This is a genomic window from Rhodococcus sp. BP-160, from assembly GCF_019836205.1.
Lineage (GTDB): Bacteria > Actinomycetota > Actinomycetes > Mycobacteriales > Mycobacteriaceae > Rhodococcoides.
Window position 1 is genome coordinate 342,818 of sequence record NZ_JABUEK010000004.1, and the last position, 55,807, is coordinate 398,624.

57 protein-coding genes (2 of these 57 cut by a window edge) are annotated in these 55,807 nt (G+C 68.9%); 16 read left to right on the forward strand and 41 right to left on the reverse strand.

The window, feature by feature from the left end; all coding sequences use genetic code 11:
- From HQ306_RS22660 to HQ306_RS17780, 4 genes are all read right to left on the reverse strand, one after another.
- Positions 1 to 718, reverse strand: the 5' portion of a protein-coding gene (locus HQ306_RS22660; protein WP_222632921.1) for an ATP-binding protein. Its footprint begins 461 nt before the window's first position; only the first 718 of its 1,179 coding nucleotides appear in the window; the start codon lies at positions 716 to 718; its stop codon lies beyond the left edge, outside the window.
- On the reverse strand, positions 715 to 1,347 hold the full coding sequence (locus HQ306_RS17770) for a response regulator transcription factor (protein WP_222632922.1): 633 nt from the start codon (positions 1,345 to 1,347) through the stop codon (positions 715 to 717). The genes HQ306_RS22660 and HQ306_RS17770 overlap by 4 nt, the downstream gene beginning before the upstream one ends.
- Positions 1,348 to 1,441: 94 nt before the next feature.
- The gene (kynU, locus tag HQ306_RS17775; RefSeq protein WP_222632923.1) at positions 1,442 to 2,647 is read right to left on the reverse strand and encodes a kynureninase; all 1,206 of its coding nucleotides are present in this window, start codon (positions 2,645 to 2,647) and stop codon (positions 1,442 to 1,444) included.
- Positions 2,644 to 3,489 (reverse strand): tryptophan 2,3-dioxygenase, encoded by an 846-nt coding sequence (locus HQ306_RS17780; RefSeq protein WP_222632924.1) that lies wholly within the window; start codon positions 3,487 to 3,489, stop codon positions 2,644 to 2,646. The genes kynU and HQ306_RS17780 overlap by 4 nt, the downstream gene beginning before the upstream one ends.
- A 48-nt stretch (positions 3,490 to 3,537) precedes the next feature.
- On the opposite strand from HQ306_RS17780, the gene HQ306_RS17785 reads away from it, so the two are divergent.
- Positions 3,538 to 4,545 (forward strand): alpha/beta hydrolase, encoded by a 1,008-nt coding sequence (locus HQ306_RS17785; protein WP_222632925.1) that lies wholly within the window; start codon positions 3,538 to 3,540, stop codon positions 4,543 to 4,545.
- Positions 4,546 to 4,548: 3 nt separating this feature from the next.
- Here the strand turns inward: HQ306_RS17785 and HQ306_RS17790 are convergent, their stop codons facing one another.
- Complete coding sequence (locus HQ306_RS17790) at positions 4,549 to 4,950, reverse strand: cupin domain-containing protein (RefSeq protein ID WP_222630602.1); 402 nt, start codon at positions 4,948 to 4,950, stop codon at positions 4,549 to 4,551.
- A 102-nt stretch (positions 4,951 to 5,052) separates the two neighbouring features.
- A complete protein-coding gene (locus HQ306_RS17795) occupies positions 5,053 to 5,583 on the reverse strand; it encodes a TetR/AcrR family transcriptional regulator (protein WP_222632926.1) in 531 nt (176 codons plus the stop codon).
- A 72-nt stretch (positions 5,584 to 5,655) separates the two neighbouring features.
- Here HQ306_RS17795 and HQ306_RS17800 point away from each other — a divergent pair, with 72 nt between their 5' ends.
- Positions 5,656 to 6,570 (forward strand): alpha/beta hydrolase, encoded by a 915-nt coding sequence (locus HQ306_RS17800; RefSeq protein ID WP_222632927.1) that lies wholly within the window; start codon positions 5,656 to 5,658, stop codon positions 6,568 to 6,570.
- Here HQ306_RS17800 and HQ306_RS17805 read toward each other — a convergent pair.
- From HQ306_RS17805 to HQ306_RS17820, 4 genes are read right to left on the reverse strand one after another with little or no spacing between them, the layout of a single operon-like run.
- Complete coding sequence (locus HQ306_RS17805; RefSeq protein WP_222632928.1) at positions 6,518 to 7,306, reverse strand: cytochrome c oxidase assembly protein; 789 nt, start codon at positions 7,304 to 7,306, stop codon at positions 6,518 to 6,520. The genes HQ306_RS17800 and HQ306_RS17805 overlap by 53 nt on opposite strands.
- The gene (locus HQ306_RS17810; protein ID WP_222632929.1) at positions 7,303 to 7,821 is read right to left on the reverse strand and encodes a DUF2243 domain-containing protein; all 519 of its coding nucleotides are present in this window, start codon (positions 7,819 to 7,821) and stop codon (positions 7,303 to 7,305) included. The genes HQ306_RS17805 and HQ306_RS17810 overlap by 4 nt, the downstream gene beginning before the upstream one ends.
- A 42-nt stretch (positions 7,822 to 7,863) precedes the next feature.
- Positions 7,864 to 9,249, reverse strand: a complete 1,386-nt coding sequence (locus HQ306_RS17815) for an acyl-CoA dehydrogenase family protein (RefSeq protein WP_222632930.1) — start codon at positions 9,247 to 9,249, stop codon at positions 7,864 to 7,866.
- A gap of 60 nt (positions 9,250 to 9,309) precedes the next feature.
- The gene (locus tag HQ306_RS17820) at positions 9,310 to 12,150 is read right to left on the reverse strand and encodes an FAD-binding and (Fe-S)-binding domain-containing protein (RefSeq protein ID WP_222632931.1); all 2,841 of its coding nucleotides are present in this window, start codon (positions 12,148 to 12,150) and stop codon (positions 9,310 to 9,312) included.
- Between the two features lie 337 nt (positions 12,151 to 12,487).
- On the opposite strand from HQ306_RS17820, the gene HQ306_RS22665 reads away from it, so the two are divergent.
- Positions 12,488 to 12,958, forward strand: a complete 471-nt coding sequence (locus tag HQ306_RS22665) for a DUF3558 family protein (RefSeq protein WP_222632932.1) — start codon at positions 12,488 to 12,490, stop codon at positions 12,956 to 12,958.
- A gap of 13 nt (positions 12,959 to 12,971) precedes the next feature.
- Positions 12,972 to 13,295: a hypothetical protein gene (locus tag HQ306_RS17830; RefSeq protein ID WP_222632933.1), complete on the forward strand. Its 324-nt coding sequence runs from the start codon at positions 12,972 to 12,974 to the stop codon at positions 13,293 to 13,295.
- Position 13,296: 1 nt separating this feature from the next.
- On the opposite strand, the gene HQ306_RS17835 is transcribed toward HQ306_RS17830, so the two are convergent.
- From HQ306_RS17835 to HQ306_RS17885, 11 genes are all read right to left on the reverse strand, one after another.
- Positions 13,297 to 14,562: a DUF4185 domain-containing protein gene (locus HQ306_RS17835; RefSeq protein WP_222632934.1), complete on the reverse strand. Its 1,266-nt coding sequence runs from the start codon at positions 14,560 to 14,562 to the stop codon at positions 13,297 to 13,299.
- 258 nt (positions 14,563 to 14,820) lie between these two features.
- The gene (locus HQ306_RS17840; RefSeq protein WP_027504763.1) at positions 14,821 to 15,222 is read right to left on the reverse strand and encodes a hypothetical protein; all 402 of its coding nucleotides are present in this window, start codon (positions 15,220 to 15,222) and stop codon (positions 14,821 to 14,823) included.
- A gap of 26 nt (positions 15,223 to 15,248) precedes the next feature.
- Positions 15,249 to 16,436 carry a CaiB/BaiF CoA-transferase family protein gene (locus HQ306_RS17845; RefSeq protein WP_222632935.1) on the reverse strand — a complete coding sequence of 396 codons (1,188 nt, stop codon included), beginning with the start codon at positions 16,434 to 16,436 and terminating at the stop codon, positions 15,249 to 15,251.
- Positions 16,433 to 17,899, reverse strand: coding sequence for a dihydroorotase family protein (locus HQ306_RS17850; RefSeq protein WP_222632936.1), 1,467 nt, complete (start codon positions 17,897 to 17,899; stop codon positions 16,433 to 16,435). The genes HQ306_RS17845 and HQ306_RS17850 overlap by 4 nt, the downstream gene beginning before the upstream one ends.
- Positions 17,900 to 17,911: 12 nt before the next feature.
- Positions 17,912 to 19,279 (reverse strand): FAD-binding protein, encoded by a 1,368-nt coding sequence (locus HQ306_RS17855; RefSeq protein ID WP_222632937.1) that lies wholly within the window; start codon positions 19,277 to 19,279, stop codon positions 17,912 to 17,914.
- Complete coding sequence (locus tag HQ306_RS17860) at positions 19,276 to 19,908, reverse strand: hydantoin racemase (protein WP_222632938.1); 633 nt, start codon at positions 19,906 to 19,908, stop codon at positions 19,276 to 19,278. The genes HQ306_RS17855 and HQ306_RS17860 overlap by 4 nt, the downstream gene beginning before the upstream one ends.
- Positions 19,909 to 19,936: 28 nt before the next feature.
- Complete coding sequence (locus HQ306_RS17865) at positions 19,937 to 20,641, reverse strand: ABC transporter ATP-binding protein (RefSeq protein WP_056442074.1); 705 nt, start codon at positions 20,639 to 20,641, stop codon at positions 19,937 to 19,939.
- Positions 20,638 to 21,357, reverse strand: coding sequence for an ABC transporter ATP-binding protein (locus HQ306_RS17870; protein WP_197027740.1), 720 nt, complete (start codon positions 21,355 to 21,357; stop codon positions 20,638 to 20,640). The genes HQ306_RS17865 and HQ306_RS17870 overlap by 4 nt, the downstream gene beginning before the upstream one ends.
- On the reverse strand, positions 21,354 to 22,397 hold the full coding sequence (locus tag HQ306_RS17875; RefSeq protein ID WP_056442070.1) for a branched-chain amino acid ABC transporter permease: 1,044 nt from the start codon (positions 22,395 to 22,397) through the stop codon (positions 21,354 to 21,356). The genes HQ306_RS17870 and HQ306_RS17875 overlap by 4 nt, the downstream gene beginning before the upstream one ends.
- Positions 22,394 to 23,377 carry a branched-chain amino acid ABC transporter permease gene (locus HQ306_RS17880; RefSeq protein ID WP_027504755.1) on the reverse strand — a complete coding sequence of 328 codons (984 nt, stop codon included), beginning with the start codon at positions 23,375 to 23,377 and terminating at the stop codon, positions 22,394 to 22,396. Before HQ306_RS17880 ends, HQ306_RS17875 begins: the two co-directional genes overlap by 4 nt.
- Positions 23,374 to 24,594 carry an ABC transporter substrate-binding protein gene (locus tag HQ306_RS17885; protein ID WP_222632939.1) on the reverse strand — a complete coding sequence of 407 codons (1,221 nt, stop codon included), beginning with the start codon at positions 24,592 to 24,594 and terminating at the stop codon, positions 23,374 to 23,376. The genes HQ306_RS17880 and HQ306_RS17885 overlap by 4 nt, the downstream gene beginning before the upstream one ends.
- A gap of 244 nt (positions 24,595 to 24,838) precedes the next feature.
- On the opposite strand from HQ306_RS17885, the gene HQ306_RS17890 reads away from it, so the two are divergent.
- Together HQ306_RS17890 and HQ306_RS17895 are read left to right on the forward strand one after the other, a co-directional pair.
- Positions 24,839 to 25,639: an IclR family transcriptional regulator gene (locus HQ306_RS17890; RefSeq protein ID WP_037184784.1), complete on the forward strand. Its 801-nt coding sequence runs from the start codon at positions 24,839 to 24,841 to the stop codon at positions 25,637 to 25,639.
- 8 nt (positions 25,640 to 25,647) lie between these two features.
- Complete coding sequence (locus tag HQ306_RS17895; RefSeq protein ID WP_222632940.1) at positions 25,648 to 26,460, forward strand: CoA ester lyase; 813 nt, start codon at positions 25,648 to 25,650, stop codon at positions 26,458 to 26,460.
- Here HQ306_RS17895 and HQ306_RS17900 read toward each other — a convergent pair.
- Positions 26,457 to 27,872 carry an MmgE/PrpD family protein gene (locus HQ306_RS17900; RefSeq protein WP_222632941.1) on the reverse strand — a complete coding sequence of 472 codons (1,416 nt, stop codon included), beginning with the start codon at positions 27,870 to 27,872 and terminating at the stop codon, positions 26,457 to 26,459. The genes HQ306_RS17895 and HQ306_RS17900 overlap by 4 nt on opposite strands.
- A complete protein-coding gene (locus HQ306_RS17905; RefSeq protein WP_056442061.1) occupies positions 27,869 to 28,681 on the reverse strand; it encodes a cyclase family protein in 813 nt (270 codons plus the stop codon). The genes HQ306_RS17900 and HQ306_RS17905 overlap by 4 nt, the downstream gene beginning before the upstream one ends.
- Positions 28,682 to 28,849: 168 nt before the next feature.
- Between HQ306_RS17905 and HQ306_RS17910 the strand changes: the two genes are divergently transcribed.
- Positions 28,850 to 30,202, forward strand: coding sequence for an MmgE/PrpD family protein (locus HQ306_RS17910; RefSeq protein WP_222632942.1), 1,353 nt, complete (start codon positions 28,850 to 28,852; stop codon positions 30,200 to 30,202).
- A 98-nt stretch (positions 30,203 to 30,300) separates the two neighbouring features.
- Complete coding sequence (locus HQ306_RS17915) at positions 30,301 to 30,882, forward strand: excalibur calcium-binding domain-containing protein (RefSeq protein WP_222632943.1); 582 nt, start codon at positions 30,301 to 30,303, stop codon at positions 30,880 to 30,882.
- A 2-nt stretch (positions 30,883 to 30,884) separates the two neighbouring features.
- Here HQ306_RS17915 and HQ306_RS17920 read toward each other — a convergent pair whose 3' ends face one another.
- The 3 genes from HQ306_RS17920 to HQ306_RS17930 all read right to left on the reverse strand — a co-directional run bounded on the left by HQ306_RS17920 (position 30,885) and on the right by HQ306_RS17930 (position 34,072).
- The gene (locus HQ306_RS17920) at positions 30,885 to 32,000 is read right to left on the reverse strand and encodes a cellulase family glycosylhydrolase (RefSeq protein WP_222632944.1); all 1,116 of its coding nucleotides are present in this window, start codon (positions 31,998 to 32,000) and stop codon (positions 30,885 to 30,887) included.
- Between the two features lie 109 nt (positions 32,001 to 32,109).
- On the reverse strand, positions 32,110 to 33,600 hold the full coding sequence (locus HQ306_RS17925; protein WP_222632945.1) for a fatty acyl-CoA synthetase: 1,491 nt from the start codon (positions 33,598 to 33,600) through the stop codon (positions 32,110 to 32,112).
- Between the two features lie 10 nt (positions 33,601 to 33,610).
- Positions 33,611 to 34,072 (reverse strand): hypothetical protein, encoded by a 462-nt coding sequence (locus HQ306_RS17930; protein WP_056442050.1) that lies wholly within the window; start codon positions 34,070 to 34,072, stop codon positions 33,611 to 33,613.
- 94 nt (positions 34,073 to 34,166) lie between these two features.
- On the opposite strand from HQ306_RS17930, the gene HQ306_RS17935 reads away from it, so the two are divergent.
- Positions 34,167 to 34,655, forward strand: coding sequence for a hypothetical protein (locus HQ306_RS17935; protein ID WP_222632946.1), 489 nt, complete (start codon positions 34,167 to 34,169; stop codon positions 34,653 to 34,655).
- Positions 34,656 to 34,755: 100 nt separating this feature from the next.
- On the opposite strand, the gene HQ306_RS17940 is transcribed toward HQ306_RS17935, so the two are convergent.
- The 5 genes from HQ306_RS17940 to HQ306_RS17960 form a co-directional block, all read right to left on the reverse strand.
- Positions 34,756 to 34,995 carry a hypothetical protein gene (locus HQ306_RS17940; protein WP_027504748.1) on the reverse strand — a complete coding sequence of 80 codons (240 nt, stop codon included), beginning with the start codon at positions 34,993 to 34,995 and terminating at the stop codon, positions 34,756 to 34,758.
- A complete protein-coding gene (locus HQ306_RS17945; RefSeq protein ID WP_222632947.1) occupies positions 34,992 to 36,266 on the reverse strand; it encodes a hypothetical protein in 1,275 nt (424 codons plus the stop codon). The genes HQ306_RS17940 and HQ306_RS17945 overlap by 4 nt, the downstream gene beginning before the upstream one ends.
- Positions 36,266 to 36,553, reverse strand: coding sequence for a WXG100 family type VII secretion target (locus tag HQ306_RS17950; protein WP_308115571.1), 288 nt, complete (start codon positions 36,551 to 36,553; stop codon positions 36,266 to 36,268). The genes HQ306_RS17945 and HQ306_RS17950 overlap by 1 nt, the downstream gene beginning before the upstream one ends.
- Positions 36,550 to 36,846, reverse strand: a complete 297-nt coding sequence (locus HQ306_RS17955) for a WXG100 family type VII secretion target (protein WP_222632948.1) — start codon at positions 36,844 to 36,846, stop codon at positions 36,550 to 36,552. The genes HQ306_RS17950 and HQ306_RS17955 overlap by 4 nt, the downstream gene beginning before the upstream one ends.
- Before the next feature lie 257 nt (positions 36,847 to 37,103).
- A complete protein-coding gene (locus HQ306_RS17960; protein WP_222632949.1) occupies positions 37,104 to 37,742 on the reverse strand; it encodes a hypothetical protein in 639 nt (212 codons plus the stop codon).
- Positions 37,743 to 37,905: 163 nt separating this feature from the next.
- On the opposite strand from HQ306_RS17960, the gene HQ306_RS17965 reads away from it, so the two are divergent.
- Genes HQ306_RS17965 through HQ306_RS17975 form a run of 3 tightly spaced genes read left to right on the forward strand, consistent with a single transcriptional unit; the run spans position 37,906 to position 42,124 of the window.
- Positions 37,906 to 39,018, forward strand: coding sequence for a hypothetical protein (locus HQ306_RS17965; protein ID WP_051613118.1), 1,113 nt, complete (start codon positions 37,906 to 37,908; stop codon positions 39,016 to 39,018).
- Between the two features lie 23 nt (positions 39,019 to 39,041).
- Entirely contained in the window at positions 39,042 to 39,683 is a 642-nt protein-coding gene (locus HQ306_RS17970; RefSeq protein WP_222632950.1) for a hypothetical protein, read from the forward strand.
- Positions 39,684 to 39,727: 44 nt separating this feature from the next.
- Positions 39,728 to 42,124 (forward strand): phosphoketolase, encoded by a 2,397-nt coding sequence (locus HQ306_RS17975; RefSeq protein ID WP_222632951.1) that lies wholly within the window; start codon positions 39,728 to 39,730, stop codon positions 42,122 to 42,124.
- Positions 42,125 to 42,176: 52 nt separating this feature from the next.
- Here HQ306_RS17975 and HQ306_RS17980 read toward each other — a convergent pair whose 3' ends face one another.
- The 5 genes from HQ306_RS17980 to HQ306_RS18000 are packed head-to-tail and all read right to left on the reverse strand — an operon-like array spanning position 42,177 to position 47,016.
- Complete coding sequence (locus tag HQ306_RS17980; RefSeq protein WP_222632952.1) at positions 42,177 to 43,511, reverse strand: ABC transporter substrate-binding protein; 1,335 nt, start codon at positions 43,509 to 43,511, stop codon at positions 42,177 to 42,179.
- A complete protein-coding gene (locus HQ306_RS17985) occupies positions 43,508 to 44,602 on the reverse strand; it encodes a branched-chain amino acid ABC transporter permease (protein WP_222632953.1) in 1,095 nt (364 codons plus the stop codon). Before HQ306_RS17985 ends, HQ306_RS17980 begins: the two co-directional genes overlap by 4 nt.
- Position 44,603: 1 nt before the next feature.
- Positions 44,604 to 45,482 (reverse strand): branched-chain amino acid ABC transporter permease, encoded by an 879-nt coding sequence (locus HQ306_RS17990; RefSeq protein ID WP_027504741.1) that lies wholly within the window; start codon positions 45,480 to 45,482, stop codon positions 44,604 to 44,606.
- A gap of 24 nt (positions 45,483 to 45,506) precedes the next feature.
- Complete coding sequence (locus HQ306_RS17995) at positions 45,507 to 46,247, reverse strand: ABC transporter ATP-binding protein (protein ID WP_222632954.1); 741 nt, start codon at positions 46,245 to 46,247, stop codon at positions 45,507 to 45,509.
- Positions 46,240 to 47,016, reverse strand: a complete 777-nt coding sequence (locus HQ306_RS18000; protein WP_261770448.1) for an ABC transporter ATP-binding protein — start codon at positions 47,014 to 47,016, stop codon at positions 46,240 to 46,242. The genes HQ306_RS17995 and HQ306_RS18000 overlap by 8 nt, the downstream gene beginning before the upstream one ends.
- Positions 47,017 to 47,183: 167 nt before the next feature.
- On the opposite strand from HQ306_RS18000, the gene HQ306_RS18005 reads away from it, so the two are divergent.
- Positions 47,184 to 48,500 (forward strand): CdaR family transcriptional regulator, encoded by a 1,317-nt coding sequence (locus HQ306_RS18005; protein WP_222632955.1) that lies wholly within the window; start codon positions 47,184 to 47,186, stop codon positions 48,498 to 48,500.
- On the opposite strand, the gene HQ306_RS18010 is transcribed toward HQ306_RS18005, so the two are convergent.
- On the reverse strand, positions 48,463 to 49,659 hold the full coding sequence (locus HQ306_RS18010; RefSeq protein ID WP_222632956.1) for a metallophosphoesterase: 1,197 nt from the start codon (positions 49,657 to 49,659) through the stop codon (positions 48,463 to 48,465). The genes HQ306_RS18005 and HQ306_RS18010 overlap by 38 nt on opposite strands.
- A 155-nt stretch (positions 49,660 to 49,814) precedes the next feature.
- Between HQ306_RS18010 and HQ306_RS18015 the strand changes: the two genes are divergently transcribed.
- The 3 genes from HQ306_RS18015 (at position 49,815) to HQ306_RS18025 (ending at position 52,772) form a co-directional block, all read left to right on the forward strand.
- Positions 49,815 to 51,227 (forward strand): hypothetical protein, encoded by a 1,413-nt coding sequence (locus HQ306_RS18015; protein ID WP_222632957.1) that lies wholly within the window; start codon positions 49,815 to 49,817, stop codon positions 51,225 to 51,227.
- Positions 51,224 to 52,150 carry an ESX secretion-associated protein EspG gene (locus HQ306_RS18020; protein ID WP_222632958.1) on the forward strand — a complete coding sequence of 309 codons (927 nt, stop codon included), beginning with the start codon at positions 51,224 to 51,226 and terminating at the stop codon, positions 52,148 to 52,150. The genes HQ306_RS18015 and HQ306_RS18020 overlap by 4 nt, the downstream gene beginning before the upstream one ends.
- A 61-nt stretch (positions 52,151 to 52,211) precedes the next feature.
- Positions 52,212 to 52,772: a hypothetical protein gene (locus HQ306_RS18025; RefSeq protein ID WP_051613116.1), complete on the forward strand. Its 561-nt coding sequence runs from the start codon at positions 52,212 to 52,214 to the stop codon at positions 52,770 to 52,772.
- Positions 52,773 to 52,794: 22 nt separating this feature from the next.
- On the opposite strand, the gene HQ306_RS18030 is transcribed toward HQ306_RS18025, so the two are convergent.
- The 4 genes from HQ306_RS18030 to HQ306_RS18045 all read right to left on the reverse strand — a co-directional run.
- Complete coding sequence (locus HQ306_RS18030; protein WP_222632959.1) at positions 52,795 to 53,538, reverse strand: siderophore-interacting protein; 744 nt, start codon at positions 53,536 to 53,538, stop codon at positions 52,795 to 52,797.
- A 15-nt stretch (positions 53,539 to 53,553) separates the two neighbouring features.
- Complete coding sequence (locus tag HQ306_RS18035; RefSeq protein ID WP_308115572.1) at positions 53,554 to 54,417, reverse strand: HAD hydrolase family protein; 864 nt, start codon at positions 54,415 to 54,417, stop codon at positions 53,554 to 53,556.
- Positions 54,418 to 54,456: 39 nt separating this feature from the next.
- Positions 54,457 to 55,104, reverse strand: a complete 648-nt coding sequence (locus HQ306_RS18040; protein ID WP_027504733.1) for an SDR family oxidoreductase — start codon at positions 55,102 to 55,104, stop codon at positions 54,457 to 54,459.
- 97 nt (positions 55,105 to 55,201) lie between these two features.
- Positions 55,202 to 55,807 carry the end of an ABC transporter permease gene (locus HQ306_RS18045; RefSeq protein ID WP_027504732.1) on the reverse strand. It continues 660 nt past the right edge of the window, so the window shows 606 of its 1,266 coding nt (coding positions 661-1,266); the start codon falls outside the window, past its right edge; the stop codon is at positions 55,202 to 55,204.

Sequence of the window (55,807 nt, forward strand, 5' to 3'; positions counted from 1 at the left end):
TCGCCTGGTCGACGAGACGCTGATCCATCGGACCGCGCGATGCGGCGAGGAGCGTGGACATGACGTTGTCGTGGATCAACCCGTCGAACCGTCGACGTTCGACCGTCCGCGCCTGCACCGCGGCAGAACTGGCGGCCTGCGCGTAGGTGGACTCGCGGGTGCGATCGAGAAGGAAGCCCGTGCGCGACGCCGTGATCGACGCGGCGACGAAGATGAGGCTGAAGCCGAAGCTGTAGACGATGTCTGCCACCAACGGACTCCGGTCACCGGCGTCACGCAGATAGTGGTTGACCAGTTGGACACCCGTGACGGCCACCGCGAGATGGAGGAACGCCCAGCGCGGCCTCATCGACACCGCAGCCCCCAGAGAGGCCAGGGCAGGGAAGAGGGAGAACCAGGCAGCCTTCCCGTCGGGCAGGGTCTCGCCCGTCCATCCGAGCGGCCAGGTGAGCAACCCGAGCAGAAAGACCACGGCGCAGGCCGCCGCCAGTGGCCGGAGCGCACGCTGACCCCGCCGGCCGAACGACGCGGCGCCCAACGCCAGTCCGGGTCCGAAGAACAGGACGAGCCCGACCGGAGTCCACCAGGACGCCGACACCCCCTCCAGATCGCGGATGAGCGGAATCGACACGAGCAGGTAGAAGACGTAGCCCACGCCGATGAAGCGGCCGAACATCGTGAGGATCTGATCGGCCGCGCTGCGCTCCGCCGTCGTCACGACTTCCTGCGTCGACGAGGAAACGGCAACCACCCGTCCTCCAGTGCCCGTTTGTACAGATCGGTCTTGGTCGGGGCGGGCCTGCCGGCGTCGGCGTACTTGAGCCGGATGCGGCCGAGATAGTCGTTCACCGTCTCGGGTGAGATACCCATGGTCGACGCGACCCGCGTGGCGGTCTCCCCGGCCGCGTAGAGCGTGAGGAGCCGTCGATGCTGCGGGCTCAGATCCACCGCGGCGAGGTCGGGATCCCCGTCGATGGCCGCCGCCCAGTCGATGGTGGGCACCATCTCGCCCCGGGCTGCACTCCGCACGGCGTCCACCACCGCGTCGATCGGCTGGGACTTGCGCACCACACCGAGCACACCGGCGCGGGCGGCGGAGCGCACCAGGAATGGATCCTCGCCCGAGGTGAGAACCAGCACGTCGAGACCGCGGGCGCGGATGGCCTCGACGTTGGACACCGGCGACGATCCGTCACGCAGTCGAAGGTCGAGGATCACCAGATCGAGGTCCGTGGTCGCGTCGAACAGCTCGGCGACCGTGGGGGCGCTCGCGACGAAGTCGAGGTCGGGATGATCGGCGAGGGAGTCCCGCAGACCACGGATGGTCAGCTCGTGATCATCGACCATTCCGATACGCGCACGTTCGACCCCCACCGGACCCCCTCAGCCACAAAGTCGTCAGAGCATAACCATCTGACCGGTCGTGTTGTGGTGCCAGGTGTCAGCGCCGGAGCTCCTCGGCGATCGCGAGAACGCCGATGCGCACCTCCTCGAAGCTGGTGCTGAGCGGGCTCAGGCCGAGCCTGATGCCGCTCGGGGCCCGGAAGTCGGGGATGACACCGCGCTTCCACAGCCGCGCCGTGACCTCGCGGAAATCGGGGTGATCGAGCGTGACGTGTCCCCCGCGCTCGTCCGCGTTCTCCGGCGAGGCGATCTCCACGCCCAGTGGCACCAGGTCCGAGCGCACCAGCTCGAGCGCGTACTCGGTGAGAGCGACCGACTTCGCGCGGATCGCGTCCATGCCGACCTCGCCGATCATGGCGAGCGTGTCCTGCATCGCGATCATGCCGAGCACCGGCGGGGTGCCGCTGATGACGCGTCGCACGCCCTCGGCCGGGACGTACCCCTGCTCCATGGCGAAGGCGTCGGCACGCCCCATCCATCCCCATACGGGCTGCCGAAACTCGGGCAGATGCTCCGCGCGGACGTATGCGAACGCGGGCGAGCCGGGACCACCGTTCAGGTACTTGTAGGTGCAGCCGACGGCGAGATCGACACCCCACTCGTCGAGACGGAGCGGCACGGACCCCACCGAGTGCGACAGGTCGAGCACCACCAGGGCGCCGACGTCGTGCGCGACACGGGCCGCCGCGGACGCGTCCGCGAGAAAGCCCGAGCGGTAGGCGACATGACTGAGAAGCACGAACGCTGTTCGCTCGGTGACGACATCGGCGATGTCCGCAGTCCGTACGCCCGACCGCCGGTCCGAATCGATCCACACCAGCGTCAGGCCGAGCTCGGACGCGATGGACTCGAGGACGTAGCGATCGGTCGGAAAGTTGTCGCGATCGAGCACGATCTCGGTCCGGCCCGGCCTCAGCGCCGCCGCCCCGCGCGCGATCTTGTAAAGCAGGACGGTGGTGGAGTCACCGATGACGGTCTGCCCGGGTGCTGCACCCAGGGCCACTCGACCGAGCGTGTCGCCCAACGTGATGGGCAGCTCGAACCATTCCTCGTCCCACCCGCGGATCAGCCGGCCACCCCAGGCCTGCGTCATGAACGTCGAGACACGCTCGATGCTCGCCGTCGTGGGCCGACCGAGCGAATTGCCGTCGAGATAGGACACGACGGGATCGGCGTCGTCGGTGTGGAAGCGAGAGCGGTACTCGCGCAGGGGGTCCCGTGCGTCGAGGTCTGCTGCGGTCATGGCTGTCCGATCTCGGTGCGGGCGGCGAACAACTCGGGGAAGAACGTCAACTCGAGGGCGCGCTGGAGGAAGCCGACACCACTGGAGCCACCGGTGCCGCTCTTGTGCCCGATCGTACGGAGCACCGTGCGCATGTGCCGGAACCGCCAGAGCTGAAAGTTCTCCTCCAGGTCGACGAATTCCTCGAACGCCTCGTACGCGGCCCAGTTCTCGGTCGGGTTCTCGTAGACGTGCGTGATCAGTGGCATCAGATCGTCGTTGCGCGCGTACGGCGCGGTGACGTCGCGCCGCAGCGCACTCTCCGGAACGTCGAGTCCTGCGCGGGCCAGGCACCGCCACAGGGCGTCGTACACACTCGGCTCGCGGTGCACCCGCGTCAGCAGTTCGGTTGCCACCGAGTCGGATTCGAACACCGTCAGCATCGCCGCGTTCTTGTTGCCCAGCACGAACTCCACCGCACGGTACTGCGCGGACTGGAACCCCGACGAGTTTCCCAGGAACCCGCGAAACTGCGCGTACTCGGTGGGCGTGAGTGTCGCGAGCACCGACCACTGCTCGGTCAGCGTCTTCTGAATGTGCTTGACACGAGCGACGCACTTCAGCGCGAACCCGACGTCGTCGGCGTCGAAGGCGTCGCGTGCGGCGAGCAGTTCGTGCAGCACGAGCTTGAACCACAGCTCGGTGGTCTGGTGCTGGATGATGAACAGCAACTCGTCGTGATGCTCCGGGACACTCACCGGCTTCTGCGCACTGAGCAGAGTGTCGAGATCGAGGTACGCCCCGTAACTCATCCGCTCGCGGAAATCGGTGACGATAGCCTTCTCGATGGCGCGCTCGTCCATTGCTCCTCTTCCGTCGATTCCCCCGAGCCTAGGACGTAGATTCGAGGGATGAGCGAGTCCTCGGAACGAATCGACGTCGTCCTGCACCCGGACGCCGTTCGAGACCTCGGCACGGTGACCGACCTGGTGCAGTCCGCGCTCGCTGCGCGCGGCGCCACCGGGGAGGTCCACGTGTCGGACGACGTCTCCGTGGCATCCGGTGACGTGATCGTGGTCCCGGCCGCGGGCGGACGCGTCGGCACGCAGGCGAGCGACCGGTGTGTGGTGCGTGTCGACTACGGCTACGTGGCCGCGGACCTCTCGGCGGGCCTGCACGCCCACATTCGCGGACGGGGACTCGGCGGGCTGCGCTACGCCGTCGACAGGATTCACCATCACCGACTGCACCCGGCGACCGTCGAGTCGTATGGGGCGCACCCCGAACAGTTCGCCGAGGTGCGGGGGACGAGCGGGCCGGTCGTCGCCCTGATCCACGGCGGCTATTGGCGGGCACCGTGGCGACTCGACTCGCTCGACGCCGCGGCCATCGATCTGGCCGACCGCGGCTACGTCACGTGGAACGTCGAGTACCGCAGCCCCGACGAGCACGGGTGGGAGACGACGACGGCGGATGTCGCCGCGGCCCTGAAGCACGCTGGTGCGCAGGCCGTCCTCGGCCATTCGGCAGGAGGACAGCTCGCGATGCGCTGGGCCGCGGATGCCCGTCCCGCACTGGCCGTGAGTCTCGCCGGAGTCCTCGACCTGAAGATCGCCGACGACCGCGGCCTGGGTGACGGCGCGGTGCGTGCAGCCCTGGGCTCGCGGTACACGGATGCTCACGCGGAGTCGTCCCCCCGAGCGCGACTGCCACTCGGGGTTCCGCAGATCGTCGTGGTCGCGGCATCGGACGATCCGAACCTGAACGACATCGGCCGCGAGTACGTCACCGCAGCATCGGCCGCAGGTGACGATGTCACGCTTGTCGAAGGCCCCGGAGACCACTTCAGTGTCGTCGATCCACGGTCGGAGATCTGGCCTGCCATCGTGGAGCGGATCGAGGGACGTCTCCCCCGCTGATCGTCACTCGTGCGCGGTGTACTCCGCGTCGGTGACGGGGTCCATCCACACGACGACGTCGTGCTCGTCGTCGCCCTCGTTGATGGCGAGATGCACCATCAGACGATCCGGTGCGGCGCCGTGCCAGTGCACCTCATCGGCCTCGAACAGCACGCGGTCGCCGGGACGGATGACCTCGACCGGCCCACCCTGCCGCTGGCACAGACCGACGCCCTCGGTGACGAACACCGTCTGACTCAGCGAGTGGCGGTGCCAGTGCGTACGCGCCCCCGGCATGAAGTGGACCAGGTTGGCCGAGACCCGCGACGGGGTCGGAGCTGCGGCAACGGCGTCGATGTAGACGTCGCCGGTGAACCAGTCGGCCGGACCCTTGGTGGTCGCGATCGAGCTTCGGGTGATCTGCATGCGCGGTTCCTCTCGTCGGTGGTGCTGGTGTCCAGCATTCGCGGTGCCGGTCCACGGGGGAAGTCCCTGCCGAGGAGCGCCCCGGTAGGGCACCCCGGTCGTCTAGGTGAACAGGGCGTCGACGATCGCAGCCTTGTCGGCAGCGCTCTGCGGATGCGTCAGCATGCCCTCGACGGCGAACACCACGACCTTGGTCCGCGCGGCGATCCGCTCCTCGGCGACGCCGACGCGGCGCAGTTCTTCCGCGACCAGCGCATCGGCCATGGCATGGAAACCGTTGTGCCACTCGTCGATCGGAGCCGACACCGCAGCGCGGGCGTGCACGGTGTCCACCAACCGGTGGTAGCGCTCGAGTTCGGTGACCACCCACGTCAGCCGTTCCTGCGGTGACGTCACCTCCAGCTCCGCGAAGCGCGTCAACGCCGTCGCCGTGATCTCGGTGAGGGCGGCGACGAGCAGTTCGTCCTTGTCGGAGAAGTACCAGTAGATGGTGTTGGGCGTGACGCCGGCGCTCTGCGCTATCCGGCTCAGCGGGGTGCCGTCGAATCCGGCCTCGACGAACAGGGCCGTCGCGGCGTCGACGATCTCGGCCCGTTTTTCTTCCCGATCCTGCGGACGTCTGTTCCGAGGCATGCGGTCACCCTATCTTGATGCTCGATCAAGACGCTGCTACGTTCTCTTGAACGTCAATCAAGAGGAGCCCGCATGCCTGACGCCGTTCGCGACGACCTGTGGTTCGACTCCGGTTCCGATCGCTGTGCGATCTCGGTCCTCCGACCTGCCGGGCTCGACGGTTCCGCGCCGATCATCGTCATGGCCCACGGCTTCGGATCGGTGCGCGCGTTGCGCCTCCCCGCCTACGCGGACCAGTTCGTCCAGGCGGGCTACGTCGTCGCGATGTTCGACTACCGGCACTTCGGCGACAGCGAAGGAACCCCACGGCAGCTCCTGGACGTGCGCAGGCAGCTCGAGGACTGGCGCAACGCGCTGGCCTTCGCCCGGCGACTCGACGCCGTCGACCCCGACCGCGTCGTCGCATGGGGCACCTCCTTCGGCGGTGGCCACGTCCTCACCCTGGCGGGCACGGGCGAACGACTGGCCGCGATCATCGCGCAGGTCCCGCACGTGGACGGCATCGCCGCCGTGCGTTCCGCCGGCCTGCGCCAGACCTTGCGTCTCGCACCGGCAGCCCTCTCGGACCAGATCCGGGCTCTGCTCGGCCGCGAGCCTCGCTACATCGACTCGATCGGCGAACCGGGTGCCGTCGCCGCCATGGTGTCGCCCGATGCCGCGGTGGGACGTGACCGCCTTCTCGAGGCGTCGGGACTGCGGACCGGTGACTACCCCGAGACGGTCGCCGCCCGCATCCTGCTCCACATCGGCCTGTACTCGCCGGGGAAGACGGCCGCGAACATTCAGTGCCCCGCCCTCGTCCAGATCGCCACGAACGACGCCATCACCCCGACGGACATCGCGCTGCGCACCGCACGAAAGATCCCCCGCGCCACCGTGGTGACGTACGAGGGTGGTCACTTCGATCCCTACGTCGAGCCGCTCTTCCCCCGGATCATCGCCGACCAGCTGGCGTTTCTTCGCGACGTCGTGCCGGTCGCCACGTGAGCAGAAGCGCCAGCGCCAGAAGCAGTTCGGCGATGTCGCCGCCGTAGTACATCAGCTCGCCGGCGCCCTGGCGCTGATCGGCGGGAACCGGAATCTGCACGAGGAGTCCCGCGTACATCAGCTGCGACAGGACAGCATGACCGAGGATCGCCGCCCCGAGTATCCAGAGTCGGGTGGGTACCGAAGGCCGATGCGGTGCCGGGTCGGGGCCGGCTACGACCCACGCGAACAGGTATCCCGCCAGGAAGAAGTGCGCGTGCACCAGCAGGTGCAGCGCCGTGCTGTGCGTCGTCGCCTCGTACAGCGGGGTGAAGTACAGCAGCGCGAGACCGTCGAGGTTCAGGGCCAGCGCTACGACCGGATCCGCGATCACGTGCACCGGCCGCGAGCGCAGGACACGTCCGATGGCGCGGCCGGTCGACGACGATACCGAGCGCAGCACCAGCGTCATCGGGGCACCGAGTACCAGCGCCAACGGCGCGTACATACCGAGGGGCAGGTGCTGATGCATGTGGCCGCGGAAGTCGCCGTCCGGGTAGGGCGACAGTGCGGGGACCACGGCGAGAACGAGGAGCCCGATGCCGACGAGGAAGCTCACCGTGCGCCACGGGTTCCACCCCCGCGGCTCACTCCTGCAGCGCTCCGCCGCAACGACGTAGGCGATGGCCACCACGACGAGGGTCACGACCGGTCCGACACCACCGCTGCCGTGATGGGCGTCGTGCGCAAGCATCATCGCGATCGACGTGCGCTGCGCTGCAGGAGCCGGCCGCCGGCGATCAGGAGGACACCGAGTGAGAGGAAGCCGAGGTCCCACCACAGTTGGTTCGGACCGCTGCGGACATGGTGGATGCCCAGCAGATGGTGATCGACGATGCCCTCGACAAGGTTGAACAGGCCCCACCCGACCAGGACCCACCCCCACAGCACGCGGGACGCCCATACCCGCCCGCGCGACCCGGTGACGCGCGAGTACAGCAACCCGAGTCCGAGCAGCACGGCGAGCCAGGTGACGGTGTGGAAGATGCCGTCCCACAGCGTGTTGATCTCGAGGCCGTGCACCGTGTCGACAGGGTAGGGCTGCAGCCCGATGTTGTCGTCGCCCGAACTGCTCAGCAGGTGGTGCCACTGCAGGATCTGGTGCAGCAGGATGCCGTCCACGAAACCGCCCAGCCCGACACCGAGAACGATGCCGGGCAGGGTGATGCCGCGATCGGGTGAGACGCGTCGCGGACGTTCCGAGGTGACCATGCGCAGGGCGGTACCCGGCGGCAGGGCCTCGAAACGACGCGGCTACTTGCGGCTGGGCGGCTGCAGGAACTTCATGGCGCCGCGCAGGACCGGCTCGGGCACCTTGTCCTTGGCCGCCATCGCCTTGTCCATCACCTTCGTGCGCGTCTCGGTTCCGCGGCCGAACGCCTTGTTGAGCGCCGACCCTTCGGCATCCATCTGTACGTGCAGCGGCGGAGCGCCGTCCTGCTGCGCGATCGCATTGCTGATGACGACGCGCTGGATCTCGCTGGTGCCTTCGAAGATGGTGTACAGCTTGGCGTCGCGGTACCACTTCTCCACCGGGTGGTCGGTGATGTAGCCCCACCCGCCCATCGTCTGGATCGCCCGCTCGGTGGAGGCCACCGCGACCTCGGTGGCGGCGAGCTTGGCCATCGACCCCTCGCCGCGCTCGAAGGCCACACCCGTGGCGGCCATCCAACTGGCGCGCCACGTCAACAGTCGCGCCGCGTCGATACGCATGGCGAGGTCCGCCAGCGGGAAGGCGATGCCCTGGTTGTCGATGATCGGCGACCCGAACGCCTCACGCTCGTTGGCGTACTTGGTCGCGTATTCCAAAGAGGCACGGGCGATTCCGAGTGCCTGAGCGGCCACCATCGGTCGTGTCTGCTCGAGCGCTCCGAGAGTGGCGGAGCGACCTCTGATTCCGGTCTTCTCCGCTTCGCGCGCCTTGGCCAGCTTGTGCTCGAGCTTGTCGAGGCCGCCCAGGAGGTTGGCGCCGGGGATGCGGACACTGTCGAACTTCAGCTCCGCGGTGTGGGATGCACGGCACCCCAGCTTGTCGAGCTTCCGCACGAGTTCCAGTCCGGGGGTCCCGCCGGGGACGATGAACAGGGCCTGGCCCTTGTGACCGAGTTCCGGGTCCACATTGGCGTTGACCACGTGCACGTCCGCGATGCCACCGTTGCCGATCCACATCTTGTGGCCGTCGATGATCCAGTCGTCGCCGTCCTGCCGCGCCGTCGTCCGCAGGTTGCGAACGTCGCTGCCGCCCTCGGGCTCGGAGATGGCGAGCGCCGCCAGCTTCAGGTCGTCCGGGGTGCCGAAGCACTGCGGTGCCCATTCGAGCATCTGTTCGGGCGTCGCCGCCTGGCCGATGGCCGACAGCGCGAGCGCCGGCATCACCACCGCGAGACCGATTCCCGCACAACCCCAGAACAGTTCCTCCATGAACACCGGCAGCGAGAGCCCTGTCGGGTCACCGATGAGGTCGCGGTAGAACAACGGCGAGTAGAAGCCCGCCCGCGCCGCCTCCTGCAGCACCGGCCACGGGAACTCCTGCTCCTTGTCGTAGTGCTGCGCGACGGGTCGCACCACGTTCTCGGCAAAGTCGTGAGCACGACCGACCAACTCGTGTTGGGCCGGTGTGAGCGTCAGATCGAAAGCCATGATGTCCCCCCAGGACGGTTGTTTCGGCAGGGCATACCCCACCTCGACGAGTGTTACACGTCACTCCGTCTCATCAGGCAACGCGCTCGCCAACACTTGCGCGAGGTGCTCACCGCGGCGATCCGTGAGATCGGACAGCTGGGTACGGCAGGAGTAGCCGTCGGCCAGAATCGACGCGGTGTCCGCCGCCGACTGCACCGCCGGCAGAAGTTGCTGACCGGCGATGGTGACCGAGACGTCGTAATGCCCCTTCTCGACGCCGAAATTCCCGGCGAGCCCGCAGCAACCACCCAGGCGCTGCACATCGGCGCCCGCTCTCTCGAGCAGAGTCGCGTCTGCGCCCCAGCCCATCACGGCGTGATGGTGACAGTGCGGCTGCGCCACCACCTCTCGGCCGTTCAGGGACGGCGGTTCCCACCCGCGCTCGGTGAGCAGTTCGGCCAGCGTGCGGGTGGCCTCGGCGACGGGCGCGGCGTGCTCCTTGCCGAGCAGTTCCGTTGCGTCGCTTCGTAGTACACCGGTGCACGACGGTTCGACACCCACGATGGGAACACCGCCGTCCGACGCCTCGGTCACGGCGTCCACGGTACGTCCCAGGATGCGCTTCGCGGCGTCCAGTTGACCGGTCGAGATCCACGTGAGACCGCAACACTGCTGCTTCTCGGTCAGCCTGGGCCGGTAGCCCGCCGCCTCGAGCACACGCACCGTCGCGCGGCCCACCTCGGGCGTGAAGTGATTGGTGAAGGAGTCGACGAAGAGCACGACGGGATCACCGGTCGTGGGCCGGTGCGATTCGTGGAACCACTGCCGGAACGTCCTCGGGGCGAACTCGGGTATCGAGCGACGCGGATCGATGCCCGCCGCCCGCAGTGCCAGCGGACCCACACCCGGAAGCCGCGCCGCAGCGTTGACGGCGCGCGGCGCCCGAGCGGCGACAGCAGCCCAGCGCGGGAGCCACCCGAGCGAGTAGTGCGCCACAGGGCGTAGCCGACGTCGGTAGCTCTGGTGCAGCACCTCCGCCTTGTACGACGCCATGTCGACACCGGTCGGACAGTCCGAGGCACATCCCTTGCAGGACAGGCACAGATCCAGGGCATCGTGCACCTCGGGCGAGCGCCACCCGCCGGTGACGTCGGTGCCGTTGATCATCTCCTGCAGTACCCGGGCGCGACCGCGGGTGGAGTCCTTCTCCTCCCGAGTCGCCAGGTACGACGGGCACATCACCCCGCTGGTGCCGGTGGTGTCCGCGCGACACTTGCCGACGCCCGTGCACCGGTGCACGGCCTGACTGAAGTCGCCGCCGTCCTCGGCGTAGGCCATCGCGAGCAGCGTCCGAGGCTTTGCGGACGGGACACGGAGATCCGCATCGAGTGGTCGAGGATCCAGGAGCACACCGGGATTGAGGATGCCGTCGGGATCGAACACATGCTTGACGGCACCGAACAACGCGAGTGCGTCCGCCGAGTACATCAGCGGCAAGAGCTCACTGCGCGCACGGCCGTCGCCGTGCTCACCGGACAACGACCCGCCGTACCGCGCCACCAGCGTGGCGGCGTCGACGAGGAACCGGCGGAACACCCCTGTCCCACCGGGCTTGTCGAGCGGCAGGTCGATGCGCACGTGCAGGCACCCGTCACCGAAGTGCCCGTACGGCAGCCCGGTCACCCCGTACTGCGTCATGAGGTCGTCGAAGTCGCGCAGGTATCGGCCGAGCGAGGCCGGCGGTACCGCCGCGTCCTCCCACCCGGCGTGTGCCGGCAACCCCGCGGGACTGCGCCCCGCGAGTCCGGCTCCGTCTGCTCGGATCTGCCACAGCCGAGCGGTGCGTTCCGCGTCGGTGACCACCAGGGAGTCGACCGCTCCGCAACCGCGTGCGACCGCGTCGGCTCGGTCCATGGCCTGCTCGCGGGTATCGCCGACGACCTCGACGAACAACCACGCGGCGCCGCCGGGAAGAGGCGGAACCGCATGCAGTCCGCGGCGTTCGCGGACGACGTCGACGATGCGCGAATCGATGCCCTCGCATGCGGTGGGCGTGAACGTCAGGACGGTGGGCGCGGCGTCACCGGCGGTGGCGATGTCCGGGTACCCGAGAACGACGAGGATGCGGAACGCAGGCTCCGTCACCAGGTCGACGGTGGCGCGCGTGGTGACCGCGAGCGTGCCCTCGCTGCCCACCAGCATCCGGCGGACGTCGAAACGGTTCTCCGGCAACAGGTTCTCCAGCGCGTAGCCGGAGACCTGGCGGCCGAACATGCCGAATTCCGTTCGGACGGTTCCGAGTCCGCCGGCGACGATCTGCCGCAGCGCGTCGAGAGTCGGAGACGTGGTGTCCCTCGGCAGGTGCAGCTGCTCTCCGCTGCCCGTCACCACGTCGAGCGCGGAGACGTTGTCGGAGGTCCGGCCGTAGCCGAGAGTGCGCGAGCCGCACGCGTTGTTCCCGATCATGCCGCCGACGGTGCAGCGCGTGAAGGTGGACGGGTCGGGACCGAACCGGAGCCCGTGCTGCGCCGCTGCCTTCTGCACCACCGACTGCACGGCGCCGGGTTCGACAGTCGCGGTGCGCGCCTCGGGGTCGACGTGGAGCACCCGGTTCAGGTGCCGACTGACGTCGAGCACCACCCCGGTACCCACCGCGTTGCCGGCCACGGACGTGCCGCCGCCGCGCATGGTCAGCGGAACCCCGGTCTCGCGGCACACCGCGACGGCCGCCGCGATGTCCTCGGTGCGACGGGGCCGCGCGACGACGAGCGGGTGCACGCGGTAGAGCGACGCGTCGGACGAATAGGCGGCGCGGGTCGTGCCGTCGGTGAGCACGTCGTCGAGGCCCGCGCGGCGCAGTGCGCGGGCGGGTGCCGGCGCGCACTGCGCGGCAGTATGCGCTGGACGTGGCCTGCGCACGGTGCTGGGCGGTGCGCGGATGGTGGTGCTCGCTTGTCCGCGCCCGCTCCGGTCGGGTGCGCCGGTTGTGGTGAGCGGGGGTGCTGACGGTCGCGCGGATCGGCGCGTCGGTCGGCGCCGCAGACGCGCACCGTGCAGCAGTACGCGCAAGTCCGTGGCCTGCGCGCAGTGCTGGGAGCTGCGCGGCCAGCGGTCGCGGCGGATCCGAGCACCGTTCGGACACCCGCGCCGGTTGGGCCGCGCGCGGCTGACCAGAACCCGCGCGGATCAACATGGGAACCGCCGGGCCGCTGACCGCGTCCAAGTTCGAGTGCGATGGATTCGAGGTGGGGTGGCTGTGGCTGCGCTCGTGTTCTGCGGCGCCTGCTCCCCCGGCGTCTCGGGCGAACCCGTCGCGGAGCTGTGGGATCCGTGCACCATTCCGAGTGACGCCGTGGCGGGTGCGGGCGTGAACGCGGCGGTGATCGACTCACGACGAGTGAGTCCTGACTCAGCTGAAGCAAGCTTCTGCACGTTCCGCCAAGATTGGTTCTACCTCACCATCTATTCGACACGAGCAACTCTCGATGACATCCGCTCCAGCGCCCGAGCGATGAGCGTGTCGGACACGCTCATCGCGAACCGGGTGGGCCTGATGTACCGCGATGCAACGCAGGAGTCACTCGACGTCTGCTACGCCTCCGTCGCAGCATCGTTCGGAGCGGTGGAATTCGAGATAGCACAGGCATCGAACAGCCCATCATTGGGTGACACCTGTGGCATCGCGCTTGACGTGGCCGATCAATTGACCGGGTCCGTTCCCAAATGAAAGGACTACTTCCGTGTCCGACGTTGAGCAACTGATCACCTCGAAGGATGCGGCAGAGCGGTGCGCCGCCGCATGCAGGGACTTCAGCGATGGTATCTCGGACGTCGCGAAGTTCATCCATTCGAGCAACCACGGCGGAGGCTTCGGCACCCTCCCCTCCGGCCTGGCGCTGGCGCGCAAGTACTCCGAGCTCGCGGTGGGTGGGCCGGGGTCCTTGTCGACCTTGCTTCAGGCGCACATCGCGATCGCGTCGTCGCTCGCCGACACCTTCACCGAGATGGGTCGGAACTACGAGTCCATCGACAGCGAAGCGGCACAGAGCATCACACCGAGATAGCTCACTTCAGCGCATCGAGATCCGACTTCAACAGCATCACGTTGTAGTCGGACCAGCGCGAGGCAGTGAAGTACAGGTCACGCCCACTCGACTTCGGGTGGATGTACGGGGCGTAGACGCCGCCGATGGTCTCCGCCCGCCCGAGCAGAGTTGTCATCGGGCTCCACGGTCCCTGCGGATCCGTGGCGGTGCGGGCGACGATGGAGCCCTGGTTCTCATCGCCGTAGAGCATCACGTACTTCTTCAGGTACGCGTTCCACGAGACGCTGAGCTCGCTGACCGGTTCGTCGACGACCTTCTTCGAATCGGCGACATCGGTCGACCACGGGCGCGCGACATCACCGGTGGAATACTCGTACTTCGTCAGATCGAGGATGTCCGCCGGTTGCACACGGGCGAGAAAGGCTGCACCGAAACGGCCGTTGGGCGTTCCGAACTGGTACAGCCAGCCGTCGGGACCCTTGGCGTATGCGTTCATCTGGAATCGGCCGTTGGCCTCGTTGACCTGAGCGACACCGGGAATCGTGACGCCCTTGTTGACGCGAATGGTCATCGGGTCCGTCGTCCAGCTCTGCCCGTTGTCCCTCGACGTCGCGATGGCCGAGAAGTTGGTGACCCACCGGCCGGGCGCTCCCCAACTCTGCACGGACATGTAGTTCAGGTACTGCACACCGTCGATGGCGATGGCGGCCGTAGGGATGGTGGTCACCTCGATCTCCGGCAACCGCAGCGTCGGGACGATCTGCTCGGCGTACCGAGGCGTCGCCGGCAGGACGACGGAGCCGGACGCGCTGTCGCCGGGAACGGCGTCGGGAACGGTGATGCCGTCGGAGAGGTTGTCGTCGCTGGACCGCAGCAGCAGGTTGTTGCGCCACTGCTGCCCGTTCACCGAGCAGTTGCCGAAGGAGTCACCGAACGCCATGAGCGTCTGGCCTGCGCCGTTGTCCCAGCTGATGCCGAGATCGGTACCCGAGATGCCGAAACGGTCGTACGTGTTGTTGGCGCTGAGAGGTCCGGTGACCCACCCCACGGACTGCGTGTTCCCACTGCGGATCGGGGCGAGCGGCTGCTGAGTCCCGCGCGGGTTGCTGCCCCCGCCGCCACTCGATCCGCTGCTACCGAAGAAGCTGCCCAGCAGTGATGAGCCGGGGCCACCGAGACCACCGCACGGTTCCGCGGACGCGACCGGTGCCGACAGCACACCCAGACCGCTGGCCACCAACGTCAGCGCGGCCCCCACCGCGATCTGCCGACTTCGTGCTCGCATACTCCGACCCCCACCGATCGACTGTGTGACTCACGTGACTCATGTGACTGATGTGGTGAGTGTTACTGAAAAGTGGGCATGCCGCAACAAAAGCATGTGTCGGTACTTGACAAATGAGAATTACACGGTGGGTATTTCAGCCACACAATGAGGGCGGCCGGTGCGCCCCCGACGGACGCACCGGCCACGAGGCCCACGTCGGTCCGCGGACTCCAGTCCAGTGTGCCCCTCGGACCGGGCGGTATGCCGAGTCCTGAGTCACAAGCGTTTCGCGTGCACGCTGTCGAGCACCAGGAGAGCCGCACCCTGCACGACGACTGCGGCACCGTGCCCGGAGGACTGCTGCGGCGTCACCCTCCCGCCGAAGGTGGGCCGGTGGTACAGGAGATGTGCACCCAGGGCGACATAGACGACGTCGAGTCCAGTGTTGATCCACAAGGTCTTCCGCAGCTTGTCGGCCGCAACCTCGGTGGACCGGGCCGCCCCGATCCCGGCGATGGCGAGATCGATGGCGCCCCAGCCCGCGGTCTGGATGCCGAAAGCACGGACCGCGGGAGAGCCGCCGCCCAACGCTGCGGCGGCACCGACCGCGACACTGCCGCCGCCCCACCAGAGAAGCCGTCGACCGAGATCCTTCGCGACACTGTGTGCTGACGTCATGGACACCAGTGTGCCCACTCGAGCGGTCAGACGATGCCGGTCTCGTGCAGGGTGCGCACCTCGTCGTCGCTGAGACCGAGCTCGGCGAGCACGGTGTCGGTGTCCGCGCCGTGCGGACGTCCGGTGTGGCGGATGCTGCCAGGGCTCTCCCCCATGCGCCACATGACGTTCTGCATGCGCACCGGCCCGAGAGCGTCGTCCTCGACCGTGGTCACCATCTCGATGGCGTTGACCTGCGGATCGTCGAGCAGCTCGCTCGGCTTGTAGACGGGGGCGACCGCCGCGCCGGCCTCCTCGAAGGCCGCGATCACCTCGTCGCGCGTGCGCTCGGCGATCCACCCACCGACGTATCCGTCGAGCAGGTCGGCGTGGGCCGCGCGCTGACGACCCGTGGCGAACCACGGCTCGTCGAGAACCTCGGGGTGACCGACGAGGCGGAGAACGCGCTCGGCGATGGAGTTGGCACTGGTGGAGATCGCCAGCCAGTGCTCGTCCTTGGTCCGATAGAGATTGCGGGGCGCGTTGTTGCTCGACCGGTTACCGGTGCGCTCCTGGTCGATGCCCAACTGGTCGGCGTAGATGATGCCGGGCCCGACCGCCGTCATGATGGGGCTCAGCAGATCGAGATCGATCTGCTGACCCTCTCCCGTCTTCGTCCGGTGCAGCAGGGCCATCGAGACCGCCGACGATCCCGCGATACCGGCCAGCGAATCCGCCAGACCAAAGGCGGGAAGCGTCGGCGGTCCGTCGGCCGAGCCGGTGAGGTGGGCGAACCCGCTCATCGACTCGACCAGAGTGCCGAACGCCGGCCTCGTCGAGTAGGGACCGGTCTGGCCGAAACCGGTGACACGCAACAGAATCAGACCCGGATTGATCTCGGACAGCACGTCGTAACCGAGGCCCCACTTCTCGAGGGTGCCCGGCCGGAAGTTCTCCACCACCACGTCGGCGTCCGCGACGAGCTTGCGGAAGACGTCGGCCCCCTCGGGCTTGCCGAGGTTCAGCGTCATGCCGCGCTTGTTGCGGCTGACCATCGTCCACCACAACGGGTGCCCGTCCTTGTCCAGGCCGTGACCGCGCATCCCGTCGGGCTTGGTGGGGTGCTCGATCTTGACGACGTCGGCACCGAAGTCGCCGAGGATCTGGGCGACCAGCGGACCGGCGAGGATCGTCGACGCGTCGAGAACGCGAATCCCCTCCAGGGGCCCGGTCACTTGTAGGGCCTGTGCAGGTAGCGGCCGGTCGGCTCCCCCGCGACAGCGCCGTTGTCGAGTACGCGGCGGCCACGCACGAACGTGTCGGTGACCTTCGCGCCGAGCTCGAAGCCCTCGAAGGGGGTGTACTCCTGCGTGGACTCCGAATCCTCGGGACGCACCGTCCACGTGTGATCGGGATCGACCAGTGCCAGGTCGGCGTCCATTCCGACGGCGATCTCGCCCTTGCCCGGAAGTCCGTAGCGACGAGCGGGATTGAGCGACGTCAGCTCCGCGATGCGGCGCCAGCTGAGTCCACGCTTGCGGCCCTCGCTGACCAGTCCCGGCAGCAGGTACTCGGCGCCGCCGAATCCCGACTTGGCCGCGAAGATGTCGCCGCGGTCCTCGGCGAACTTCTTCTCGTCCTTGCAGCACGCGTGATCGCTGACCACCCAGTCGATGTCGCCGCCGAGCAGGTGCTCCCACAGGGCCTCGACGTCGTCGCGCGGGCGCAGCGGCGGGTTGACCTTGCCGCCCAGTCCGTAGGCGGTGTCGATGTCGGCGAGCAGGTGACCGATGGTCACCTCGCGACGGAAGTTGACGTGCGGGAACGCCTTCGCCATCCGCATGGCGGCAGTGAGGGCCTTGCGGGAGGAGAGGTGCAGCAGGTTGATGTTGGGCAGCTGCGTCTCGTCGGCGAGGAACGACGCGATGGTGACCGCGAGCCCCTCGGAGTGCGGCGGACGCGAGGCGCTGTACGCCGCGAGGCCGGTGAGCGTTCCCTCCTCCTCGACGAGCTTGGTGTAGGCGCTCATGATCTCGGCGGTCTCGCAGTGCAGCGAGAGCGAGATGTGATCGGCCTTGTCACCGAGCTGCTCCCGTGCGGCCTGGATGCCGCGCATGACGAACTCGAAGTGTGCGAGGTCGTAGCGCTCGCCCTCCGGCGTCATGAGGAATTCGCTCTGGTCGGTCGAGCGCCCGTGCAGCCCGTGGCTGCCGTAGAACATGAAGATCTTGAACGACGTCACACCGTGATCGGTGATGAGCGAGGGGATCTCGGCGATGTGCTCCTTCGACATCGGCGCGAGGTGGTACGCGTAGTCGACGAACGGCTTGCCCTCGGTGGCCTCGAGCACCGTCGGGAACACGTCGGCGTACGAACCACCGGTGTTCATGTAGTACTGACCGGTGCGCATGTAGGACAACGAGGTGGTGACACCGCCCTGCACGCAGGCCCTGGACTCGGTGTAGGCGTCCTCACCCAGCAGGTTGTAGATGCCCCAGTGTTGGTGCGCGTCCACCACTCCGGGGAACGCGACCTTGCCGGCGGCGTCGACGACGGTGTCGGCGCTCGACGGATCGATCCCCGCCTCGATGCGGGTGAACTTCCCGTCCTCGATCAGCAGGTCGAGTAATTCGCCGTCCTCGGGATGATCGGCGCCCGGACGTACGACTCGGGCATTGGTGATCAGAAGCTTCGTCATGACAATCCTTCTCTAGTGATGAGTACCGGCCACGACATCTGCGGCCAGATAAGCGAGTCCGAGTGCGGGCAGCAATCCGTTGCCGGCGAGGTACCCCGCGGCGCCGTGGCCCGAGATGCCCATCGCAGCGCCGCCGGAGGCGAACAGTCCCTCGATCGCGGTGCCGTCGAGTCGCAGGACCCGAGCGTTCCCGTCGACGACGAGGCCGCCCTGGGTGTGGAACAGCGCTGGGACGATGCGGATCGCCGCGTACGGCCCGGTGAGCTCGTGCTCGAACGAGGTGCGCCCGTGCGGGTCCGACGCCTCACCCCGTGCGTACCTCTCGACGGCCGCGAGTTCGTCGACGACGACATCGGCGGGGAGCCCCAGCGCGTCGGCCAGCTCGGCCGGCGTGTCCGCCCACACGACGGCGCCCGAATCGACCGTCTGACGAAAGTCGGTGAACGACAGACACTTGTCGTGGATGTCGCGGTCGATGACGATGACGCCCTCGGACTCCGGGCGGGCCGCGAGATGGGCGGCGTACTCGGAGTAGCCCGTCGTCTCGTCACCGAAGCGCCGCCCCGTGAGGTCGAGGACGACGCCCCCGTGCATGACGGTGGCCCACCCGACCAGGGTCGACGCCTTCTTCGACAGCGCCGCATGCCCCTGGTACGCATCGAGATACGCGGTCGCGGCGCCGAGACGGTCACCGATGGTGAGCGCGTCTCCGCGGGAGTGCTCGCTGCCGTGATAGCGAGCCTGCGCGATCTCGGGGACGTGGGTGGCGACCCGCTCGTGGTCGCCGCCGTACCCGTTGGTGGCCAACAACACCGCGTCGGTGGGGATCGTCTCGGTCGATCCGTCCGGGAGCGTGATCACCGCGGCGGTGACGCGACCGTCGTCGACGCGGACGTCGGTCAGCCGGGCCGGTGCCAGAACGTCGATGCGCGGCTCCGCCGTCACCGCGCGCACCAGGTGCTCGAGCAACACGCTTCCGTGCCGACCCTCGACGGTGTGGCAGCGCAGTGCCGAGTGACCGGGGTAGGCGAAATCGGTGACCAGCGACAACGGCACGTCGAGGTGATCCGCCATCCATTCGACGAGTGGCGCGCTCACGCGGGCGAGGGCTCCGGCGAGTTCTGCGTCGGCCGTGCCCTTCGTCTTGCGGAGCACGTCCTCGACGAACGTCTCCGGGGAGTCCCCGATGCCCGCCTCACGCTGCCAGCGGGACCCCGCACCGGGGATCATGGCCGTCGACATCGCAGTGTTGTTGCCGCGCTTGAAGTGGTCGCTGGCCTCGACGACCAGCACGTCGAGTCCGTGCTCGGCGGCACGCAGCGCGGCGATCAGTCCGCCGCCGGCGCCGGCGACGATCAGATCGGGTCCGTCCGCGCTCACGATGCCGGCTCCAGCTCGTCGCGCAGTGCGAGCAGGCGCAGGGCCGTGGCCGTGGGATCCACGACCAGCGGTGTGGTTCGCGGCCCGGTGAGATCGACCGCCGAGCACGCGTTGATGGCCACCGAACACGTCAGCGCACGAGCGTGGACGGTGACCGCATCGGCCCAGGCCCGCGAGTCCGCGATGTCGTCGAACGACAGGTCCATGACGACGGTCGGCTCGGCGGGGATGCCGTAACCCGCCACGCGGCGGTCGAGTTCGGCAGCGATGGCGGCATTGCGGGCGAGGGCGCCGAGGCGGTGGCCCTGCGAGGCGTAGAACGACGCGGTGAGTCGCGTCAGTCCGTACAGGGGACGCTCGAAGGAGTCCGCCTCCTCCGCACACGGATCGAGCACGCAGTCGGGCAGGTATCCGTCGAACTCGTCCGGATCGGACGCGCGGAAGGCGGCGGCCAGCGCCACTTCGGACGCTCGGACGTCGGCCTCGGTGTCCAGCGCGCGCGGAGCATCGGGACCGATGTTGCGCAGGACGACGGACACGCCCACCGGGCTCAGTGCGTCGTACCGCTCCTGACGTCGCCGGAACTCGGCGAAGTCGACATGGATGGGGGTGTATGCGAGCAATCGCACGGGGAAACTCCTGACGAGAGGTGCGGCATCAGATGCCGAGGTACGCAGCCTTGACACGATCGTCGTGGGCGAGCTCGGCTCCCGTACCGGTGAGCACGATGGATCCGCTCTCGATGACGTAGGCGCGGTCGGAGATCGCGAGTGCCTGTGCGGCGTTCTGCTCGACGATCAGCACGGTCACCCCGGTCTCGCGGATCCGCACGATGGCCTCGAGGACTTCGGCGGCGAGCTTCGGCGCCAGGCCGACGGACGGTTCGTCGAGGGTGAGCACACGCGGCTTCGACATCATGGCGCGGCCGATGGCCAGCATCTGCTGCTGACCGCCGGACATGGTGTCCGCGCGCTGGGTCCGCCGCTCGGCGAGAATGGGGAACAGATCGAAGACGCGGTCGAGCGACTCCTTCGTGGACCCTCGCTTCTGGGTGTACGCGCCCATCTCCAGGTTCTCGGAGACCGGCAGCGAACCGAAGAGTGCGCGGTCCTGGGCGACGTGCACCAGTCCCGACCGGACGATGCGATCGGCGCGGTTGCCACTGATGTCGCTGCCGTCCAACATGATGCGGCCCTTGCTGGGCGTGACCAGACCCGACAGGGCGCGCAGCGTCGTGGTCTTGCCGGCGCCGTTGGCTCCGATGAGAGAGACGATCTCGTCCTTCTCCAGATGCATCGTGACACCGTGCAGGATCTCCAGTCGCCGGTAGCCGGCGTGCAGATCGTCGATCTCGAGCATCATGCGGTCTCCTCACCCAGATAGGCCTCGACGACGCGGTGGTCCTCGATGACGGTGCGCGGATCCCCCGCTGTGAGGACCGCGCCCTCGTGCATGACGACCAGACGCTCGGACAACGCCATGACCGCGGCCATGATGTGTTCGACGAACAGGACCGTCTGCCCGCCGCTGTGCAGGGAGCGCAGCAGCTCGATCATCGGCGCACGTTCCGCCGGAACGAGTCCCGCGAGCACCTCGTCGAGCAGGACCACCCGCGGTTCCATGGCAAGAGCGCGGGCCAGCTCCAGGCGCTTGAGTCCGGCCGTCGACATCGTCGACACCGTCCCGCCCACCTGGTCGGAGAGCTGCACCCGGTCGAGTACCTCGAGAGCGTGCCGACGCGCGTCCTTACGCGACTTACGCTTGGACAGTGCGGCGATGGTGACGTTCTCGAGAACGGACATCGACTCGAACGGCCGCATCAACTGGAACGTACGCACCAGCCCAGCGCGCGCGATGCGGTCCGCGGGCCACCCCGTGATGTCGGTGCCGTCGAAGATCACGCGACCCGACGTCGGCGGCTGCTCGCCGGCCAACAGCGAGAACAGGGTGGTCTTGCCGGCGCCGTTGGGGCCGATGATGCCGAGAAACTGCTCGTCCGGAACGTCGATGCTGACGTCGCGCACCGCGTGGATGCCCGAGAACGACTTGCTGAGATTCTCGATACTGAGGACGCTCACTTGCGCCACCTCTCGCGAATCGTGCCGAAGATCCCCTTGGGCAGGAAGATCACGATCAGGATGAGAATCACCGAGTAGACCGCCACGTCGAGTCCGATGGATCCCTGGAGGAACTCGAGGAACGCGGGCGGGTTGCGCAGCAGCTCGTTGATGAGCTCCGACAGCGGCCCGATGACCGCGGCGCCGAGCACCGGTCCCCAGATGGTCCCGATGCCGCCGATGACGGCCGGGACGATGGCCTCGACGGACACCGCGGATCCGAACGCCTGCTCGGGGCCCACGAAGAAGTAGTACTGCACGTAGTACACGCCGGCCACGGCCGTGAGGGCGCAGCTCGCCGCGACCGCGATGAGCCGGTACTTCATCGTGTCGATGCCGAGAGACGCTGCCGCGGTGGCGTCGTCGCGGATCGCCTGCACGTACTGCCCCGGCCGGGACCGGACGTAGAAGATGGTGCCCAGCACCGCGAGCGCCAGGATCACCAACGGGATCCACAGGTAGTTGGCACTGCCCTTCTCGAACTGCAGCATCCACCACGAATCACGGGGCAGGATCGGCACGTTGAAGCCCTCGGTCTTGTTGAAGACCTCGAGATTCTGCACGAGCAGCAGGAACATCTGTGCGAAGGCGAACGTCGCCAGGGCGAAGTACGACCCGGCCAGCCGGTAGCGCAAGCACAGGTAGGCGATGGTGGTGCCCACCGCGGCGGACACCACGGCGCCGACGAGCATGGAGATCCACGGCGAGATGCCGTGCTCCACCAGCAGATACGCACCGGTGTACGCGCCGATGCCGAAGAACGCCGCGTGACCGAAGCTGAACATGCCGCCGAAGCCGCTCATGAGGTTCCAGCCGACCGCCATGATCGCGAAGATCAATGTCCGGACCGCGACCGTCTGCGCCTGCTCGCCGAGCACGAGCGGGAACGCGGCGACGACCACGAATCCGATGACGAGCGTGAGCAACTGGCGTCGCAGCCAGGAGTCCTTCAGCCGCGTGTCGGACGCGGAGTCCGTCGAGACATCCGTCGTGGTGGTCATCGGCGTCCTCCGTACAGACCTTCGGGCTTGAGAAAGAGCACCATGACGAACACGGCGAAGACGAGGATCAGCGATCCGGTACCGGGGAGGTACAGGGCGCCGACCGTCTGGACCAGACCGATGACGATGCCGCCGACCATGGCTCCGACGACACTGCCGAGACCGCCCAGCACCACGATGACGAAGGCGAGAATCGTGAACTGCTCGCCCACCGACGGGGTGAGAGACGTGAACGGTGTCATCAGTCCGCCGGCGACGGCCACGCAGGCCGCGCCGATACCGAACGTCAGCGCGTAGACACGGCCGATGTCGACTCCGACGAGCTTGGCGCCCTCCGAGTTCGACGCCACCGCGCGGATCGACAACCCGAGGCGCGTGCGTTCGAGCACCGACTTCAGCGCAATGGCCACGACCGCGGCACCGACGAACGCGAGCACCCGAGGCCAGGCCGCGACGGTGCCGAGAATCGAGATCGATCCGTCCACGGGCGCCTCCACCGACTTGGGCCGACCACCGAAGACCATGAGGAGCACGTTGATGATGAGCAACGACAACCCGAGGGTGACCAGCAGCGGCCCCTCGTGGCTCCCGCCGATGGTGAGCTTGGTGAGCAGGGTGGCCTGCACGATCATGCCGAACACGAACATGACGGGAACTGCGAGAAGCGTTGCCACGTAGACGGGCAACCCCGCCGTCGACAGCGCGTACACGATGTACATCGCCAGGGTGAGCATCGCGCCCTGGGCGAAGTTCACGATGCCGAGCACACCGAAGATGAGTGTCAGGCCGACCGAGATCAGCGCGTAGACCCCGCCGAGCAGCAGACCGGACACGATGGCCTGGCCGACCAGGCCCTGGTCCTTACCGCCGACGAAGAAGATGACGGCGAGGATCACCACGAGCGCTCCCCCGACGGCGACGCCGGGATTCACGGCGCGCCGGGTCTTCTCCGTGGCCGCGCTCTCGGCGACGACCGTCACCGGCCCGCTCCCGCGGGGAACTCGATGGCCTCGGTGGCGAACTCGTCCGGGAAGACCTGGGTGACCTGGCCGTCGCGCACCTGCATCACGATGACCGTCGCGTTGGAGTTCTGACCGGTCTCGTCGAACTGGATGGGACCGGAGAAGGCGAGCAGCGGGTCGTCGATGGTGACCCCGGAGATAGCCTCGCGCAACGCTTCCGGATCTGCGTCGGCGCCGTCCTCGAGTCCGGCCGCGATGACCTCGACGGCCTGGTACGACAGCATCGCCGCCGTCTCCATCGGACGGCCGTACTTCTCCTCGAAGCGCGAGCGAATGTCGTTGACTCGATCGCTGGTGGCATCGAAGTGGTAATTGGCGGACAGCACACCCTCACCGGCGGTGCCGGCGGCAGACGGGAAGGAACTGTCGTCGAAGGCGCCGTTGGCGATGCCGTAGACACCCTTGACGTCGACATTCAACTGCTCGACGGCCTTCGCGATCAGCAGACCGTCCGGGTAGTAGCCCGTCGCGACGATGACGTCGGGGTTGGAGACCGCGGCCTCGCGCACCTGCGTCGTGGCGTCGGAGAAGTTGGTGGCCGGGTACGTGATCTCCTGCACCGAGGAGATGCCCTGATTCGCGGCCTCCTTCTCGAAGGCGTCGAACACGCTGTCACCGAACGAGCCCTCGATGTGCAGGTACGACACGCGATCGATCGGCTGGCCGGTCTGCTCCTCGATGGCCGCGAGCGCCTTGGCGCCGTCGGTACCCATGCTGGAGGCGTTCGGCTGGATACGGAACGCGTACTGGTAACCCTGGTCGAGGATCTTGTCGTCGACCGCGACGTCGATGACCAGCGGCACTCGCGAGCGCTCGGCGACCGATGCGACGTTCTGCGTCACGTCACTCTGATAGGTGCCCACCAGGGCGACTGCGCCGTCGTCGATCAGACGCTGCGCCTCACTCTGGCCGACCTCCGCCTTGCCCTGGCTGTCACCGGTGACGAGTTCCAGTGGACGCCCCTCGAGCGAGGAGATGCCGCCGGCACCGTTGATGTCCTCGACGGCCAGTGCGGCACCGTCGTTCATCAGTCCACCGACACCGGCCAGCGCACCGGTGGTGGGGTGCACGGATCCGATCTTGATGGGACCCGAACCGTCCGATCCGGACGAGGATCCACACGCAGCCGTGCCCAGAAGGGCCACTGCGGCGAGCACGCCTACGACTTTTCTCATGATTGGATCTGCCTTCCGCGCCGATCGAGGCGCCGAGTCTCGGGAAACCGTGTGACCGAAGGACACGGTCTGTGTTCCGCTCAGCGCACCACTTAGTGGGTGGCTATTCCCTGCAGTACTGAGTATTACACGCATCACTGGGTCAGAACAGGCTCTTTGATGACTTTCTTGTTACGGGTATGGTTCGCTCAGCGGAACGCGCCGAAGCCGCGCACGTACTCAGCGAATGTGGAAGGTTGGCCCCATGGCCGCAACTACCAGCTCGACCGGCACCGACTCCGCGTCGACGGGAACCGAATCGGCGGATCGGGTGGCCGACGTCCTGCTGTCCTTCGCGCAGTCCGACCGGGCACTGGGAGTCACGGAGCTCGCGCGCCGCCTGGACCTGAGCAAGGCTGTGGTGCACCGGATCCTGCAGTCCCTGGCATCGCGCTCGATCGTGCAGCCGGTGGCGGGCGAGTCCACCTACTCCCTCGGCCCGGCGGCCATCGGACTCGGTACGAAGGCATGGAGCCAGCTCGACGTCCGTTCCATCGCCGCTCCCATCCTGCGCCGACTACGTGCGCAGACCCTCGAGACGGCGACGTTGTCCGTCCTGGTGGGGCATCGGCGGGTCTACCTGGACCAGTACGAGAGCCCGCAGGAGGTGAAGATGGTGGTGGAGATCGGCCCGCAGTACCCGCTGCACTCCGGCGCCTCGAGCCGCGCCATCCTCGCGTTCCTTCCGCCGCACTACGCGCACGAAGCCTTCGAGGAGCTGCGGGGAAGCGCTCCGGACGCCGACGAGACGACGTTCCTGGCCCGGCTCCAGGAGATCAGAGACACCGGCTACGGGACCTCCATCAACGAGCGCAACACCGGCGCCGCCTCCATCGCCGCCCCGTTCTTCGACGCGGCCGGCCACGTGCTCGGCTCGGTCAGCTCCTCCGGACCGGCCTTCCGCTACTCCTCCACCGCCGACGACGATCACGTGGCGCACGCCGGTCAGGTGCTGGCCGCCGCGCGCGCGATCACGCAGAGCCTCGAAGCGCGGGCCGCCCGATGACCCGCCGCATGCCGCGCTCGTTCCTCTACGTGCCGGCCGTGAAGCCCGCCTTGTTCGACAAGGCCGTCTCGGGACCGGCCGACGCCGTCATCCTCGACCTCGAGGACGCGGTCCCACTCGCGCAGAAGGACACGGCGAGAACCGATGTCGCGCAGTGGCTGGACCGACCGCGCGACGGTGGAGCGCAGGTGTGGGTTCGCGTGACACCCGAGTTCCTCGCCGAGGACCTCGTCGCGGCGGCGCGACCCGGCGTCACCGGGATCATCGTGGCCAAGTGCGGGGCGGCCTCCCTCGCGGAGGCGGACGAGCGACTCGGAGACGCGGACATCGCGATGGTGGGTCTGGTGGAGACCGCGGCCGCCCTGCGCGGCCTGACCGACCTGGCGAGCAGTTCCCGACTGGTGACCGTCGGCATCGGCGAGGTGGACCTGCTGGCCGATCTGCGGATCACCCGCGCGGCGGACACCGACCACGTGGTCGACGCCATCCGCGCGGACATCGTGATCGGCTGCGCAGCAGCGGGTCTGGAGGCACCGATCGCACCGACCTCCACCGAGTTCCGCGACCTCGACGCATTCGTCACCACCACCGCGCACTTCGTGCACATGGGCTTCCGCTCCCGCACCGCGGTGCATCCCGGTCAGGTGCCCGTGATCAACGATGCCCTGACACCGGCGGCGGACGACGTGCGTCGGGCCGAACGCCTCGTCGACCTGTTCGACCGGGCGGCCGGCGGGCCCACGGTAGACGACGACGGACGCTTCGTCGACGAGGCCGTGGTCCGCGGCGCCCGGGAGATCCTGGCCCGCGTCCGACTCTAATTCCCCAATGTGCGAATCGAATCGAACAGCACGCCCGGGTCCTCGAGATCGGCAAGGCCGGCGCATTGCGCTGCGAAGGCGTCGGCTGCCTGCACGCTCAGCAGGCCGTCGACGTTGGCCGCGAACTTCGCTCGAACGTCCTCGAACGACAACGGCCGCTCCGGTCCACCGCGCGTGGTCAACACCTCTTCGACGACGGTGGTGCCGTCGCTGAGATACGCAGTGAGAACGGCCGGGAACTGGTGCGGGAAGATGGCGTCGCACTGCGCGTCCGGGACGACGTCGACGCGCGCCATGATGTCGCGACGCTCCGTCGACGTGGCCTTCTCGTCGGTGTAGTCGTCCAGTACCGCACCGAGTCCACCGCCACCGAGCATGCCCACCGCCACCGCGTAGGGTCCGCTGAACTGAGCCATGTACCCGGTCTGCGGGGTGCGCTTGACCTCGATGGGTTCGCCGATGGTCCGGAGGTTGGCGGCGGGGACACCGAGGACGAACCGCTCGACGTCCGCGGGCGTGATGCCCCGACTTCGCAACGCGGCCGCCGCGTCGAGAGCCGCGTGCGTGAAGTGGTTGGCCGGGTAGGGCTTCACGAAGAGACCTGGCGCGGCCCAGGTGCTGCCCAGGCCGTCGGTGATCTCGGCGGCGCGCCCGCTCTGGTGCAGCCACGCCTGAAAGAATCCGAACCTGCCCTCGAGCACCGTCGGCGGTCCGGTGATGCCGTGCCGAGCGAGACCCGCCGCGGACACGCCGGAGTGCGCCGCCCACCCGCAGTGCATGCGCTTGACCGTGCCACCGGTGCGGTTCGCCTCGATGATGCCGGCCGCCATCGACGCCGCGATACCGAGCGTGTCGACGATGCCGTCGGCCGAGGCGCCGCCGATCACCGCGGCAGCGGCCGCACCGCCCATGGCTCCACAGATGGACGTGGCGTGCTGCCCGTTCTCGAAGAACACCGAGTTCTTCGTCTCCGGATCGAAACCCGCCATGCCGAGGCGGACACACACCTCGAGGCCGATGGCGATACCGCGCACCAGGTCCCGGCCGGAGGCACCGTGCTGCTGCGCCGCGGCGAGTGCGGCCGGTACCACCGACGCGCTGGGGTGCAGCACCGAGGGCAGGTGGGTGTCGTCGAAGTCGAGGGAGTGCGCGAGCACCCCGTTGACGAAGGCCGCGAGGGTAGGCGGCAGGTTCTCCTCCACGCCGACGGCCGAGGCGACGGCCCGGCCGCCCTGCTCCCGCGCCCACGCGGTGGCCATCGCACTGGTGTCGAGTTCCGTGGCCGCGATCGCGATCCCGAGCGTGTCGAGGACGCGGAGCCCGATGCTGTCGACCACGTCGACAGGCAGATCGTCGAACGAGTGCTCCACCGCGAACTCCGCCAGCGTGCGGGCGAGTGTGGACTCGGTCATGCCGACACCACCGCGAGGGGGCGCACCGGCGATCCGGTGGCGCCGAAGATGTTGAGCGGCACCAGGACGAAGGTGAACTCGTACGTCCGGGTGCGTGCGAGCTCCTCGAGATCGAGGGCCTCGATGATGTAGATGCCGCTCTCCACCAGCAGAACTCGGTGAGCGGGGAGCAGCGCGTGGCCACCGCCCGGCGCGAGGCGCTCGAAGGCGATGGTGTCGGCGCCCGCAGCGTGCACCTCTCGGGACGCGAGCCACTGCGCGCCGGGCTCGCCGACGCCGGGAACCCCGGACGGACCACCGACATAGGGCTGACCCTCGTCGAACAACTGCGCCCACCCACTGCGGATCAGCACGACGTCGCCGGCCGACACCTCGACACCCTGGGCGGCACAGGCGGACTCGAGGTCGTCGACCGTGATCTCGTCGCCGCCCTCGAGTCGCTCGGTTCCGCGCACGGCCGGAATGTCGAGCAGGATGCCGCGGCGGATCATCGGCGCGATCGTGTGCACGCCGAGCTCGACGTACTTGCCGCCGACACCGGCCTCGGCCGCGTCGACACCGCCGTGCATCTTCCCCTCGTGGGAGACATGGGCGAGCGCGTCGATGTGGGTTCCGACATGCGTTCCGGTGGTGATCATGTCGTTCGCGGCGCTGCCGCCGTCCGACCGGGTCATGTCACCGTGCCGACGCGGAAGCGTGTGCCAGAACTGCGGGTGATTCGGCGACTGCGGCATACCGACCCGCAGCTGGCGTCCGAGATCGACCGTGCGTACACCGGCCGTGACGGCCTCGAGAAGTCTGTCCGACATGGCTCGATTCTCTCCTCTGGACTGGGTTCACGGTGCGCACTGTTCCGCTGAGCGGATCGACACCGGAGACACCGGGGTGCCTGACTGTTGTCGATGCCGACCCTAGCAGCCCTGATCACGTCCGGCAGATGTATTGACCAGCACGAGTGTCAGTCCTAGCGTTGTCGCATGACCGACTCGACGGCGTTCCTTCCAGCGGAACAGGTGCGGATGCGCATCGACGATCTGGCGCGGTTCTGCGTGGACCTCCCCGCGACCGGTACCGCGTACGAGAGTCGGATCCGCACCGTGCTGCTCGACCTTCTGGGCGTCACCCTGGCGGGAGCGCGGACACCGGAACTGACCGCGCTTCTCACGCGGTGGCGAACCGAACCGGGCACGACGGCCACCGTCGGCCGCGGCGCCCACACCGGCGTGGAGACGGCGGCCTACCTGGACGCGATCGCCTCGTGCTGCCTCGAACTGGACGAGGGCAACAAGTACGCGGCGGGTCACCCTGCCGCCCATGTGCTCCCGGCCGCCGTCGCAGCGGCCCGCCTCAGCGCGCAGCCGGTGTCGGGCGACCGGTTCGTCGCCGCCGTGGTGGCCGGTTACGAGGTGGCCACCCGCTTCGGCGCCGCACTGACCCGCGACCCGAAGTGGCACACCCACGGACACTGGGGAGCGACCGGCGCCGCCGCCGCCGCTGCCGTCGTGTGGGATCTCGACGCCGAGCGCACGGCGGCCGCGATCGACGCCTCGACCGCGCTCGTGCACGTCGCACCGTGGGCCGTGGTGCTCGCGGGCAACTTCGCCCGGAACCTGTGGATCGGCGGCGCCGTCCGTGCGGGACTCGACGCCGCGCGGTTGTCCTCGGCAGGACTGGTGCACAACAGCGGCGCGGCGGCGACGACTCTGGGGGACATCGTCGGCACTCTCGATGCCGACAAGCTCGCACCCGCGCCGGACGGCACGTTCGCCCTCGATCAGGGGTACGCGAAGCGCCATGCCAGCTGCTCGTACACCCACGCCGCCGTCGACATCGTGCAGGCTCTGCGCACGAACCTGGATATCGCCGACATCGCGAGCGTGCGCGTCCGCACCCACGCGCTGGCGGAACCCCTGTTCGGTCGGCACCCCTCGACGCGGCTCGGTGCGATGTTCTCGCTGCCGTTCGTCGTGTCCGCCGCGGTGGTGGCCGGAAGCATCGACGTGGAGACCCTGACGCCCGGCAGCGCGACCTTCCGTGCGGCGGAGGAGTTCAGCGCACGGGTGGACGTCGAGTCGTCGCCCGCGCTCACGGCGCTGCTGCCCGACCGACGCGCCGCGGAGGTCGACATCGTTCTCGTCTCCGGCGAGACCGTGTCGGCGGGTTCACCGGATCCGGTGGGCGACGTCGACCATTTCCCGTTGGACCACGCACAGATACTGGAGAAGATCGAACGGCTCGTCGGCGCGGAGGACGCCGGGCGGATCGATCGCGTGGTCACCGATGTCCTGCATTCTTCGGACGTGGTCCGAACTCTGACCGCACTGCCCTGAGCAGCGCGTTCCGGCGGAAACCGACCACCCTGTAACGTGCCGCGCGCCCCGCGCGACGTGTGGTGTGACCCGTTGCTGCCATTCACCTGAGGACCTGCATGACCGCGTATCCGCCGCCGTTCCAGCCGCCCCACATCGAGGCCCGCAAGAAGGGCAACAAGGGCAAGATCACGGCCGCTGTCGCCGCCTTCGTGGGCCTGTCCGTCGTCGGACTGGGGCTGATGCAGGAACCCGAACCCGTCGCCGCGAGCGCGGAGACCACTCTCACCACCACGTCGGCCGCACCGACCACCACTCCCCGCGCGACGACCACCACCCCGCGGCCGACCACCACCACGTCGACGACCACTGCCGTCACGACCACTCCCGAGACCGTCACCGTGTACGCACCGCCGCCCACCACGACGGTGCCGTACGTCGAGACCCCGTACGTCGACGTGCCGGACGTCGACGTGCCGGACGTCGACCGCGCCTATGTCCCGGCGCCCGTGCCGTTCGTCGCGCCGGTACCCGCACCGGCTCCGTACGTCGCGCCGGCCGTCGTTCCCGAGTCGTCCGGATCGACGTACTACACGAACTGCACCGCGGCTCGGAACGCCGGCGCAGCGCCCGTCCGCGTGGGCGACCCCGGCTACGGCTCGCACCTGGACCGCGACGGAGACGGCGTCGGGTGTGAGTGAGCTCAGCGCACGCTCTTGAGAACGGTCACCGCCGGCTTGGCCACCCCGTTCGAGCGGTAGACCCCGAAGTAGTTCTCCTTGTCGGGGTTCACCGCGGTCATCGCGGCGCGGTCTGTGGTCTCGTAGAAGAAGATCGGCCCGGCCCACGAGTAGGACAGGCGGTTGTCGACGGCCTGTCGGTAGGCCGTCGCCTGTACCTGCTCGCTGACGCTCGGGTCGCCCGCGGTAGCGGCGCCGGCCTCGGTCATGACGATGAGCTTCCCGGCGTCGCCGTTCTCGGTCATGATCGTGCGCGCGCTCTTCTGGTAGATCGTGCCGTCGGGATTGGTGAAGTCGACGCTCATCTGCGACCACGCGTTCCAGTCGGCAGTGTCGTTCGGCAACGCGGGCGCGGTGTACGGGTGCCAGCCGACGGCGTCGAAGTACGGTCCGGCGCCGAGGTCGTACATTCGATCGAGGTAGGTGATCGGTGAGACGGCGTGCCCTTCCGGGCTCTGACCCGTGGTGCCGTAGGGGGACAGTCCGGCGGCCACGATGCTGATGGTGCTGGTGGTGGCGGCCTTCATCTTCGGGTAGGCCGCCTTCAGCAGATCGACGTAACCCTGCACGTTCGGCTTACCCGTCACCGGATCGGCCCAGAACATCCACAGGTTCGGCTCGTTCCACACCTCGAACGACCGAACCCCCTGCGGCGCATACCTGCTCACGACCTTGGCGGCGAACGTCGCGTAGTCGTCCGGGTTCGTGGGCGGTGTGCTGCCGTCGCTGGTGGTCCGAGCCCACGGCGGTGTCTTCTGGATGAGCAGCAGGACGTTGAGGGACTTCGCTTTGGCCGCCGCCACAGCACCGTCCGGACCCGACCAGTTGTAGGCGGTCGGCCCACCGTCCTGGACGTACCACCAGTCGATCTCGATGCGGACCCACTTGGCGCCCGTGCCCGCGACCCGGGTCGCCTGCGCCTGCTGAGCGCTCGAGCTGCTCCGGAAGTCGATGCCGTTGAGCCCGATGCCCTGACGCCCGACATAGGGACTCGCCGCCGACGCGGTCGGCACCGACAGGGTGGCGATCACCGTCGCCACCACCAACAGAATCTGCGCAACGCGTCTACCGACCTGCATGACCGCACTCCCCGACCGACTCGGCTACCGCGACACGCGGAAGCTCTCGGTGTCAGAAGTACCACCAGTCACACCAGTCACACAGGTAACACGCCGAACGCGGGTTCGATCACCTCAGCGCGCGTTTGAGCAGCTTGCCGCTCTGGTTACGCGGCAATTCGTCCATGAACCGCACCTGTTTGGGAATCTTGAACGGTGCGATGCGACCCGAGACGTGGGCGATGATCTCCTCGGCGGTCACCGCACGACCGTCCTTCACCGTCACCACCGCCGTGATCGCCTCGATCCACTTCTCGTCCGGAACGCCGATCACCGCGACCTCGGCCACCGCCGGATGGGTGTAGATCGCGTCCTCGACCTCCCGCGACGCCACCAGGATGCCGCCGGTGTTGATGACGTCCTTGATGCGGTCCACCACCGTCACGAATCCCTCCGCGTCCCGGGTCACCAGATCACCGGAGTGGAACCATCCGTCGCGGAAGGCCTCGGCCGTGGCGTCCGGGTTCTCCCAGTACCCGTCGCACAACTGCGGTGAGCGGTAGAGGATCTCGCCGGGTTCACCGTCCGCCACGTCCTCACCGTCGGCGTTCACCACCCGCGTCTCGACGAAGAAGACGGCGCGCCCGCACGAGGCGGGCCGTGCATCGTGCTCCTCCGGCTGCAACACCGTCGCCAACGGACCGATCTCCGACTGTCCGAAACAGTTGAAGAACCGAAGGTCCGGATACCGCGCCCGCAGCCGCTCCAGCACCGTGACCGGCATGATCGATGCCCCGTACTGCGCCTTGGTCAGGGACGACAGATCGCGGGTCTCGAGATCCGGGTGTCCCGCCAGAGGGACCCAGACCGTCGGCGCCAGGAACAGCGAACCGATGCGGTCGGCCTCGACGCGGCGCAGGATCTCCGCGACGTCCGGCTTCGCCATCAGGCGCACCGTCGCGCCGACCGACAGGTACGGCAGGGCGAACACGTGCATGCCGGCCGAGTGGTACAGCGGCATCGCGATGAGCGGGGCGTCGTCGGCGGTGAACGCCAGTGCCAGGACGGACGAGACGTACTCGCTCACCAGCGCACCGTGAGACATCATCGCGCCCTTGGGCTTCGACGTCGTTCCCGAGGTGTACAGCAACTGGGCGAGATCGGTGGTCAGCACCGTGGGCAGCGCGACCGACACGTCGGGAAGGTCGAGAAGCTCCTGCAGAGAGAGCACGACGTCGAGATCGAGACCCGTCCGCACGGCGTCGACCGCCGGCGCCAGAGCGTCGTCGACCAGCAGCGCGCGAGCACCGGACTGGCCGACCAGGTAGGTCAATTCGTCCTCGACGAGGGCGTAGTTGATCGGCACGTGCACCAGCCCGGCACGGCAGCAGGCGAGGAGCCCGACGATGTAGGAGTCGGAGTTGGTGCCGTAGGCCGCGACCCGCTCTCCCGGTGCGAGCCCCGTCGACACCAGGTACCGAGCGACGCGGGACACCGCCGCGTCCAGTTCCGCATAGGTGTGCGTTCGACCGTCGAACTCCAGGGCTGCCCGGTCCGGGTACCGACGCGCCGACCTCGTCAGGACTGCGTCGACCGTGCTCGCGCGAACATCAGCTGTCATACCTCGGACACTAGAGAAGGCCGGGCGCCTCCGGTGCCCGTTCGAGACGAGCGCGAAGGAGCGACCACTCCGAGGCGGTGACCACGGACGGATTCGACTGCTGGGGCGACCGGAGCATCTCGAGTCGGTCCAGCCCGGCCGTCCCGGCGCACTCCGCGGCCGTCACGGGCTCGCCGAGCGTGGTGATCTCGGTGGGAACGTGCAGGCGCGGATCGTCGGGATCGTGCATGTCGACAGCGGGGCCGAGCACGGTCCCCACGCCCCAGAATCCCCGCGCGGGGTGCACGCCGGATCGGTTGCTCACCCACAGCAGGATGGGCTGACCGGCCGCCATGAGGCGCGAACGGTAGTTGGGCGCCACGCACCAGTCACCGCCCGCGTGCCCGTCGGCAAGCAACGAGGCGACGTCGGTCCTGCGGGGATTCACCGTGATGACCCACGCCCCGAGAGTCCGGGCCGTCACCTTCTCCATGCGCGCGTCCTCCCTGATTCCTGTGAGACTCCAGTAACATTCTGCTCGGAAATGGGTATAAGTCAGCGACTGACCCACCAACCGAGGACACGTGATGCCAGCACATCGGCGACCGACTCGCACCGGACGACGGATCGCGGTGATCGGCGCCGCAGTGACCGTGCTCGCCGGCGCAGCCACCACCACCATGGTGCTGTCCGACAGTGCCCCCGCCACGGCCAGTGCCTCGGACGCCCCCGCACCCGCCGCGCCGGTCACCGCAGTCGACTCGCCCGTCGCCCTCGACACTCCGGCGGTGCAGATCGCTCCCCTCGCCCAGCAGGCCGCCGAGGAACCGTTCGACGCCTTCGCCGAGATCATGCAGATGGCCGGCTACCCGACCGACCCGGACACCGCCGCCTTCATGGACACCTCGGTCACCTCGATCTGCCGAGACCTCGCCGTCGGACGCACCGGAGTCGACATCCTCGCCGACACCGCCGACCGGACGCGGGTGCGCGGATGGTCGGACGAGCAGTCGGACGGACTCGTCTACATCGGCGTCGCCTCCACGTGCTCCGCGTACTCGCACCTGCTCCCCTGACACTGGAGATCCACCGACCGGCCTCCGGCCTTCCCGCAGTCCACCGACCGGCCTCCGGCCTTCCCGCAGTCCAACGACCGGCCTCCGGCCTTCCCGCACGTCAGCGCCGGAGTTGCCGTGCGCCGTCCCAGCCGGGCGGCGGCGGTGCCGTCGAACTCCACGGATGCCCGCGGTCGATCCACAGCCGGCGCCAGGATTCGGGCGTCACCCCCAGATCGTCGTCGGTGACACCGAACTCGTAGCCGCACGACGGGCAGATCTCGTACGACGGGCCCGCCTCCGACCACGGCGGGTCCGCGAGACCGGGGTAGTGGCAGACCGGGCAGAGGTGAGTGGTCATTCCGGAACTCCTGGTTGGCGGTCCCAGTACGACGCACCGGATCCGGGCTTGAAGTATGTCTTGGTGGTGCCGTCCGGCGTATAGGACGCGAACGTGTTGGTCTCCGGGTCGTACATCCGCACGGTGCCGTCCGGGCCGACCTTGACCTGGTGCGAGCCCTCCGTGCGGAACCGCGCCGCGAGGTCGGCGTACTCGTCGGCCGACCGTGCACCCACCTCGGCGCCGTGGCGCGCGAAGTGGTCGTCGAGCGCACGAGTGGACGACCACCCTGCCGGCGGCGGACCGGCAGCACGCTCCGCCGCACCGACGTCGTCCAGGCCGACGGGCACACGAGTGGTCAGATCCTCCACGTCGTCGGCAGCTCGTCGCACCGTCGCCATCGACGTCTCGGTGCGCCGCATCCGAGCGAACGCGTGCAGCGCCGCGATGACCGCGCGCACTCTCGAGGCGGTACGTGCGAAACGACCGGCCGTGATCGCCGCTCCCGCCGCGGCCGACAGTCCCGCGGACACGAAGGCCAACCCGATACCGACCGCGACGGCCGCCGCCTCCTCCACTGCGAACTGCTCGATCAGGTCGCGGATGTCGCGGCGCGTCTTCTCGAGCTGCTCGGCGTAGTCGTGGCACGCGGCGGCCAGCCCCGAGCACGCACCCGCCACCGCTTCCACTGCCTCGGACAGTCGACGGAGGTCCCGCACCATCGCGTCCCGCTCCGGCACGTTCACGGCACCCAGATCGGCTGCGGCACCGAGCACCTCGGACCGTGCGTCGAGCATCGCCTGCCCCAGCACGATCCACGCGCTCGACGCGTCCCGCAGTGCGTCGGTGTCGCCGTTGGGGCACGGCACGCCGACCGCGTCGGCCAGCTCCACCGCACCCTGGAGCCCCGGGCCGAGGTCACCCACCGCGCTCGGGTACTCGAGCTGCCGCGCGGCGGACGGTGCCCGTCCTGCCGGCGGCGGGGTACTCGGAACCACCGCGATCGACTCCGCCGCAACGTGATTCGCACCCGCCTGATCGACGAGTCGCGCCAGCACCGACGTCGCCGAGAACGTCGTGGCGAGTGCGCGGGAGAGATCGACGACGCCTTCGTCGTACGCCCGGCCCCACTGCTCACCCGCGGCGTCGCTTCCCGCCATCGCGGCCCACGCGCGCGACGCACCGTGGTGGACGTTCACCGCACTCGCCATGATCTCGTCCGCGCGATACACCGACCGAGCCGCCTCGGCGTAGACCTCGGGTGACACGTCGAGAACGACCGGGGGCGCCATCAGTCGCGCCCGAACATGCGGCTGTTCGACTCGAGGGCCGCGGTGTATGACGAGTGTGCCCGGCGCGCAGCGTCTCTCATGGTCTCGACACCGACCGCCATCTCGCGAGCCCCAGCCGACCATGCGCTCTGCGCGGCGCGATGAGCCTCTGCCGCCGTGCCCTCCCACGGCAGGGCGGACACCCGCACCGACACGTCGTCGAGGGCGACCCGCGTGGCCTCGGCCAACCGCGTCAGCCTCTCGACCACGGCATCCAGTTCGGCCAGGTCCACTCGGTAGCCCGTCACACCGCACCGGCGATCGCGGCCGCGGCCGCGTCGTCCTGTCCCGCATAGGCAATGGCTGCGATCTCGAGTCGACCCGCTGAGTCCTCGAGCGCCGCGACCACCGACCGGGCGCCGTGATGAACGGTGCCCCACCCGTCGACGAACGCCGTCGCCGCCAGGCCCTGCCACGAGGCGGACACCGCGGCGACGACCGAAGCGGCCTCCGCGACCTCCCGCTCGAGATCCAGCGACACCCTGCCCAACGCCCTGGCCGCGTCCACCATTATCGCCGCGTCGACAGCCGTGTGTTCCATGCCGTGCTCCCCCCGCCCGGCGCCGGCGACCGGTCGTCGGCGGCGTGTGCAGGCATGGACGGGCAGGACTCACGTTCGGTTCCCGCGGAACCGGTCAGCAGTGTCCGGACACACGAATGCGGCGCCTGCCCCGTGCAGACGCCGCATTCGGATGGTGGTCACTGCGCTCCGTGGTGACGGTGCACGGTGATCAGATCAACGCTGCCCCCTCGTTCGAACGAACAGTCCGCAGCATTGACCCGGATATCTCTCGGTGATCAGCGGTCGAGCTTGTGCTTCACCGTCTCGGCCAGATCCTGACCGAAGCTCTGCGCGACCGACAGTCGCTTCTGGGCGACCCGGCGCGGGGCGTTGCGCCGACGGCGCACCACGACGACGGCCACGATCGCACCGACGACGGCGGCGATGACGGGGGCGCTCACTGCGGAGGCCTTCTTCACGTCGGACGAGTTCGCGTCGAAGCTGCGCACCTGCTGGGCGACGTTGTCCGCGGCGTGCTTGGCACGATCGGCGACCTCGCCGGCCTTGTCCTGCGCCTTGGCAGCGACCTCGTTCGCCTTGTCGGCTGCCTTCTCCGCGACGTCCCCGGCCTTGTCGGCCACCTCGTTCGCCTTGCCGGCAGCCTTGTCCGCGACCTCGTCGGCCTTGTCGGAAGCCTTGTTCGCCGCGTTCTCCGCCTTGTCTGCGACGTCCCCGGCCTTGTCCTTCACGGCACCCGCGGCGTCGTCGACAGCCTGACCGGCCTTGTCGGCGGTCTGCTTGCCGTCTGCCTTGGTTTGCTGGGCTGCACCCTCGGTACGCAGCGAATCGTCGCCCGTGACCTCTCCGGCCTTCTTCTTCGCGGCGCCTGCGGCCTCGTCGACCTTGTTCTGAGCCTTCTCGATGAAGTCGGCCATGATGCACTCCTTTCGACGCTGCCCCTACCGGGCGCGCTCGTGTTCGTATGAAGGTGAGTCGTACAGAGAACGGAGAAGCGCGCGCCGACGACACATGATCTGGGTCACAGCCCGCGTCGACCTGACGGGACGACCGGACCGGTGACCGCATTAAGGTCGGCGCATGGGATCCAACCGACCGGGCAACCGCGGGCAGAAGCGCGCCGCCAAGACCGCGGCGCGGAGACGCCGACAGACCTCGGGGCCGACGGCGTCCACGACAGAACGGGTGCTCGCTCGCTTCGTGACGTGGATGGCCGTTCAGGAGGGCGCGGGAGACGTCGAGCCGACGCGTCGCGTCGTCGAGTCGCTCCTGGGTGAACTCACCCGGGTCCACGAGGGATTCACCCCCACGGCCTGGACCCCGGACGACGCCCACCTCGTTCTCGACGCCGCCGAATCCGTCCTCGCGCAGAACACCGAGGCGAGCGAGGACGCCGCGCTCCACCTCGTGTTCAGCGCCCTGTCCTATCTGACGTTCCTCGACGACGAGGACATCTGGAGCGGCAGCGACGCCGACTACGAGCACTGCATGGAGGACCTCACCGATTTCGTCGACGGCGTCCCCGACACGCTGACGCCCGAGGACATCACCCTGCCCGAGGTGACTGCGGACGCGGAGTCGGCGGCACTGGCCGAGCTCGCGATCGTCCGCGACGTCGACGCCCTGCTCGCCTGGTCGAGCACCGGTCGGCCGATCGACGCGAAGGAGGTGGCCGCCGCGCTGGGGCTCACCGTGCCCGCGTCGACGTTCCAGATGCCCGCCGACGTGCCCGAACTCGCCCACGCCTGGACCACCGCCGTGTCGTCCGGCGTCGTCGAGATCTCGGACGCCGGCGCCGCTCCCGGACCACTCGCGGCGAACGTCCGGGCGCGCGAGGCGGACGCTCTGCGCACCGTCGTCGCGGCGCACGTCACGGCGCAGTTGTCCGCCGACGACGAGATCGACGTCTCCGCCTCGGTGGCCGACAGCTTCGTCGCCCAGGCGGTGCTGGCCGCCATGACGCCGGACCCGCCCGAGGGCAACCTGGACGAGAACTACGACGACCTCGAGGGCGAGGACAAGCGGACGGCGGAGTTGGTGACCGCGAAGCTCCGAGCGTTCATCGACCAGGGACTGCTCGTCGGCGGAGAGGTGTTGCTGGTGCCACCCGAGCTCCGGCACGCGGTACTCGACGGCGTGGGACGCGCGGACATCTTCGGCACCGTTGCCGCAGAGACCTCCGCCGAGGACTGACACCGCGGCGTAGCGTGCGCGGCGTGGCCCTGATCCATCGCGCGACCATCGTTCCCACCAAGATCGACCTGCTGCGGCAGTGGGTTCCGCTGCAGTCGTGGGCGGCAGGCGTCGACGCCGGCACGCTCGAGGTCGTCGACGCCTACCGCTTCGACGATCCCGACGGCGAGGTGGGACTGGAGTCGCACCTGCTCCGCGCCGCCGACGGGACGATCCTGCACGTGCCTCTCACGTACCGATCGGCACCGCTACCCGGCGCCGAGACGGCGCTGATCACCACCATGGAACACAGCGTGCTCGGGACCCGCCACGTTCACGACGCGGCGCACGATCCGGTGTATCTGGCGACGCTGCTGCGGACCGTTCTCACGGGCAAAACTCAGGCGGCGTTCGAGTACGCCGAGCCCGGGCCCGAGCGCGAAGTCACCGCACTCGTCCACGGAACCGGACAGTCCGGCGCCGACGTTCCCGACGTCCACGCGCCGTCGGTCGACACCCGCGGCACCGACACCGTCGTCGACGTCGGCACCGCCGTGCTCACCCTGCATCGCGTCCCGCTGGACGACCCGGCCGATCGCGACGCCCTTGTCGGCACGTGGGCCGGACGGGCTCACCCTGCCGTTCTCGCGACGGCCGTCCTGCATGGAACATCGCACAGCGGGTAGGCCACTGCCGACGAGCGGGGCCGCCCGGTCGGGAGAGACCGCACATGCCGTACGAGGATCACGACCTGGAGCTCGACCTGCGCTGGTGGGCCGCGGCGAACTATCTGACCGTCGCGCAGATCTACCTGCAGGACAACACGTTGCTCCGGGAACCGCTACGGGCCGAGCACATCAAGCCCCGGCTTCTCGGGCACTGGGGCACGAGCCCCGGCCTGTCGATGATCTACACGATTCTCAACCGGCACATCCGCCGCACCGACACCGACTGGCTCTACGTCACCGGTCCCGGCCACGGCGGTCCCGCACTGGTCGCGTCGACGTATCTGGAGGGCACGTACAGCGAGATCTATCCGAAGGTCTCCCGCGACGTCGAGGGACTGCGAGTGCTGTGCCGCCAGTTCTCCTCGCCCGGCGGCATTCCGAGCCATGTCAGCGTGCCCACACCCGGCAGCATCCACGAGGGCGGCGAACTGGGCTACGCACTCGTGCACGCCGCGGGTGCCGCCTTCGACCGCCCGGACCTCACGGTCGCCTGCGTCATCGGAGACGGTGAGGCGGAGACCGGGCCGCTGTCGGCGTCGTGGAAGCTTCCGGCCTTCCTGAACCCGCGTCGCGACGGCGCGGTGCTCCCGATCCTGCACCTCAACGGTGCGAAGATCGCGGGGCCGACGGTCCTCGGCCGGACCTCCGACGAGGATGTCGCACAGTATCTCTCGGGGCAGGGCTGGGCACCCGTCGTCGTCGAGGGCGACGATCCGCACCAGGTGTTCCGCGATCTGGAACAGGCGATCAGGAACGCACACGAGACGATCCGCGAGGCACAGCGCGCCGCCCGCTCCGGGTCCGGTGATCGCGTGCGCTGGCCGGCGATCGTGCTGCGCACACCCAAGGGATGGACCGGTCCGCACGAGGTGGACGGGGTTCTCGTGGAGGGAACGAACAGGGCGCACCAAGTTCCGCTGTCCGGAGTGCGCGACAATCCCGCGCACCTCCGACTCCTGCAGGACTGGTTGTCGTCCTATCGGCCCGAGACACTGTTCGACGAGAACGGCACCCTGGTCGAGGAGCTGGCCGACCTCGCCCCGTCGGGTGACAAGCGCATGGGATCGACGCCCTACGCCAACGGCGGACGACTCCTCACACCGTTGACCATTCCGACCCTCGACACGTACGCCCTGGACATACCCGCACCCGGCACCACGTTCCACGGGACGACGAAGGTGCTCGGCGAGCTGCTCCGAGACATCTACTCGCGCAACACCACCGAGGACGGCGGCGGATCCTTCCGGCTCTTCTGTCCCGACGAGACGGCCAGTAACCGTCTCGACGCCGTGTTCGACGTGACCGACCGCTGCTGGCAACTGCCCACCACCGAGTGGGACACGGCGCTGTCTGCGGACGGACGGGTGATGGAGGTGCTCAGCGAGCACCTGTGCCAAGGATGGCTGGAGGGGTACCTGCTCGCGGGCGGGCACGGACTGTTCGCGAGCTACGAGGCGTTCGCGATGGTCAGCGTCTCGATGATGATCCAGCACGTCAAGTGGCTCCAGCACGCCCGCGACCTGCGGTGGCGCGAACCCGTCGCGTCGCTCAACATCCTGTTGACCAGCACGTGCTGGCGCAACGACCACAACGGCTTCAGCCACCAGGGCCCCGGCATGATCGACGCCGCCATCCCGCTGTCCCCCGAGGTGGTGCGCGTGTGGCTGCCCCCGGACGCCAACACACTGCTGTCCATCTCCGACCACTGCCTGCGCAGCCGGGACCACGTGAACCTGATCGTCGTGGACAAGCAGGAGCACCTGCAGTACCTCACGCTGGACGAGGCACACGAACACTGCGCCCGGGGAGCGTCGATCTGGGAGTGGGCGGGCACCGAGGCGAGCACCGCCGGCCGGCCCGAGGTCCCGGACAGTCCCGACATCGTGCTCGCGAGCGCCGGTGACGTTCCGACACAGGAGATCCTGGCCGCAGCCGAACTGCTCCGCGAATGGGTTCCGTATCTTCGGGTGCGGGTGGTGAACGTCGTCGATCTGATGGCGTTGATGCCGGTGCGCGACCACCCGCACGGCATGCCCGAGGAGACGTTCGTGGACCTTTTCACGGCGGACACCGACGTCGTCTTCGGCTTCCACGGCTACTCGCGCGCGGTGCACGAACTCCTGCACGGACGCACCGGTGCCTCCCGATTCCACGTGCACGGCTTCCGCGAGCAGGGAACGACCACCACGCCGTTCGACATGGTGGTCGTCAACGAGATGAGCCGATACCACCTCGTCCTCGACGCGCTGCGACGTGCGCGACGCGTGCCCGAACACAGTGCCGATCTGGCCGATCACTGTCGGAACCAGTTGGAGCGTCACCGGTCCTACGTCGTCGAGCATCTCGAGGACATGCCCGAGGTGAAGGACTGGACGTGGGGGTCGGCAGAGCGTCACTGACCCGCGGCGGGGGCGTGTCGACGCCCCCGCCACCGTCATCCCGCCGACCGGGTCATCCGGCCGGCTGGGTGTCCGGAATCCCGCTCTCCGGTGGGGTCGCCTCCTCACCGGTGTACTCCTCGACGGCCGAGTCGCCGATGTCCGTGACCAGGACCGGGGTCAGGTTCTCCGGCTTTCCGTTCGTGATCTTGTAGACGCTGGCACCGGAGATGCCGAGGTGACTGTCCTCGGAGTAGCGGAACGGGGCGAGCTGAGGGCCGGGCAGGTCCTTGCCCTGCGACTGCAGCGCCGACACGATCGCCTCCCTGGTCGGGTTCTCACCCGCGGCCTGCAGGGCCTGCACGAAGGCGTAGGCGTGGCTCATGCCGTAGATGCGGTAGTTGGTCAGCTCCTCACCGGTTCCGTTGGCGGCCCACACCTTCTGCCACAACTGCGTCCACGGGTTGTCCGGCGAGTCGATGCCGGGGATGTACTCGAGGGAGATCATGTTCTCGAGCGACGAGGCGCCGTCGGTCACCGCGCCCTGGGAGAAGCGTCCGAGCAGCGACCCCACGAGGTCCACGTCGGAACCGATGGAGCTGTAGAACCATTCGGGCGTGTAGTTCAGTCGGCGGGAGACCAGTTGGCTCAGTGCCGTGTACGACGGGACGTTGAAGCCCAGGATCAGATCGGCACCCGCCGCCTGGAGGGACGCGATCTGCGGGGCGACGTCGGTGTTGCCGGACGTGTAGCGAGCGACGCCGACGATCTGATCCTCGAGGTACTGGCGCACCGCGGCCTCGCTGTCGCGGCCGAGGTCGTCGTCCTGCAGGAACAGGCCCACCTTGGCGTCCGGCCGGTTCTTCTGCACCCAGTCGCCGATGATCTTGCCCTCGACCTGGTAGTCGGGCTGCCACCCGAAGGTGTTGGGGTACTTGGCCGGATCGTTGCCCCACATGATCGCGCCCGAGGACACGAACAGATCGGGGACGCCCTCCTCGTTGAGGAAGTCGATGACCGCGCTGTGTGTCGCGGTGCCCAGACCGCCGACCATCGCGAACACCTCGTCCTGCAGGACCAGCTCGTTGACCACCTGTGTGGTGGTGGTCGGGTCGTACGCGTCGTCACGCACGAGGTACTCGATCTGCCGACCGTTCACCCCGCCGGCGGCGTTGACGTAGTCGAAGTAGGCCTTGGCGCCCGTGGGGATCTCGCTGTACCCGGGAGCGGCGACTCCCGTCAGGGGATAGTGCGCACCGATCTTCACCGAGGTGTCGGTGATCCCGACGGTCGAGCCCTCCGTGGACTCCTCCGCCTCCTCACGGCCACCCGCACCGCACGAGGCCACCAGTACGACGGCCGCAGCGAGAGCGGTGCCCCGCTGCGCCCATGTTCGGACCCTGTTCATCGAACTCCTTCTCTCTTCAGACGACGCTGTACGAGACGACCGCGGACCGTGCCGACCAGTCCGAGTGGCGCGAAGAGGATCACGACCACGGTGAAGATGCCGGTGACCAGAGGCGCGAGTTCCGCGGCCTGCAGGCTGCTCAACCCGGCGTCGAGGCCCAGGTTGGTCACGACCGGCGGGATGTAGGTGAGGAGCGCGGCACCGATGAGAGCGCCTGTCAGCGAACCGAGTCCGCCGATGACCACAGCGGAGAGCAGAGTCAGGGACAACACCAGCGTGAACCCGCTCGGCGCGGCGATGCGGGAGGCCATCGCCATGACCGCCCCGGCGGCACCGGCACACGCGGCACTGACCACGAAGGCCAGCACCCGTGCCCGCCCGAGGTCGATCCCCGCGATCTCGGCCGACACCTCGTCGTCACGCACGGCGCGCCAACGCCGTCCGACGCGACTCGACGACACGTTGGCCAGCAGGAAGAACACCAGCACGAGCAGGAACCACCCGACGTAGGCCACGAACTTCGTGGACGTCAGTTCGTTCCCGGTGACGAAGAAGGCGATGTCGTCGAGCGCGGACGGCACGTCGGGACTGGGCACGATGAGACCCTGCTCGCCCCCGAGGTACTCCGAGAAGTACAGAGCGAGACCAGGGACCGCGACGGCGAGCGCCAACGTCGCGCCGGCCAGATAGGGCCCGTGCAATCGCGCCGCGGCGACCCCGACGACGACCCCGACCAGACCGGCCACGACGGTGGCCGCGATCAGGACCAGGGGCACCGACCAGCCGGACTCGTTCGCCCGCAACATCAGTGCCGCGGTGTACGCGCCGACCGCCATGAACGCACCGTGCCCGAGGGAGAGCTGACCGTTGAGTCCGGTGAGCACGGTCAGTCCGGCCGCGGCGATCGCGAGATACGCCACCGACGTCAGCTGACTCTGCCGGAACGTGCTGACGCTCTCCAGCACGAGAATCACCACGACGAGGGCCAGCAGAGCGCCGAGCAGGTGCCGCCGCACCGGAGTCGACACCACGCGGGCGACGCGCGAGCGTGCGGGTGAGGGGGTGGGCCTGTCGGTCGTCGTCACGGTCATGTCAGACCCTCCTCGCTGCCGCGGCAGCGAACAATCCGTTGGGACGCAACAACAACACCGCGATGAGGATGACCAGCGCCGCGAAGGACACGAGGTCCTGCCCGATGTAGCCACTGACCGCACTGAGCCCGACGCCCATCAGCAGTCCGCCCACCACGGCGCCCACCGGGCTGTCGAGACCGCCGAGCACGGCGGCCACGAATCCGAACACCACGACGGAGTCCATGTAGCCGGGGTGCACCAGCGACCCGCCGGCGATGAGCAGACCCGCGACCGACCCGACCACCGCGGCCAACGCCCATCCCAGCGTGAGCATGCGGCCCACGCGCACTCCCAGCAGGCGCGACACCTCCTGGCTGAAAGCACTGGCGCGCATCGTGAGTCCGAGATCGGTGAACCGGAACAGCGCGACCAGCGCGGCGAGCACCACCAGCACCGCGACGACCTTGTAGATGTCGTTGCCCGTCAGCGCCACGTCCACGGACCCGATGCGCCGACCGTCGAGACCGAACGGAGCGGGAAAGGACCGGAACTGGTTGCCGAACACCAGTGCCGCCACCGCGTGGATCACGATGAAGAGACCGAGGGTGAGGATCACCGGATTGATGTGCGACGCGCTGTCGACGTACCGGATGATCAGTCGCTCGATCAGCGCGCCGAGCACGAGGCCGGAGACGAGCGCGGCGGCGAAGCCGACCCAGTAGGAGTAGCCGGCATCGACCACGACGAGCGCCACGTAGGTGGTGATCATCGCCATCGGCGCCTGCGCGAAGTTCACGATGCGCGTCGAGCGCCAGATCAGCACGAGTGCCAGAGCGAATGCGGCATAGACCATCCCGTTGGTCACTCCGTTGATGACGATGGTGAGCAGTTGTTGCACTCTGTCGTCCTTTCGTGAGGGTGGTCAGAAGCCGAGGTAGGCGTGGCGGAGTTCCTCGTCGCCGACGAGGTCGGCCGCCGGACCCTCCCGCGCGACCGTCCCCAGGGACAGCACGACGGCGTGTTCGGCGATGGACAGCGCGCTGCGGGCGTTCTGCTCGACCAGCACGACGGTGAGGCCGTCCGAGTCGACCGAGTCACGCAGCGTCTGGAAGATCTGCGCCACCACGCGGGGAGCGAGCCCGAGCGACGGTTCGTCGAGCAGCAGGATCGTGGGGGTCGCCATGAGGGCGCGCCCGATCACCAGCATCTGTCGCTCACCGCCCGACAGCGTGTGCGCGGTCGACGCCCGACGCTCCGCGAGAGCCGGGAACATGGACAGCACGCGGTCGATCCCCACCGCGGCCGCGGACCTGTTGCGGCCCAACGCCCCCAGCCGCAGGTTCTCCTCCACGGTGAGTTCGACGATGACCCCGCGGCCCTCGGGCACGTGCGACAGTCCACGCCGTGACATCGACTCCGGACTCGCTCCGACGAGGTCGACCTCGCCCATCCGGATGTGGCCGGACACCGGCGGGTGCAGCGCCGAGATCGTCCGGAGCAGGGTCGTCTTGCCGGCACCGTTGGCCCCGAGCACCGCGGTGACCGCGCCGCGGGGCACCCTCAGCGACACGGAGTCGAGCGCGGTGACGGCGCCGTACCGCACCGTCAGATCGGACACGGTCAGGGCGTCGCGGGTCGCCTCGTCCCGCACGACGTCACGCATCACGGTCCACCTCGTCCCCCAGGTAGGCGGCGAGCACAGCGGGATCCTCGCGCACCGTGTCGGGTGTCCCGCGCGCGATGACCTTCCCGAAGTCCAGGACCACCAACCGATCACAGACACTCATGACCAGATCCATGTGGTGCTCGACCAGGAGGATCGACATCCTCGAGGTGAGTCCGCGGGCCAGCTCACCCAGCTCGTCCATCTCCGCGTTCGACAGACCCGACGCCGGCTCGTCGAGAAGCAGCAACGTCGGCTCCCCCACCAGCGCCCGCGCGAGCGCTACGCGTTTGCGCACCGCGTACGGCAGGCTGGGCGGGTACCGGTCGGCGTACTCGTCGATGCGGAGTTCGGACAACGTGGCCAGAGCCCGGTCGCGGATCGCGGCGGTGTCGGCCCCGCTCCGAGCGAGTCCGAGCAGCCCGGCGACGATCGAGGTCCGGGCGAGATGGTCCGCACCGACCATGACGTTCTCCACCACGGTCATCCGGTCGAACAGCCCGAGGCCCTGCAGTGTGCGGCTCATACCGAGCGCCGCCAGCGCGGTCGGCTTCAGCCGGCGTACCACCCGGCCGTTCCGGGTCACGGTGCCCGACTGCGGCGCGACGAGGCCGCACGCCACGTTGAACAGTGTCGTCTTGCCCGCCCCGTTGGGTCCGATGACTCCGACGACCTCGCCTCGTCGGACATCGAGTCCGACGTCCGACAGGGCGACGATGCCGCCGAACGACACGGTGACGGACGACAGCTCGAACACGGACTCGGTCATGGTCTCGATCGTTGACACAGTGGCCCACCTCACATCTCGGTGGCACTCACTATGGTCACTCCGCACAGTCGGCGATATGGTCTCCGCGCACGAAAAGGGTCATGCCGCGGGCACCAATTTCGGTCAAACCGCTCGAACCGTCGGGCGCTGTGCGCAAAAATGCGCGCATGGCGTCGCCGTCGATCGGCCGTGGATCGGGGCTGAATCCTGTCCGCGGACGGCTGTCGGCGGAGGAACGAGCCGCGATCCAACGCGCGTGGGCGACGCTGATCCCGGAGGCGGACGCCATCGCCGACTCCATCACGTTGGCCCTGTTCGAGCAGGACCCCGACTATCTCCAGGCCGGCTCCGACATCACGGCCGTGGTCCGTCGCAGCACGCGGGAACACATCCGTCTGGGGCTGCGCAAGCTCAGCGGCACGCAGCACGGTAGCGAGGACAACACCGAGGTGTGGCGGCGCACGGGTCGCGAACGCGCGCGCCAGGGCATCCCCATGGAACTCGTGCTCAAGGCGTACACCCTCGGTAGTCGAACGTTGTGGGAGGAACTCGTCAACGCTCGCGGCGCGAATCCCGGGCTGCTCGAGCCGCGACTGCTTCTCGTCGCCGGCCAACGGTTGTGGCACGCACTCGATGCGCAGAACACGATTCTCGTCGACTCGTACCGGCGTGAGACCGCACGGATGCAGCAGCGCGACGTCACGAAGATCCTCGCCGTTCTCGACGGCTTGCGCGACGGGCGCGGAGCCGATCCCGCGTTCGTCGTCGATGCGCGGAACACACTGGGGCTCACCGCACAGCATCGGATCGCGTGCGTGGTGGGCCCGCTGTCCGAGCGAGGTGACCCACCCCTGACCTCACCGGAGGACGCCGTCGACGGCGTGACATCACTGTCGCACTGGCACATTCGCGACGGGGTTCAGTTCGGCGTCGTGTGCCCGGCCAAGGCGGACCTCAGCTCGGTGGCGGAGGCTCTCGCCGCACGCGCGGTCGGACCGGTGGGCATCGCCGCGTCGACGGACGGACTCGTGACCTTCGCCGCCGCGTACCGAGCTGCCGCGCGCACGGCGGCCACCATCGGCGCCGGCGACACTCCCGCCGCGGTGGCCACGGACCGACTGCCCCACATCGTCATGTCTGCCGACGACGAGATCTCGGATCTGGTCGTGTCCCACGCACTCGGGTCGCTGAACGGACACCCGCCCGCGCAGCGGGAGGTACTGCTCCGAACTCTGGCGCACGTCCTCGCCACCGACGGTTCACCCACCAACGCCGCCAAACTGCTGTACTGCCACCGGAACACGGTGATCTATCGGCTTCATCAGGTCGAGGAACTGACCGGCCGATCCATCACCGCGCCGGACGACCGGCTCCTCCTCACCCTTGCCCTGGTCCGCTCCGGGCACTGGGCGGACGCGGTGGCCGGCGTCGGCGCCGCCACGACTGTCACACCAGAGAGCTCGACCGCAACGTCAGCACGGTGATCTCGCTCGGTGCGAAGACACGGAACGGTGGACCCCAGAACCCCGTGCCCCGGCTCGTGTAGAGCTGCGTGCGGGCGCCGTGTCGGCTGAGACCGTGGACGACCGGTTGATCGAGTCGGACGAGCAGCCCGAACGGCCAGATCTGTCCACCGTGCGTGTGCCCGGAGACCTGCAGATCCACTCCCGCCGCCACGGCCGCGTCGATCTGCTTCGGCTGATGCGCCAGCAGGAAGATCGGCAGCGACGGTTCCGCGTCCGTCAGCGCGGCGGTCAGATCCGCGCCGTGACCCACCTCGCCCGACCCGCGCGCGGTCCTGTCGTCCACCCCGGCGACGACCAGCCTGTCGCCACCGCGCATGACGGTGATGTGCCTGTTGTGCAACGAGTCCCAGCCCAGCGACGTCATGTGGTCGAGCCACTCCTGGGCCTCGCCGAAGTACTCGTGATTGCCCGTCACGTAGACACGCGCCGACTTCGCGTGCACCCGTTCCAGCGGCGCCACCTGCTCACGTCGACGCTCCACCGACCCGTCGGCGAGATCACCCACGTGACAGACGATGTCGGCGTCCTGGCGATTGATCTCCGCCACGACGTCGGAGGACCAGACGGACCGTTCGATCGGCCCGTAGTGCGTGTCCGTCACCAGGACGACGCGGAGCCCGTCGAGTCCGGCGCCGAGTCGATCGAGCGTCACCGTCACGTGCTTCGTGCGCGGCAGCCGCATCGCCTCGCGTCGTCCCCAGACCGCCAACGCGACGATGACGGCCAGCACGGCGCCGGCGACGATGCGTGATCGCAGCGGATCGTCGACCCCGACGAGGCCGAGCCCGAGCCGTACGACGAGCCCGATGATCGACCACACGAACGCGATCCACACCAGTCCGAGCAGGGTGTCCCCGATGCGGGCCCATCGGTCGGAGTGTGCCCGGCCGTGCCCCTTCGCCATGCCGATCACGAGCGCGGCGACAGCACCGACCGCAACCACCGTCGCGATGGTCCTCGCGGCGATCGGCCAGTCCGCGCCGGTGAACGCGAGAGTCCACAGCGGCGTCCCGAACAGGATCGCGAGAACGACTGTCACGACGGCGAGCCGGCCCACGGGCGGCCCGCCGGACGGAGTGCTCTCGCGAACCTCGCCCGGCACTGAGTGGTCCGACATGGTGCACGTTCCTTCGGTGTCGGGAGCGTCGGCGATCTCTCGAGGAGCATCGCCGCGCGTGGGAGAGACGCGTCAACCGTACGCGGAACCGTGCGGCCGGTCCGCGCGTCGAATATCACGGGGATCGTGGCACCGCGGTCGGGGAGGACACGAACATGGGGTTCGACATCACGGGGGTGATCGGTGCCGCGGGCGAGACGATCTCGGACGCGGCGTCGGAGATGGTCGACTTCGCGACGGGACACGACAGCGACGCGGCGGAGTCCGCGGCACGACTGACGGCGGAGTTCCACGCCGACGACGCCGTCCGGGTCGCCCGCGAGGCCGTCGACAGGTCCAGGGTGGGCGACACGGCGAGTGGCGCGAGCGTCGTGGTCCCGGAGGCGTTCGACGGCATGTCGCACCCCGAGATGTTCGCGTACACCACCGAACTCACGCCGGAGCTCCTCGATTCCGGTGCCGCGATGTGGCGGGAGGCCCACACCCGGGCGACCGCACTGGTGTGGACGCTGTGGAACGACCTCGGCGCCGTGCTCGGGACCGACTGGCAGGGCGCGGCGGCCGACTCCGCGCTCGCCGCGATCACCACGTACCGCACCGAGTCGTTGCGCACCCTCGACCTCATGGACATCGTCGCGGGCAAGCTCGAGCAGTCCCGCGACGGGTTCGCGCTCACCCGCGCCACCATGCCCGCCCCCCAGTCGTTCACACCGTCGGACTGGGCGCGCACCGCGATGACGGCCGCGTTCCTCGGACCCGTCGGCGCGGCCGGATCGATCACCGCGATGATGGCCGAGGAGGAGGAGCGGCGCGCCGAGGCCGTGGCGGTCATGAACGGCACCTACGTCCCCACCGCCGTCCGAGCCGATCACGGCGTGCCGGTGCTGACGCCGCCGGGAGATCCGGCGAGCGGGTCCGCGTCGGGTTCCTCGTCCTCGGCGGCCGGTGGCATGCGCGGAGGTATCGACGCCGCATCGCTCGGTTCGTCGGCACTCTCGTCGCTCGCGGCGACTCCCGCACCGACCACGGCGGCATCGGTCGGCGACGCGACGCCCGTCGCAGGGTCACCGCCTGCGGCCGCCGCCGCCGCCCAGAACTCCGCGGGAGCAGGCACGAGCAGCACCCCGAACGGCGCAGCTCCGCCGTCGGGTGTCGCACCCGTGAGCACGGCACCGGTCGGCCCGTCGGGATCCCGGCCTGCCCTGACTTCACCCGCGGGCTTCGGGCGCGGCTCGACCCCCGCCGGGTACGGGACGGCAGGGCAGCGGTCATCGGCGGGATCCGGTGGGTCGGGCGCGCGGACACTCGGTCCGGGATCCTCGTCCGGGCGCGGCCCCTCGGGCGGTACCACCGGCCCCGTCCTGCAGAGCGCGACCTCAGCCGGCGCGGGCGGTTCCGGCGCGGGCACCCGCGCGACGGCCTACGGACCGGGCGCGATGATGCCGGGGAGCCGCGCCGGTGGAAACCAGGACGGCGACCACACCACGGCGGGGTACCTCGTCACGGCGGACAACGGCGACCGCCTGGTCGGGGAGCTCCCACTCGTCGCTCCCCCGGTGATCGGGTGATCGTTCGAGCGGCTCCCACGGGGGTCGCCTCGTGGCACCTCACGTCACTCGAGTTCGCCGTACTCCTCGACCGGATCGGCCGCGATCGAGTGCCGTTCCCCTTCTCCTGGACCACGCGCGCCCGCACAGCCGCGGATCTGCGTGCGGAACGCGAGGCCGCCCGCCGCCGCCTCAGTGACCGATCGCTGCTGGCCGCCGCGTCCCTGCTCGGCGGACCCGGACTCCAGGTCACCGCCTGCGGGGTGGAGTCGAGCGATCGACGCGTGCGCATCCGAGCCGCAACCTCGTACTCCGCGATCCCGCTCCATTCCGACCGGCCTCCGGCCTTCCCGCTCCATTCCGACCGGCCTCCGGCCTTCCCGCTCCATTCCGACCGGCCTCCGGCCTTCCCGCCCCATTCCGACCGGCCTCCGGCCTTCCCGCCCCATTCCGACCGGCCTCCGGCCTTCCCGCTCGCCGTCGTGGTGGTCCAGGACCCGGGACCGACCTCCGACACCGGCGGCACGGTCCACGTCCACGCCGTACCACCGGAGCGCATGACCCACACCCTCACGGCGGCGCTGCCCCACCGCCGCGCGGGACGGGTGACGCCGTCGTCCGTGTCCCGCGACGACGTGGTCCGCGCTCCGTCGTCACACCTGCACGATTCGCGTGGCGACACCGACCGCGATCGCGTGATCCACATCCTCGACGGGCCACGGGAGGGGCTCGGTGAGATCGTCGTGGGACACGGCGGCGACGGCCCGCTCGAGGCGATCGCCGGCAGACGGTGGATCGACGCACTCGGTGACGGGCGCTACCTGGTGGACGCGACCGAGGTGGTGACCGTGCTGCCCGCCACGGCCCGGACCATCGCGACGGCGCTCGACGACGAGATCCGACGGGCCGGTGCGGTACCACCGGTGACGGGTACACGCAGCTAGGGTTGGGCCATTGAACGCTGCGGCGCTGACGCGTGCGCGGCCGATCGAGAGGACTGGGCAGATGAGCGATCGCTACCCGCGCGACTCCGACAACCGCGACGTCGGCAACTACGGCTACGACGACCGCACTCGGGCCTACGGTCGGCAGGAGCCCTACGCCGAGCCCGGTGGTCAGCGCTACGCGCCGCAGAAGCCCGCATCGTCCGGACTGAAGTTCGACGTCGGCCCGTTCATCGGCGGAGTCGTCGCCACCGCCATCACCACGTTCATCGCAGGATGGGTGGCCACGGCGATCGTCCAGGCCGTCTACAACCGAACCGGAACCAGCGTGTTCTGGATGTACGGACTGGAGGATCCCTGGATCGCCGGTGTGTACGGCGCCCTCGCCGCGATCCTCGCCGGAGCGTTCATGCTCCTGCTGTTCCAGGCGGTGCCGTCACCGAACACGTTCTTCAGCTGGATCGCCGGACTGGTGGTCGTCGCGATCATCGTGCTGCCGTTCCTCGCCGCGGGAGCGATCACCGCTGCGTTCGGCTCCGCGATCGTCAACGGCCTGATGGGGTTCGTCATCGTGGCCCTGCTGTCCACCACCGCGGCCAAGACGTATCACGGTCGTCCCTGACAGCCCCCGTCGTGCGTGACGCTCAGGGAATCCAGTACCCCTGAGCTTTGACCGACCTGCGCGGAACGCGGTAGTCGGACTTCAGGATCGACGCGATCGAGCGCGTCGTGACCGTGTCGCACGCGACCCATGCGGCGTGGCGGGACGCGTCGAACGCTGCGGCCGAGACGGCCTCCACCATCGAGGCACCGCCGTCACGCCGTCGTACTCGATGTACCTGCGTGGCGCTCGTCGCCGCGAGCGGGAGCGCGTCGTCGCCGTCGTGCACGGTCTCGAGCCACAGGGTGACGGGAAGATCGTCGGGCAGAGCGGCCAGCAACGAGTTCACCGCGGGCAGTGCCGCGCTGTCTCCCGCGATGAGGTACCCGGCGGGAAGCGGGTCCGGTACCGCGTACTTCGAGCCCTGGAAGGTCGCCTCGAGGGTGTCGCCGGGGGCGGCGCGTCGTGCCCAGTGCGCGGCCGGACCGTCGTGCAGCGCGAACTCGAGGTCGAAGCGGTCGTTCTCGGGGTCCGGGTTCACGACCGTGTAGGCACGGTGGTGCAGCGAGGCACTGCCGTCGTCGGTGGGAAACCACAGGCGCAACCACATCGTGGGATGCACGGGCTTGCGCGTGAACAGTCCACCCGCGGAGACCGTCAACCGACGGTAGTGCGGGGTGACGTCCTCCGCCGCGAGGACGGTCAGCAGCACGTCCGAGCCGCCCATCAGCTTGAGGACCGTGCCCTGCCAGCCCTTGGTCTGCTCGCTGGTCGCTGCGTCGGTCATGCAGCTGAGGGTAGCCTAACCCTGACCGACGTGGGGGTGTGCCAACTCCTCGAGGTACTCCGCGATGCCGTCGTCGTCGTTGCTCGCGACCACCCGATCGACGAGAGCCTGCACCTCAGGGATGGCATTGGACGGACAGATCGCGGTGCCGGCCCACGCGAGCATCTCCAGATCGTTGCGTGCGTCGCCGGCGGCCGCGACCTCCCGCCGTGCGATTCCGCGGCGCTCGCACAGCGCCGCCAGAGCGGTCGCCTTGGACACTCCGCGCGCGGCGATCTCCACGTAGGGCGCGCCGGAATGGGTGACCGAGACATCGTCGACACCGCCGGCGAGCAACGCGCGGTAGAGATCGACGCTCGGCACGGTGGCGTGGCGGGCGACGATCTTCACCATGTCCTCCCGCAACCACGGGAAGGCCGGAGGCCGGTCGCTGTCGGACGGGAAATCACCACCCACGACAGTGTCCATGGTGGACGGGTCGCGGTGATGGTCGGAGAACACGCACAACGCGGCGTATCCCGTCTCCGCGACGAACGAGGTGGGTCCGACCGCGGCGACCACGGTTCCCGGTACGAGGGCGCGCACCCGGTCGACCGCGGCCTGGCCGACGGCGACGTCCATCCCCACCGTCTCGGTGATCACGGGTGTCCCGTCGGCGAGATCGATGAGGACGGCGCCGTTGGCGCACACCGCAATTCCGCGGAAACCGCTCTGCTCGGCGAACTTGTGCACGGAGTGCCGAGCACGGGCGGTGGCCCACACCACGTCGATCCCCGCGTCTCGCGCTGCCGCCATGGCGTCAGCGGTGCGCGCGGAGATGGTCCGGTCGGAGCGCAACAGCGTCCCGTCGAGATCGGTGGCGAAGAGTCGAACGGTCACCGGGCCAGTTTCTCACCCGGTGACCGTTCCGACCGGGAGTCAGCTCAGCGCGTCGGCGATGGGCGTCTCGCCCTGGTCGAACTCGATCATGCGGCCGGCGGTGGACGGGGTGTCGAGCACGGTGGCGATCACGGCGGCCACGTCGTCGCGACTGACCGAGGCGCCCGTCGCTCCCTGCTCCTTGGTGGTGATGGAGCCGGTGCCGGCGTCGTCGGTGAGGCCGGACGGCGCGACGATGGTCCAGGACAGGTCGCTGTTCTTCAGGTGCTGATCGGCCTCGGCCTTCGCCTCGGCGTACGCGTAGAAGGAGTCGTCCGGGGAGACACCATGATCCGGTCCGGCACCGAAGTACGACACCAGCACGAACCGCGGGACGCCCGATGCGGACGCAGCGTCGATACAGCGGATGGCGGCATCGCGGTCCACGGCGTACGTGCGGTCGGCATCGCCACCCCCGGCGCCGGCAGCGAAGACGACGGCGTCGTGGCCGGTCACGGTTCCGGCGATCTCCTGGGTGGTCTGCGCCTCGACGTCCGCGACGACGGCGGTGGCGCCGGTCTTCTCGATGTCGGCGGTCTGATCGGGATTGCGGATCAGCGAGGTGACCTGGTGCCCACTCTCGGTCAGAATCTTCGCGAGCTTCAGGGCGATCTTGCCGTGGCCGCCGACGACTGCGATGCGTGACATGAGTTCCGGGTGTCCCTTCTTCGAGCACGGGCGGCCGTACGACCGTCCACGGAGAGGGGTTCCCTGCTGTCGGCGCCCGACAAACATCGGACGCCGATCAGGGATACGGTCTGCCCGCCGCGGCGGGACCACGCACCTTTCCGACGAGCCCGGCGACCGCCAGGATGGTGACCACGTAGGGCAGCATCAACATGAACTCGCTGGGTACCGGCGAGCCGATGATGCCCAGCACGTTCTGCAGGTTGGACGCGAATCCGAACAGCAGGGCCGCCAACGTCGCACGGACGGGATCCCAGCGTCCGAAGATCACGGCGGCGAGGGCGATGTAGCCGGCACCGGCGGTCATCTCCTTGCCGAACGCACCGACCGACCCCAGGGTGAAGTACGCGCCGCCCATGCCGGCGATGGCGCCCGCGAGGCAGACGTTCCAGAAGCGGGTGCGGGCGACGTCGATACCCACGGAATCAGCGGCGCGCGGATGCTCACCGACCGCGCGCAACCGCAGGCCCCACCGCGTGCGGAAGAGGCCGACGAACACGGCCGCCACAGCGATGTACATGACGTACTCGATGACCGTCTGCCGGAACAGCACCGGACCGATGATCGGGATCTGCGAGAGCAGCGGAATCTCGATGCGGGGGAAGCGCGGCGGCGTGTTCAGTGTCGCGGCGCTGGGGACCAGCACCTTGGAGTACAGGAAGCT

Bases quoted from the DNA above. Each gene is read 5' to 3' on its own strand.
- HQ306_RS17770 (WP_222632922.1), bottom strand. From the start codon at position 1,347: ATGGTCGATGATCACGAGCTGACCATCCGTGGTCTGCGGGACTCCCTC.
- kynU (WP_222632923.1), bottom strand. From the start codon at position 2,647: ATGACCGCAGCAGACCTCGACGCACGGGACCCCCTGCGCGAGTACCGC.
- HQ306_RS17780 (WP_222632924.1), bottom strand. From the start codon at position 3,489: ATGGACGAGCGCGCCATCGAGAAGGCTATCGTCACCGATTTCCGCGAG.
- HQ306_RS17785 (WP_222632925.1), top strand. From the start codon at position 3,538: ATGAGCGAGTCCTCGGAACGAATCGACGTCGTCCTGCACCCGGACGCC.
- HQ306_RS17790 (WP_222630602.1), bottom strand. From the start codon at position 4,950: ATGCAGATCACCCGAAGCTCGATCGCGACCACCAAGGGTCCGGCCGAC.
- HQ306_RS17795 (WP_222632926.1), bottom strand. From the start codon at position 5,583: ATGCCTCGGAACAGACGTCCGCAGGATCGGGAAGAAAAACGGGCCGAG.
- HQ306_RS17800 (WP_222632927.1), top strand. From the start codon at position 5,656: ATGCCTGACGCCGTTCGCGACGACCTGTGGTTCGACTCCGGTTCCGAT.
- HQ306_RS17805 (WP_222632928.1), bottom strand. From the start codon at position 7,306: ATGATGCTTGCGCACGACGCCCATCACGGCAGCGGTGGTGTCGGACCG.
- HQ306_RS17810 (WP_222632929.1), bottom strand. From the start codon at position 7,821: ATGGTCACCTCGGAACGTCCGCGACGCGTCTCACCCGATCGCGGCATC.
- HQ306_RS17815 (WP_222632930.1), bottom strand. From the start codon at position 9,249: ATGGCTTTCGATCTGACGCTCACACCGGCCCAACACGAGTTGGTCGGT.
- HQ306_RS17835 (WP_222632934.1), bottom strand. From the start codon at position 14,562: ATGCGAGCACGAAGTCGGCAGATCGCGGTGGGGGCCGCGCTGACGTTG.
- HQ306_RS17840 (WP_027504763.1), bottom strand. From the start codon at position 15,222: ATGACGTCAGCACACAGTGTCGCGAAGGATCTCGGTCGACGGCTTCTC.
- HQ306_RS17850 (WP_222632936.1), bottom strand. From the start codon at position 17,899: ATGACGAAGCTTCTGATCACCAATGCCCGAGTCGTACGTCCGGGCGCC.
- HQ306_RS17865 (WP_056442074.1), bottom strand. From the start codon at position 20,641: ATGATGCTCGAGATCGACGATCTGCACGCCGGCTACCGGCGACTGGAG.
- HQ306_RS17875 (WP_056442070.1), bottom strand. From the start codon at position 22,397: ATGACCACCACGACGGATGTCTCGACGGACTCCGCGTCCGACACGCGG.
- HQ306_RS17885 (WP_222632939.1), bottom strand. From the start codon at position 24,594: ATGAGAAAAGTCGTAGGCGTGCTCGCCGCAGTGGCCCTTCTGGGCACG.
- HQ306_RS17890 (WP_037184784.1), top strand. From the start codon at position 24,839: ATGGCCGCAACTACCAGCTCGACCGGCACCGACTCCGCGTCGACGGGA.
- HQ306_RS17895 (WP_222632940.1), top strand. From the start codon at position 25,648: ATGCCGCGCTCGTTCCTCTACGTGCCGGCCGTGAAGCCCGCCTTGTTC.
- HQ306_RS17900 (WP_222632941.1), bottom strand. From the start codon at position 27,872: ATGACCGAGTCCACACTCGCCCGCACGCTGGCGGAGTTCGCGGTGGAG.
- HQ306_RS17905 (WP_056442061.1), bottom strand. From the start codon at position 28,681: ATGTCGGACAGACTTCTCGAGGCCGTCACGGCCGGTGTACGCACGGTC.
- HQ306_RS17910 (WP_222632942.1), top strand. From the start codon at position 28,850: ATGACCGACTCGACGGCGTTCCTTCCAGCGGAACAGGTGCGGATGCGC.
- HQ306_RS17915 (WP_222632943.1), top strand. From the start codon at position 30,301: ATGACCGCGTATCCGCCGCCGTTCCAGCCGCCCCACATCGAGGCCCGC.
- HQ306_RS17920 (WP_222632944.1), bottom strand. From the start codon at position 32,000: ATGCAGGTCGGTAGACGCGTTGCGCAGATTCTGTTGGTGGTGGCGACG.
- HQ306_RS17925 (WP_222632945.1), bottom strand. From the start codon at position 33,600: ATGACAGCTGATGTTCGCGCGAGCACGGTCGACGCAGTCCTGACGAGG.
- HQ306_RS17930 (WP_056442050.1), bottom strand. From the start codon at position 34,072: ATGGAGAAGGTGACGGCCCGGACTCTCGGGGCGTGGGTCATCACGGTG.
- HQ306_RS17935 (WP_222632946.1), top strand. From the start codon at position 34,167: ATGCCAGCACATCGGCGACCGACTCGCACCGGACGACGGATCGCGGTG.
- HQ306_RS17940 (WP_027504748.1), bottom strand. From the start codon at position 34,995: ATGACCACTCACCTCTGCCCGGTCTGCCACTACCCCGGTCTCGCGGAC.
- HQ306_RS17945 (WP_222632947.1), bottom strand. From the start codon at position 36,266: ATGGCGCCCCCGGTCGTTCTCGACGTGTCACCCGAGGTCTACGCCGAG.
- HQ306_RS17955 (WP_222632948.1), bottom strand. From the start codon at position 36,846: ATGGAACACACGGCTGTCGACGCGGCGATAATGGTGGACGCGGCCAGG.
- HQ306_RS17960 (WP_222632949.1), bottom strand. From the start codon at position 37,742: ATGGCCGACTTCATCGAGAAGGCTCAGAACAAGGTCGACGAGGCCGCA.
- HQ306_RS17965 (WP_051613118.1), top strand. From the start codon at position 37,906: ATGGGATCCAACCGACCGGGCAACCGCGGGCAGAAGCGCGCCGCCAAG.
- HQ306_RS17975 (WP_222632951.1), top strand. From the start codon at position 39,728: ATGCCGTACGAGGATCACGACCTGGAGCTCGACCTGCGCTGGTGGGCC.
- HQ306_RS17980 (WP_222632952.1), bottom strand. From the start codon at position 43,511: ATGAACAGGGTCCGAACATGGGCGCAGCGGGGCACCGCTCTCGCTGCG.
- HQ306_RS17985 (WP_222632953.1), bottom strand. From the start codon at position 44,602: ATGACCGTGACGACGACCGACAGGCCCACCCCCTCACCCGCACGCTCG.
- HQ306_RS17995 (WP_222632954.1), bottom strand. From the start codon at position 46,247: ATGCGTGACGTCGTGCGGGACGAGGCGACCCGCGACGCCCTGACCGTG.
- HQ306_RS18000 (WP_261770448.1), bottom strand. From the start codon at position 47,016: ATGACCGAGTCCGTGTTCGAGCTGTCGTCCGTCACCGTGTCGTTCGGC.
- HQ306_RS18005 (WP_222632955.1), top strand. From the start codon at position 47,184: ATGGCGTCGCCGTCGATCGGCCGTGGATCGGGGCTGAATCCTGTCCGC.
- HQ306_RS18010 (WP_222632956.1), bottom strand. From the start codon at position 49,659: ATGTCGGACCACTCAGTGCCGGGCGAGGTTCGCGAGAGCACTCCGTCC.
- HQ306_RS18015 (WP_222632957.1), top strand. From the start codon at position 49,815: ATGGGGTTCGACATCACGGGGGTGATCGGTGCCGCGGGCGAGACGATC.
- HQ306_RS18025 (WP_051613116.1), top strand. From the start codon at position 52,212: ATGAGCGATCGCTACCCGCGCGACTCCGACAACCGCGACGTCGGCAAC.
- HQ306_RS18030 (WP_222632959.1), bottom strand. From the start codon at position 53,538: ATGACCGACGCAGCGACCAGCGAGCAGACCAAGGGCTGGCAGGGCACG.
- HQ306_RS18040 (WP_027504733.1), bottom strand. From the start codon at position 55,104: ATGTCACGCATCGCAGTCGTCGGCGGCCACGGCAAGATCGCCCTGAAG.